56 protein-coding genes (2 of these 56 cut by a window edge) are annotated in these 57,671 nt (G+C 49.2%); 12 read left to right on the top strand and 44 right to left on the bottom strand.

Annotation, left to right across the window (positions count from 1 at the left end; translation table 11 throughout):
- From mutM to metH, 4 genes are all read right to left on the bottom strand, one after another.
- Positions 1–123 carry the 5' end (the start) of a DNA-formamidopyrimidine glycosylase gene (gene mutM / locus ABEW73_RS30270; protein ID WP_430165634.1) on the bottom strand. It extends 696 nt beyond the left edge of the window, so only the first 123 of its 819 coding nucleotides appear in the window; its start codon is at positions 121–123; the stop codon falls past the left edge of the window.
- A 51-nt stretch (positions 124–174) separates the two neighbouring features.
- Positions 175–975 (bottom strand): TIGR01457 family HAD-type hydrolase, encoded by an 801-nt coding sequence (locus ABEW73_RS30265; RefSeq protein ID WP_430165365.1) that lies wholly within the window; start codon positions 973–975, stop codon positions 175–177.
- Positions 976–1,346: 371 nt separating this feature from the next.
- Positions 1,347–2,276: a ribonuclease Z gene (gene rnz, locus ABEW73_RS30260; protein ID WP_430165368.1), complete on the bottom strand. Its 930-nt coding sequence runs from the start codon at positions 2,274–2,276 to the stop codon at positions 1,347–1,349.
- Between the two features lie 86 nt (positions 2,277–2,362).
- Positions 2,363–5,803, bottom strand: coding sequence for a methionine synthase (gene metH, locus ABEW73_RS30255; protein WP_430165371.1), 3,441 nt, complete (start codon positions 5,801–5,803; stop codon positions 2,363–2,365).
- Between the two features lie 169 nt (positions 5,804–5,972).
- Here metH and ABEW73_RS30250 point away from each other — a divergent pair, with 169 nt between their 5' ends.
- Positions 5,973–6,509: an acireductone dioxygenase gene (locus tag ABEW73_RS30250; protein ID WP_430165374.1), complete on the top strand. Its 537-nt coding sequence runs from the start codon at positions 5,973–5,975 to the stop codon at positions 6,507–6,509.
- 90 nt (positions 6,510–6,599) lie between these two features.
- On the opposite strand, the gene ABEW73_RS30245 is transcribed toward ABEW73_RS30250, so the two are convergent.
- From ABEW73_RS30245 to ABEW73_RS30225, 5 genes are all read right to left on the bottom strand, one after another.
- Positions 6,600–7,004 (bottom strand): FixH family protein, encoded by a 405-nt coding sequence (locus ABEW73_RS30245; protein ID WP_430165377.1) that lies wholly within the window; start codon positions 7,002–7,004, stop codon positions 6,600–6,602.
- Between the two features lie 282 nt (positions 7,005–7,286).
- A complete protein-coding gene (locus ABEW73_RS30240; RefSeq protein ID WP_430165380.1) occupies positions 7,287–8,078 on the bottom strand; it encodes an HAD family hydrolase in 792 nt (263 codons plus the stop codon).
- 42 nt (positions 8,079–8,120) lie between these two features.
- The gene (locus ABEW73_RS30235; protein WP_430165383.1) at positions 8,121–8,645 is read right to left on the bottom strand and encodes a hypothetical protein; all 525 of its coding nucleotides are present in this window, start codon (positions 8,643–8,645) and stop codon (positions 8,121–8,123) included.
- A 160-nt stretch (positions 8,646–8,805) separates the two neighbouring features.
- On the bottom strand, positions 8,806–9,012 hold the full coding sequence (locus tag ABEW73_RS30230) for a DUF896 domain-containing protein (RefSeq protein ID WP_076321145.1): 207 nt from the start codon (positions 9,010–9,012) through the stop codon (positions 8,806–8,808).
- Positions 9,013–9,276: 264 nt separating this feature from the next.
- Positions 9,277–9,645 (bottom strand): LysM peptidoglycan-binding domain-containing protein, encoded by a 369-nt coding sequence (locus ABEW73_RS30225; RefSeq protein ID WP_430165386.1) that lies wholly within the window; start codon positions 9,643–9,645, stop codon positions 9,277–9,279.
- 175 nt (positions 9,646–9,820) lie between these two features.
- Here ABEW73_RS30225 and lexA point away from each other — a divergent pair, with 175 nt between their 5' ends.
- Entirely contained in the window at positions 9,821–10,447 is a 627-nt protein-coding gene (gene lexA / locus ABEW73_RS30220; protein ID WP_076321144.1) for a transcriptional repressor LexA, read from the top strand.
- A gap of 94 nt (positions 10,448–10,541) precedes the next feature.
- On the opposite strand, the gene ABEW73_RS30215 is transcribed toward lexA, so the two are convergent.
- From ABEW73_RS30215 to ABEW73_RS30130, 18 genes are all read right to left on the bottom strand, one after another.
- Entirely contained in the window at positions 10,542–11,333 is a 792-nt protein-coding gene (locus tag ABEW73_RS30215) for a hypothetical protein (protein WP_430165388.1), read from the bottom strand.
- A complete protein-coding gene (locus ABEW73_RS30210; RefSeq protein ID WP_430165391.1) occupies positions 11,326–11,862 on the bottom strand; it encodes an RNA polymerase sigma factor in 537 nt (178 codons plus the stop codon). Before ABEW73_RS30210 ends, ABEW73_RS30215 begins: the two co-directional genes overlap by 8 nt.
- Positions 11,863–12,116: 254 nt before the next feature.
- A complete protein-coding gene (gene glnA, locus ABEW73_RS30205; protein WP_430165394.1) occupies positions 12,117–13,445 on the bottom strand; it encodes a type I glutamate--ammonia ligase in 1,329 nt (442 codons plus the stop codon).
- Positions 13,446–13,507: 62 nt separating this feature from the next.
- Positions 13,508–13,918 (bottom strand): MerR family transcriptional regulator, encoded by a 411-nt coding sequence (locus tag ABEW73_RS30200; RefSeq protein WP_006209652.1) that lies wholly within the window; start codon positions 13,916–13,918, stop codon positions 13,508–13,510.
- Between the two features lie 82 nt (positions 13,919–14,000).
- Positions 14,001–15,254, bottom strand: a complete 1,254-nt coding sequence (locus tag ABEW73_RS30195; RefSeq protein ID WP_430165398.1) for an aminotransferase class I/II-fold pyridoxal phosphate-dependent enzyme — start codon at positions 15,252–15,254, stop codon at positions 14,001–14,003.
- Positions 15,255–15,397: 143 nt separating this feature from the next.
- Positions 15,398–16,690 carry a GTPase HflX gene (gene hflX, locus ABEW73_RS30190; protein WP_430165401.1) on the bottom strand — a complete coding sequence of 431 codons (1,293 nt, stop codon included), beginning with the start codon at positions 16,688–16,690 and terminating at the stop codon, positions 15,398–15,400.
- A gap of 121 nt (positions 16,691–16,811) precedes the next feature.
- On the bottom strand, positions 16,812–17,795 hold the full coding sequence (locus tag ABEW73_RS30185) for an AAA family ATPase (protein WP_076321137.1): 984 nt from the start codon (positions 17,793–17,795) through the stop codon (positions 16,812–16,814).
- A gap of 81 nt (positions 17,796–17,876) precedes the next feature.
- A complete protein-coding gene (locus ABEW73_RS30180; RefSeq protein ID WP_430165404.1) occupies positions 17,877–18,530 on the bottom strand; it encodes a YdcF family protein in 654 nt (217 codons plus the stop codon).
- The gene (locus ABEW73_RS30175) at positions 18,530–19,087 is read right to left on the bottom strand and encodes a DUF402 domain-containing protein (protein WP_071218240.1); all 558 of its coding nucleotides are present in this window, start codon (positions 19,085–19,087) and stop codon (positions 18,530–18,532) included. The genes ABEW73_RS30180 and ABEW73_RS30175 overlap by 1 nt, the downstream gene beginning before the upstream one ends.
- A 99-nt stretch (positions 19,088–19,186) precedes the next feature.
- On the bottom strand, positions 19,187–21,874 hold the full coding sequence (locus tag ABEW73_RS30170) for a PBP1A family penicillin-binding protein (protein ID WP_430165407.1): 2,688 nt from the start codon (positions 21,872–21,874) through the stop codon (positions 19,187–19,189).
- 185 nt (positions 21,875–22,059) lie between these two features.
- Entirely contained in the window at positions 22,060–22,299 is a 240-nt protein-coding gene (gene hfq, locus ABEW73_RS30165; RefSeq protein ID WP_076321134.1) for an RNA chaperone Hfq, read from the bottom strand.
- Positions 22,300–22,351: 52 nt separating this feature from the next.
- A complete protein-coding gene (miaA, locus tag ABEW73_RS30160; RefSeq protein WP_430165410.1) occupies positions 22,352–23,299 on the bottom strand; it encodes a tRNA (adenosine(37)-N6)-dimethylallyltransferase MiaA in 948 nt (315 codons plus the stop codon).
- Complete coding sequence (locus tag ABEW73_RS30155) at positions 23,289–24,068, bottom strand: class I SAM-dependent methyltransferase (RefSeq protein WP_430165413.1); 780 nt, start codon at positions 24,066–24,068, stop codon at positions 23,289–23,291. The genes miaA and ABEW73_RS30155 overlap by 11 nt, the downstream gene beginning before the upstream one ends.
- A 17-nt stretch (positions 24,069–24,085) precedes the next feature.
- Positions 24,086–26,071, bottom strand: a complete 1,986-nt coding sequence (gene mutL, locus ABEW73_RS30150; RefSeq protein WP_430165416.1) for a DNA mismatch repair endonuclease MutL — start codon at positions 26,069–26,071, stop codon at positions 24,086–24,088.
- Positions 26,072–26,307: 236 nt separating this feature from the next.
- Positions 26,308–29,076, bottom strand: coding sequence for a DNA mismatch repair protein MutS (gene mutS, locus ABEW73_RS30145; protein ID WP_430165419.1), 2,769 nt, complete (start codon positions 29,074–29,076; stop codon positions 26,308–26,310).
- Positions 29,077–29,136: 60 nt separating this feature from the next.
- Entirely contained in the window at positions 29,137–30,393 is a 1,257-nt protein-coding gene (locus tag ABEW73_RS30140; protein WP_430165422.1) for a putative amidoligase domain-containing protein, read from the bottom strand.
- A gap of 108 nt (positions 30,394–30,501) precedes the next feature.
- Positions 30,502–31,068 (bottom strand): outer spore coat protein CotE, encoded by a 567-nt coding sequence (locus ABEW73_RS30135; protein WP_076321128.1) that lies wholly within the window; start codon positions 31,066–31,068, stop codon positions 30,502–30,504.
- Between the two features lie 128 nt (positions 31,069–31,196).
- The gene (locus ABEW73_RS30130) at positions 31,197–32,177 is read right to left on the bottom strand and encodes an aromatic acid exporter family protein (RefSeq protein ID WP_430165425.1); all 981 of its coding nucleotides are present in this window, start codon (positions 32,175–32,177) and stop codon (positions 31,197–31,199) included.
- Between the two features lie 247 nt (positions 32,178–32,424).
- On the opposite strand from ABEW73_RS30130, the gene scfA reads away from it, so the two are divergent.
- Positions 32,425–32,574 (top strand): six-cysteine ranthipeptide SCIFF, encoded by a 150-nt coding sequence (scfA, locus tag ABEW73_RS30125; protein ID WP_076321126.1) that lies wholly within the window; start codon positions 32,425–32,427, stop codon positions 32,572–32,574.
- Between the two features lie 103 nt (positions 32,575–32,677).
- Positions 32,678–34,057 (top strand): thioether cross-link-forming SCIFF peptide maturase, encoded by a 1,380-nt coding sequence (scfB, locus tag ABEW73_RS30120; RefSeq protein WP_430165428.1) that lies wholly within the window; start codon positions 32,678–32,680, stop codon positions 34,055–34,057.
- Positions 34,058–34,539: 482 nt separating this feature from the next.
- Here the strand turns inward: scfB and ABEW73_RS30115 are convergent, their stop codons facing one another.
- The 6 genes from ABEW73_RS30115 to ABEW73_RS30090 all read right to left on the bottom strand — a co-directional run bounded on the left by ABEW73_RS30115 (position 34,540) and on the right by ABEW73_RS30090 (position 40,410).
- Positions 34,540–35,520 (bottom strand): GNAT family N-acetyltransferase, encoded by a 981-nt coding sequence (locus ABEW73_RS30115; RefSeq protein WP_430165431.1) that lies wholly within the window; start codon positions 35,518–35,520, stop codon positions 34,540–34,542.
- Positions 35,521–35,630: 110 nt separating this feature from the next.
- On the bottom strand, positions 35,631–35,951 hold the full coding sequence (locus ABEW73_RS30110) for a hypothetical protein (protein ID WP_430165434.1): 321 nt from the start codon (positions 35,949–35,951) through the stop codon (positions 35,631–35,633).
- Positions 35,952–36,063: 112 nt separating this feature from the next.
- Positions 36,064–36,894, bottom strand: coding sequence for an ABC transporter permease (locus tag ABEW73_RS30105; protein ID WP_430165437.1), 831 nt, complete (start codon positions 36,892–36,894; stop codon positions 36,064–36,066).
- 5 nt (positions 36,895–36,899) lie between these two features.
- Positions 36,900–37,673: an ABC transporter ATP-binding protein gene (locus tag ABEW73_RS30100; RefSeq protein WP_430165440.1), complete on the bottom strand. Its 774-nt coding sequence runs from the start codon at positions 37,671–37,673 to the stop codon at positions 36,900–36,902.
- A gap of 41 nt (positions 37,674–37,714) precedes the next feature.
- Positions 37,715–38,719 carry an ABC transporter substrate-binding protein gene (locus tag ABEW73_RS30095; protein WP_430165443.1) on the bottom strand — a complete coding sequence of 335 codons (1,005 nt, stop codon included), beginning with the start codon at positions 38,717–38,719 and terminating at the stop codon, positions 37,715–37,717.
- Between the two features lie 173 nt (positions 38,720–38,892).
- A complete protein-coding gene (locus tag ABEW73_RS30090; RefSeq protein WP_430165446.1) occupies positions 38,893–40,410 on the bottom strand; it encodes a carboxypeptidase M32 in 1,518 nt (505 codons plus the stop codon).
- 129 nt (positions 40,411–40,539) lie between these two features.
- On the opposite strand from ABEW73_RS30090, the gene ABEW73_RS30085 reads away from it, so the two are divergent.
- The 5 genes from ABEW73_RS30085 to ABEW73_RS30065 all read left to right on the top strand — a co-directional run bounded on the left by ABEW73_RS30085 (position 40,540) and on the right by ABEW73_RS30065 (position 43,051).
- The gene (locus ABEW73_RS30085; RefSeq protein WP_430165449.1) at positions 40,540–40,869 is read left to right on the top strand and encodes an iron-sulfur cluster biosynthesis family protein; all 330 of its coding nucleotides are present in this window, start codon (positions 40,540–40,542) and stop codon (positions 40,867–40,869) included.
- A 44-nt stretch (positions 40,870–40,913) separates the two neighbouring features.
- Positions 40,914–41,483, top strand: a complete 570-nt coding sequence (locus tag ABEW73_RS30080) for a beta-class carbonic anhydrase (RefSeq protein ID WP_430165452.1) — start codon at positions 40,914–40,916, stop codon at positions 41,481–41,483.
- Between the two features lie 204 nt (positions 41,484–41,687).
- The gene (locus ABEW73_RS30075) at positions 41,688–42,266 is read left to right on the top strand and encodes a PadR family transcriptional regulator (RefSeq protein WP_430165454.1); all 579 of its coding nucleotides are present in this window, start codon (positions 41,688–41,690) and stop codon (positions 42,264–42,266) included.
- Between the two features lie 56 nt (positions 42,267–42,322).
- Positions 42,323–42,769, top strand: a complete 447-nt coding sequence (locus ABEW73_RS30070; protein WP_430165457.1) for a hypothetical protein — start codon at positions 42,323–42,325, stop codon at positions 42,767–42,769.
- Between the two features lie 3 nt (positions 42,770–42,772).
- Entirely contained in the window at positions 42,773–43,051 is a 279-nt protein-coding gene (locus ABEW73_RS30065) for a YxcD family protein (RefSeq protein ID WP_430130199.1), read from the top strand.
- A 191-nt stretch (positions 43,052–43,242) separates the two neighbouring features.
- On the opposite strand, the gene ABEW73_RS30060 is transcribed toward ABEW73_RS30065, so the two are convergent.
- The 6 genes from ABEW73_RS30060 to ABEW73_RS30035 all read right to left on the bottom strand — a co-directional run bounded on the left by ABEW73_RS30060 (position 43,243) and on the right by ABEW73_RS30035 (position 49,414).
- Positions 43,243–43,689 (bottom strand): Imm63 family immunity protein, encoded by a 447-nt coding sequence (locus ABEW73_RS30060; RefSeq protein ID WP_430165460.1) that lies wholly within the window; start codon positions 43,687–43,689, stop codon positions 43,243–43,245.
- A gap of 57 nt (positions 43,690–43,746) precedes the next feature.
- Positions 43,747–45,048 carry a hypothetical protein gene (locus tag ABEW73_RS30055; protein WP_430165462.1) on the bottom strand — a complete coding sequence of 434 codons (1,302 nt, stop codon included), beginning with the start codon at positions 45,046–45,048 and terminating at the stop codon, positions 43,747–43,749.
- 209 nt (positions 45,049–45,257) lie between these two features.
- Entirely contained in the window at positions 45,258–45,470 is a 213-nt protein-coding gene (locus ABEW73_RS30050; protein WP_430165465.1) for a bacteriocin immunity protein, read from the bottom strand.
- Between the two features lie 226 nt (positions 45,471–45,696).
- The gene (locus ABEW73_RS30045) at positions 45,697–45,831 is read right to left on the bottom strand and encodes a YjcZ family sporulation protein (RefSeq protein ID WP_430165468.1); all 135 of its coding nucleotides are present in this window, start codon (positions 45,829–45,831) and stop codon (positions 45,697–45,699) included.
- Between the two features lie 110 nt (positions 45,832–45,941).
- Complete coding sequence (locus ABEW73_RS30040; RefSeq protein WP_430165472.1) at positions 45,942–47,876, bottom strand: TOMM precursor leader peptide-binding protein; 1,935 nt, start codon at positions 47,874–47,876, stop codon at positions 45,942–45,944.
- A complete protein-coding gene (locus ABEW73_RS30035; protein WP_430165475.1) occupies positions 47,873–49,414 on the bottom strand; it encodes a hypothetical protein in 1,542 nt (513 codons plus the stop codon). Before ABEW73_RS30035 ends, ABEW73_RS30040 begins: the two co-directional genes overlap by 4 nt.
- Positions 49,415–49,753: 339 nt before the next feature.
- Here ABEW73_RS30035 and ABEW73_RS30030 point away from each other — a divergent pair, with 339 nt between their 5' ends.
- A complete protein-coding gene (locus tag ABEW73_RS30030; RefSeq protein WP_430165478.1) occupies positions 49,754–51,592 on the top strand; it encodes a UbiD family decarboxylase in 1,839 nt (612 codons plus the stop codon).
- A 124-nt stretch (positions 51,593–51,716) separates the two neighbouring features.
- Complete coding sequence (locus ABEW73_RS30025; RefSeq protein ID WP_430165481.1) at positions 51,717–52,244, top strand: GNAT family N-acetyltransferase; 528 nt, start codon at positions 51,717–51,719, stop codon at positions 52,242–52,244.
- Between the two features lie 38 nt (positions 52,245–52,282).
- Here the strand turns inward: ABEW73_RS30025 and ABEW73_RS30020 are convergent, their stop codons facing one another.
- A complete protein-coding gene (locus ABEW73_RS30020) occupies positions 52,283–53,080 on the bottom strand; it encodes a formate/nitrite transporter family protein (RefSeq protein ID WP_430165484.1) in 798 nt (265 codons plus the stop codon).
- 271 nt (positions 53,081–53,351) lie between these two features.
- On the opposite strand from ABEW73_RS30020, the gene ABEW73_RS30015 reads away from it, so the two are divergent.
- Positions 53,352–53,948, top strand: coding sequence for a YjgB family protein (locus ABEW73_RS30015; protein ID WP_430165487.1), 597 nt, complete (start codon positions 53,352–53,354; stop codon positions 53,946–53,948).
- A 117-nt stretch (positions 53,949–54,065) separates the two neighbouring features.
- On the opposite strand, the gene ABEW73_RS30010 is transcribed toward ABEW73_RS30015, so the two are convergent.
- From ABEW73_RS30010 to ABEW73_RS29995, 4 genes are all read right to left on the bottom strand, one after another.
- On the bottom strand, positions 54,066–55,067 hold the full coding sequence (locus ABEW73_RS30010) for a phosphotransferase enzyme family protein (RefSeq protein WP_430165490.1): 1,002 nt from the start codon (positions 55,065–55,067) through the stop codon (positions 54,066–54,068).
- 59 nt (positions 55,068–55,126) lie between these two features.
- Positions 55,127–55,909 (bottom strand): DeoR/GlpR family DNA-binding transcription regulator, encoded by a 783-nt coding sequence (locus ABEW73_RS30005; protein WP_430165637.1) that lies wholly within the window; start codon positions 55,907–55,909, stop codon positions 55,127–55,129.
- A gap of 181 nt (positions 55,910–56,090) precedes the next feature.
- Entirely contained in the window at positions 56,091–57,077 is a 987-nt protein-coding gene (locus ABEW73_RS30000) for a formylglycine-generating enzyme family protein (RefSeq protein WP_430165493.1), read from the bottom strand.
- 84 nt (positions 57,078–57,161) lie between these two features.
- On the bottom strand, positions 57,162–57,671 hold the 3' portion of the coding sequence (locus tag ABEW73_RS29995; RefSeq protein ID WP_430165496.1) for a sulfatase family protein. It continues 951 nt past the right edge of the window; only the last 510 of its 1,461 coding nucleotides appear in the window; the start codon falls outside the window, past its right edge; it ends in the stop codon at positions 57,162–57,164.

Below are 57,671 nucleotides of genomic sequence, written 5' to 3'. Positions count from 1 at the left end.
AAACTCGTCAACCGTCACATTCAGCGATTTTTCACGGTTCACGACAACATTCGTGATCGGCACATTCAAAATGCTCTGCGATAACAATCTTCGGTAATTTTCCATTTCCGGCAGTTCCGGCATCATTCATCTTCCCTTTCGTCAATCACAAAAGTTAATGTACACTTTCGCTCATTATGAGCACAGCAGGTTTATCACTTCGCTCAAATCCCGGCAGATAAAGTCCGGTGTGACACCCGTGGCTTCCATATGCGCCTCCATATTGAGATCGGTCGTGATTCCGGTCATAACGAGCACCGTCTTACAGCCGGCATGCGCGCCGGCCGCGATATCCGTACGTATATTATCTCCGATTACATAAGTGTCCTCCGGGGCCAAACCGAGGCGATCCGAAGCAAATTTCATTAAAATCGAGGACGGCTTTCCGATGACCGTCGGTTTCACTCCGGAAGCGGCTTCGATCGCAGCACCCAGCGAACCTGCACCTGGCATCAAGCCGGTGTCCGAAGGAAGCTGTAAATCGGGATTGGTCAATATGGATACGGCTCCCTCCTGAATCCAGCCAACGGCACGGGTTAACTTCTCGTAATGGAACGAGCGGTCGATTCCTTGAATCACATATTCAGGGGACTGCTCCACGATATTCAGACCTGCAGACAAGAGGGCTTCACGGAGCCCCTCTTCTCCCAGCATCGCCACTTTGGCACCCGGTGACTTCTCCGCGATATATTTAGCTGCAGCCAGGGAAGAGGTGCAGACTTCCTCCGGCAAGGCAGGTATCCCCATCTCCATCAGATGCGCCGCAACCTGCTCTGGTGTTCTTGATGAATTATTCGTTACATACAGAAAAGGAATCTGCAATTCCTTCAGCCGCTCGATGAGAAGGTCTGCCCCCTCAATTCGATGACGGCCATGATAAAGCGTTCCATCCAGGTCAATCAGTAATCCTTTTGGTTTTGGTTTTGGTTTTTCCATGAATTGATAGCACCTTCTTTATTTCTTTCCTTCACGCCATAAATGATTCATCGGCTAAAGTATGAGTGTTCTCGGCATCGCTGTGATCATCATTCATCGTCATATATCGGTATAAATATGTATAACCCCGGTTCATACACTATCCTGAAGCATACTTGCGTAGAAACCCCAGTTAGTATTATTGTAAAGAAGGCTACTTCCGGTTGCAAGGCTCATGACGAGTACTTCAGCCCGGCGGCTAATCAGTCGAAAGAAATCGAAGACTGTCCGAGCATTAGTGATTATAAACCGGTTTGTCATTTCCTGCGCTTTCCCGGAAAATAATTCACTCCATCACTCGATATTTCCCTGTAAATAGCTGTCCTATTGACTTATGATTTGCGCTGGATTGGGTACAATCCGAAATCCTCTGCCAAGCGTGTATTCTCAAAAATCTCCTGCGCTTCCTTGAGCAGCGGCTGCAAATGCTCCATATCCTTATACCGGGAGCTGAAATGGGTCAGGAACAGCGATCTCACTTCAGCCCGTTTCGCTGCTTCCGCCGCCTGTTTAGCCGTACTGTGATAGTATTCGTGCGCAAGTTCCGACAGATCCTCCATGAAAGTGGCTTCATGAACCAGAAGATCGGCACCTTTGGCCAGAGTCTCCACTCCAGGGCATGGCCTTGTATCCCCGAGAATCGTGACCACTCTCCCTTTTTTCGGAGTCAAGAGCACATCAGAGGCATGAATCCATCGGCCGTCGCCGAGTTCCACGCTTTCCCCTCTTTTCAGCTTGCCATAAAGCGGCCCTGGCTTGAGTCCATAGTCCGCCAACCGCTTCAGGTCCAGACTGCCCGGAAGATCCTTCTCCACGATACGGTAGCCGTAACTCTCGGCCCTGTGATCCAGCTTTGCCGATTCCACGAGGAAGTTATCGTCCTCAAACAGCGCGCCTCCGGTATGCTCAATGACTTCCATCGTATAAGGAACACGCGATTGGCTAATGCTCAGCGTAGTTTCAATGAAGGCCTTAATACCTGGGGGGCCATATATCGTCAGGGGTGAAGTTACCCCCTGGGCGCCTCGGCTGGACAGCAAACCCGGCAAACCAAATACATGATCACCATGCATATGAGTGATGAATACCTTTTCAAGCTTGGACAGCTTGAGCGGGGACTTCAATATTTGATGCTGCGTGCCTTCTCCACAATCAAACAGCCACAGACTTCTTCGCTCTTCCAGCATACGCAGTGCAATCGAGGTTACGTTTCGCTGCAGCGTAGGAACCCCCGCATTTGTTCCTAGAAAATAGAGTTCCATCCCTCTTCTCCCCTTTCGGTTGTAAACCGGAGAAATCCCCCGAAACATTCGGAGGATTTCAAACCGGCTGTACCGGTATTCAAATGTTAAGCTTTATCTACGTTAAAATAATGAGCTTCCGGATGACTGAACACCATGGCGGATACCGATGCCTCAGGTTCCATCATGAAACCTTCAGTCAGATGAACGCCGATATCTTCTGGCTGCATCAATTTAAATAACGGTTCCTGATCCTCCAGATCCGGACAGGCCGGATACCCGAAAGATACGCGAATGCCTTGGTATCTCGCTCCCAAGCGCTGTTTCATGGTCATGTCTGCCGGATCGGGGTATCCCCACGTATCCCGCATCATATGGTGAATCCGCTCCGCCAGCCCTTCTGCCGTTTCCAAGGCGACCGATTGAAGCGCGTGGGAGCGCAAATAGTCACCCTTGTCCTTCCATTCCCCGGACAATTTTCCGACGCCGTGGCCGGCTGTAACGACAAGGAATCCAACGTAATCCATAACCCCGCTGTCTACGGATTTCAGGAAATCCGCCAAGCACAGGTACGGCTCAACCTGTTGTCTTGGAAACGTAAAGGTATGCAACACTTTTGTTGTATCTTTTGGATCGTATATTAGAATATCGTTTCCTTTTGACTGTGCCGGGAAGAAACGGTACATTGCATGCGCCTGTATGATCCCCGATTGAACGGCCTCTTCCAGAATACCATCAACGGTTTCCTTAAGCGATACCGCCTTCGGGTCATTGGCTTTCAGCAGCTGTTCCACTGAGCCTTTCAGGCCTAAATGATGTCCTAACAGCATCTGCATGTTGATATAAGGCAGAATGTGCGAAATCGGATAATTTCGAAGCACATGCCGCTCCATATCCGGCGGTAAATATACAGGAGCATCGGTCGATATTTTGGATCGCAGTCCTTCTGACAGCTTCGGCATCACTTTAACCACTTGCGGAGCGGCAGCATCAGCTTCCTGCTCTGCCTTAATCTCTTCCGCGATTCTCGTCCGCTGCGCCGGATCGCTGAGTTGGTTGGCCAACGCAAGACCATCCATGGCGTCCTTCGCATACAGCACCATGCCATCATACTCGGGACGAATGCGGGTCTTCGTGAATTTCCGTGTCAGAGCCGCCCCGCCTACCATGATCGGAACACTAATGCCCGCGTTCTTCAAATCCTGGGCGGTGGATACCATCTGTTGAGCTGACTTCACCAGCAAACCGGACAAACCGATAGCATCAGGCTGCTCACGGCGGTATGCCTCGATAATTTGCTCCGGTGGTACTTTTATACCCAAATTAATGATTTGATAACCATTGTTGGACAAGATGATCTCCACCAGATTTTTACCGATATCGTGCACGTCCCCCTTTACAGTGGCGAGCATGATCTTCCCTTTGACCGACGACTCATTTTTCTCCATAAAGGATTCCAGATACGCCACGGAGGCCTTCATTACTTCGGCACTTTGCAGCACCTCCGCGACAATCAGTTCGTTATTGTTGAACAAGCGTCCAACCTCAGTCATCCCGGCCATCAACGGTCCATTAATGATCTCAAGCGCGCCGTATTTAGTTAATGCTATATCTAAGTCCGGAATGAGGCCTTCCTTAGAACCTTCCACTACATAGGATGCAAGTCGCTCCTCGAGTGTCAGATTGGAAACCTTAACCTTCTTCTCTATCTTCTTATCCCGGAATGCCGCGACAAAAGCCGCCAACGTCTCATCATTGGTTCTGTATATCAGATCCTCGGCTAGGCGACGCTCTTCTTCGGGAATGGAGGCATAACGCTCCAGCTTCTCGGTATTCACGATTGCGTAGTCCAATCCGGCTTTTGTGCACTCATACAGATACACGGAGTTCAGGACTTCACGGCCCGCTTCCGGCAATCCGAAAGAAACGTTACTGATTCCGAGAATCGTATGCACTTTTGGCATGGCTTCTTTTATGATGCGGATGCCTTCAATCGTTTCCTTGGCTGATCCGATATATTGTTCGTCCCCCGTACCTACCGGGAATACAAGCGTGTCGAAAATAATGTCCTCCGGCGAAACGCCATATTTGTTGACCAACAGATCATAAGAACGCTGGGCCACCTTCAACTTGTCGTCACGATGGATCGCCTGACCGGTTTCATCAATGGTTCCAACGACAACAGCGGCACCGTATTTATGCACCAACGGGATCACATGCTCAAATTTCTCTTCACCGTCTTCAAGGTTAATGGAGTTAATAATCGCTTTCCCTTGCGAATATTGCAGCGCCAGGTCAATAACGGCCGGATCCGTGGTATCGATCATCAGCGGCACTTTAACCTTTTTAACTACTAGCTCCAGGAACTTAATCATATCTTCCGATTCTTCACGATCCGGATCCTGTACGCAAACATCAATGACATGCGCACCATTCTTGACCTGCGCACGGGCGATCTCGGAGGCTTCCTCATATTTACCTTCTACAATTAAACGCTTAAACTTTCTGGAACCCAGAACATTCGTTCTCTCCCCTACCATATACGGTCGGTTTTCCTGCTCGATATATACCGGCTCGATACCGGATAATGCCGGCAAATGCCCACCATCCAGCGGTCGCGGGGAGAAGCCATCCATCGTTTGTTTTAAAGCGCGAATATGGTCGGGAGTTGTCCCACAGCATCCGCCGGCGATGTTGAGCCAGCCTTTTTCAGCAAAAGCCCCCATCTTTTGAGCCAACGATTCAGGGGATTCATGGTACTGCCCGTTCTCGTCTGGAAGACCCGCGTTAGGATAACAGCTGATGGCACTTCTCGACATTTCGGATAAGGAACGAATATGGTCACGCATGAATTCCGGGCCCGTTGCACAGTTAAGGCCAATCGACACGGGATTCAGATGTTCCAAAGAAATGTAGAATGCTTCTATATTTTGTCCGGCCAGCGTCGTTCCCATCGGCTCGATCGTACCGGATATCATAATTGGAAGCGTGACGCCCGTTTTATCAAACGCTTGGCGAATCCCAATGCTCCCGGCCTTCACATTTAATGTATCCTGCGATGTTTCGAGCAGAAGCGCATCAACCCCGCCTTCAATCAAGGCAACGGCTTGCTCCTCGTAACTCTCGATCAATTCGGCAAAGGTCACACCACCGGTAACCGATAACGTCTTGGTTGTCGGACCCATCGCTCCTACCACATAGCGCGGGCTGTCCGGCGTGGAATATTTGTCAACCGCTGCGCGGGCCAAGTGAGCCGCTTTCAGGTTGATTTCCCGGGCAAGCTCAGGAATATCGTATTCAGCAAGCACAACGGAGGTTGCGCCAAACGTATTGGTTTCAATCAGGTCGGCACCTGCTTCAAGATATTGTTCATGTATTTTTTGAATGACATCCGGTCGATGAATGACCAGCATTTCATTACAGCCATCAAGGTCCGGGCCGCCAAAATCTTCAGCTGAGAGGTCCTCCTGCTGGATCATTGTGCCCATGGCACCATCAAGAATTAATATTCGTTCTTTAAGTATTTCTTGTAAGCTAGGCTTGTTCAACTCATAAACCTCCCCCGAAAACGTTAAATCTTAGTGTATCAGAATATTTTTCAATAGAAAAGCCGAAATATTGCGCAGCAATGGGTACAAATCCACATTTGCAGATGACAAATGCTGTGAGGGGGGCTATAATACATATTAATCCAACGGGAGAAAGAGGGTTAAAGAAATGGCAGAGATTGTGATTCGCAACACGAACGAACGCATTACTGGAGAAGATAATGTTCGGGAATTCCTGAATAACCAAGAGGTTGTTTACGAGCACTGGAATATGGAAAAACTCCCGGCAGCGCTTCAAGAAAATTTCAAGCTTAGTGATGACGATAAGAAGCGCATTTTGGACATCTATGATGAAGAAATTCGTGACTTGGCTGCAAGACGCGGCTACAAAATTTGGGATGTCATCACACTTTCCGAGTCCACGCCCAATATCGAGGACCTGCTGAAAAAATTCGAAGAGGTTCACACTCACTCGGAAGACGAAATCCGTGCGATTGTCGGCGGTAAAGGAATCTTCATTATTAAGGGCTCCGACGATGTCGGTTACTTTAATGTTGAGCTTGAGCCAGGCGATGTCATTTCCGTACCGGAAAATACACCTCACTTCTTCACATTGATGGAGAACAAGCAGATCATCGCTGTTCGTCTTTTCATTGAAGAGAACGGCTGGGTTGCTACACCGGTAGAAGATCCTCAATTCCAATAAGCCTGCGGGCAGATTGAATAGGAAAACGAAATAAGGCAGCGCATCGATCCGCCTTGCGGACCATGTGCTGCCTTATTTATTAGCGATGCGTTACTCCGTTACCTTCAGTTCCTTCAACGGCATGGAATGCATTCCTCTCGCCGTGACATGTGAAACGATGCGATAGGTTCCAACCTCATCGAAGGTTTTCTCCATTTTGTAAACCCCGTCTTGATCATGCTTAACCGGGACCTTTGCCGGAACGCCTCCGCCTTCCAGCGTGACTTCAAATTCCACATCGTTCGCATCTTCCACCGGACTGCCGGCTTGCGTCACCTTCGCTTCGATCAGCACCTTCTCGCCAGCCTTAATGCTCTCTGGCGTCAAAGACAGCTCGACGATGATGGGTTCCGCCATCACATCTTCTCCGGATTCCGCTTGGCTGTCATTACATGCGGCAAGCGCTACTGCCATCAGCACCATGGCTGCAAGTAGGGCTATCTTTTTTCGGGTCATGCTCTACACCTCTTTTACAAAATAGGGCTATGTATGGTTCATTCACGTAATGGTCATTACCAAACCTCGTTAAGTTACCTAATCCATTATATCGCATTATTCTTTTACTTCTATCTCATGCAGCTTACAATTGTGTGACGTTTATCATTGCCAAATGTGCGGCTCAAGTTCGATCGTATAACCAACAAAAAACAGCCCATCACCGCAGAATCTGATGTCAGGGCTGTTCCTATGTACGATTGCGCACCCATTTTTCGGGTGTGAGCAATTAATGCCTTAAAATTATAAGGATGCGACGATAGCATGCAGTTCCGATAAATGTTTGATCTCAAACTTGGGTTGAATGGACGGATCGTGAGGTCGGTTTACCCGATTAATCCAAACCGTATGCAGTCCTGCCGCATTTCCGCCTTTAATGTCTGTGGTCAGCTTATCTCCCACCATCACGGTTTGATCCGCCTCGACACCTAACAAGTCAAGTGCATGCTGGAAGATGGAAACATCCGGCTTCCCTTTGCCAAAATCACCGGAGATAATGATATGATCAAAATAAGGAACCAGCTCTGGAACACCGTCCAGCTTCTCCTGCTGCAGGTCCGGACTTCCGTTCGTGAGAAGCAGCAGCTTTACATTCCCCTGCAGTTCCTTCAGAACTTCAAACGTTTCTTCATATACATAGGGTCTTGTTCTGCGTTCAGCAGCGAATTGTGCAGCCAACGTTTCGGCCAATATTTCATGATCAACGCCTAGGCGCTGAAGTCCGCGCCGCCATGATTCCTTGCGGTAAACGGGTGCCAGCTCCTGCAGCTTTCTGAATTCAGGCTGCGATCCAGCCGTGAAATTAGCCCACAAGCCTTCGAAAGGGTTAATTCCGATCATTTTGGTAAAAGCAAAGGTATCATATGATTCATATAATGCTCTCGCTTCTTCCCGTACTGCGGCCAAAAGTGCTTTGGCATCGATGCCGGTCTCGTTCGCTCCGGCCTGGCATGTCACTTCAAACGCTTCTTCCACACTACGCTCATCCCACAATAACGTGTCGTCCAAATCAAACAAAACCGCAGCTATCGGCATGTCTCTCCCACTCCTCATATACACTGTGATCTATTCTATTTGTTAATTATGCTCTACTGGAATTTGATGAGTTTTTGCGAACTCTTCTAATCTTTCGCCCATCGCATTCGTATCATAAAGATTCATCATACGCGAGAATACCCAGTTGCCTGCTTTCCCCTTGCCCTGGATCACGACGGAACCCGAGGACAATTTGATCTTCTCGATATCGGATACAGCCAGACGACGTTCCCGATTGAACTTCATCGTGGATACAGAAGCACGCTCAATCTTCAAATAAGGCTTGCGTAAGAAAATCATAAGCGCTAACAGAATGTACAAGCTGACACCCACCCAGTTCAGTACATCGTTGCTTCCACCTGCTGCCTCGGACGTCGCCGTTCCGAGAAGCGCATACACACCAGCCAACGCAACAAGCACTAACGGAAGTACATATTTACGTCCCTTAAATATATCATGCTTATCCGTAACGGCAGAGCCTTGGTACGAGGTGAGCCCCTGCTTCTTACGCTGCTTGTTGAGCTGTGACATATTTTTGTTGACTTTTCTTTCCCATGACCGTGACATATGGTTCCCCCTGGATTCAATTTCAATATATTACCAATCCATATAAACTTGGGGTAACCGTATTCGATTCCCGCGAATAATCGGCACCCCAAGTATTATAATTCTATCCTACTATCTGGTCATGAATCACCGGTTGTAGATCCATGCTCCAGTTGATCGACTAATGCTTTAATCGCGGGCCGCCTTTTTGTTCATTTTCATCAACCCATTCGATCGATTCCAGCTGTTGTCTAAAGTTACCCCGAATATTGTTAAGGTAGATTTCCCGAAGCTCGGCCCGTTCCTTGAGCTCTTCCGCGGTCAACCCCTCACTTTTCTGTTTTCTTGCTAGTACATTGATGCGTTCAACCAAAGTATCGATGTCCATGACTTCTCCTCCAATTCCGATATCATGTATAACTTAAACATGTGAAAAAGAGCTTGTCAAGGCAACTGCACCCTTGCAAACTCTGATTAAGAACAAATATGAACATATGATGCCTATAAATGGGTCCTCTATGTTAAGAAATCAATAAATATCTATTCTAAACACGCGATACTGCGTGAAATCACATCGTCAGGCAAGCTTAGAAATATGAAGCGAGAAGTAGGGACATATAATAAGGAAAGGGTTGCTCTTAGCGTCGTCCAATCACCAGACTGGTAAAGACAGCACCTCTCCTGCCTGTATATCCGGACCCTTCAATCCATTCATTCTTCGGATGCTATCCAGGTATACTCGCGTATCCATATCTGTCGGTTTATGAAGGGAAGCAATCCGCCACAAACTATCACCATATTGAACAATAACCTGCTTCTCCCCAGTGGGTTTCTCCATCCCCCCGGCAAAAACGGAATATGCCCCTGTCCAGCAGGATGCTGCGATTAACAGAACGAATAAAAGCTTTATAAAAGGAATGGATGCCATTCTGGACTTCAATTGATCGATCCAAGTCTCCGAAGACTTCGTTTGCACTGGAACGTTCTCATAAATGCTACGGTATGTACTGTATTTCAACATGGAATCATCATCTCCCAAACAAGTGTTCTCTTATGGATTTATATTAACACGAACACTTGTTTGATTCAATACCAAAAAGAACATTTGTTCTATTTTAATTTAGAACTTATGTTTGTACGAACGGAAGTTCTATGTTATAATTTTCCCAAACGTTACTAAATGGGGTTGATACGGCATGTCGAAAATATCCAGCCGCCAGCTGGCGATCTTAGAGTTTATCCGCAACGAAGTTCGTAGCAAGGGTTACCCGCCTTCTGTCCGGGAAATCGGCGAGGCTGTCGGACTAGCTTCCAGTTCAACGGTCCATGGACATCTTGACCGCTTGGAGAAGAAAGGCCTCATTCGCCGTGACCCTACGAAACCAAGAGCTATCGAGCTTCTTGGCCAAGAAGAGTCCGAAAGCGCAAGCCTGTTTACCCACACCATTGCCAGAGTGCCTGTTGTCGGAAAAGTCACTGCAGGTGTTCCTATTACAGCCATGGAGAACATTGAGGATTATTTCCCACTCCCGCAACATTATGTAGGCGACGATAAGGTGTTCATGTTGTCGGTTATTGGTGACAGTATGATCGAAGCTGGCATTCACAGCGGCGACTATGTCATTGTTCGCCAGCAGCAAACTGCAGACAATGGCGACATTGTCGTAGCAATGACCGAGGAAGACGAAGCAACTGTGAAGACCTTCTATAAGGAGAAGGATCATGTACGATTGCAACCGGAGAATCCTACCTACGAGCCACTGCGCCTGAACCATGTTACGATTCTCGGTAAAGTAATCGGACTCTTCCGGGATGTCCACTAATTTCATATATCTATCTACGAATAAGAGGTTACCTTCCTTAATTGGATGGTAACCTCTTTGCTTTTTCTATATAGATAATGAAACATGATCCTAGCTAGTTTGCCAACACCATAACACCTTGCTTAAGATCCAGTCGATACATCCGCTTAGGTTTATAATCCGGCGAACCTTCCCCACCCGGCCCCTCCGTGGACTCTAGAACAAGCTTATTATCTTTAACCATGGGAGTAGTACCTGGTCTATAATATGAAAAGTAGGATACCAAGGATTCATCCTGAAATCGGAGCTGGACGGCTTTACCCGTTTCATGCTCCACTGCGAACGCATAGATTTGTATACCATGACAGTCCCTATATTGCGGTGCGAGTATAAATACATCGGCAGCTTGAAACGGCAGGCGAATCATATCAACCGGAGCGGATGTTGGTTGAATAAAAGTAAGATCCCCCAGCGTAGTTACTTCATTTGTAACTTGGTTAGTACTATACTGTACGCTGTAGTTTCCGGTAAACGACACATCCGTTTCGATGCCGAAGCAGCTTGGAGCTCCCAGTGCCGTGATTTTTTCTTGTTCCACAGCAACCACACTCAACCTTCCCTCATCTGTGAAGCCTTGCGCCCGAATGGTCTCCTCCTTATGTGGAGGTACATCTCCAGCTCTCTGTTGTTCCTCACGGCCAAATGGCAGCTGAATGGCAATTAATATAAACAGAAGCAGTAGTCCGCCGCCTATAAAGCCAACTTGTACATACTTTCGTCGCTTAGGCGTGCCGTTGCCACGGATTACGGACTTGTGGACGTTTTTTTTCATTTCAGCCGTAAATTTATCATTTGGAAAAGGATCCTTTGGAACACGGGAATACCAGTCTGGTTTATCCTTATTCATCGCCATTCTCCTTCAACAGGTTCTGTACTTTCTTTCTTGCCCGATACAGTCTGGATTTCACGGTACCCGCCGCTAGATTAAGGAACTCCGCAATCTGTTTTATTGACATCTCATAGTGAAGATCCAGGATTAGCACCTCCCTAAACTTCGTTGGCAAAGTCATAATCATTGCCCATATTTCATCCGTGAACTGCCCGTCCAGATATTCCAATTCCGCGGACCGACTTGACGCATCTGTGTGCAGTCTGTCCTTAAGGGTCACATTCCGAAAGAAAAAAGCCTGTTTGTACCGGAACGCGGTATGTCGTGTGATCGTGAGCAGCCACGTTTTGAACGACGCCTGACCGCGAAACGTATGTATGCCAAAATAAGCTTTAATAAACACCTCTTGCGCAATATCGTCCGCCAGTGCTTGCTGTTTCGTCAGAAAATAAGCGTAATTCCAAATATCATTTCCGTACAAGTTCATGATTTTATCCAGTGTCTGTGTGTCCATCATCGTTATCTGCTTCAAGTATTCCAGCTCCAACCGATTCACCTCATCTAATTAGAGTCATGGAAGCGAGGAATGGTTCCCTTTTTTCTGATAAACAATAAAAAAAGAATCTTCCCTTATATGGAGGGCGATTCCGTAAAAGTTGCATGTTATGAACGATTCTCCATCCAAGTCAAAAATCATTGTCATTGCAATGTCGGGGGCGAAACAAGAATAGCTATCATTCCACACCATTTGCCCCCAAAAACAAAAAACCCTCACGCCTTACGGCGCAAGGGATTCCTCTATTAATACATGGTAATGTACTGATCTCGTTCCCATTGGTGAACCTGCGTACGGTACATGTCCCATTCGATTTCTTTCAGCTCGTAGAAGTGCGCCAGCGCATGGTCCCCGAGTGCATCGGAAATGACTTCGCTGCGAATCAACTCGTTAATGGCTTCTTTCAGGTTTGCCGGCAAGCTAGGGATGCCTTCCTCAATACGCTCTTCTTCCGTCATCACATAGATGTTACGGTCGATTGGAGCCGGGAGCGACAGCTCGCGCTTCACGCCATCCAAACCTGCTTTCAGCATAACAGCCAGAGCCAGATACGGGTTAGCCGCTGGATCCGGGTTACGCACTTCGATACGCGTGCTGAGGCCACGGGATGCAGGGATACGGATCATTGGGCTGCGGTTACTTGCAGACCATGCTACGTAGCAAGGTGCTTCGTAACCAGGCACGAGACGTTTGTACGAGTTCACCGTTGGGTTCGTGATCGCAGCAAACGCGCGTGCATGCTTAAGAATACCCGCCATATAGTTACGAGCCGTTACGCTCAAGCCAAGCTCATCACTCTCGTCGACAAACGCGTTCTCGCTGCCTTTGAAGAGCGATTGGTTGCAGTGCATACCGGAGCCGTTCACGCCGAACAGCGGTTTTGGCATAAATGTTGCAATCAGTCCATGCTGACGAGCGATCGTCTTAACGACCAATTTAAACGTTTGAATCTGGTCAGCTGCTTTGATCGCATTGGCATACTTGAAATCGATCTCGTGCTGTCCAGGAGCAACCTCATGGTGAGAAGCTTCGATTTCAAAGCCCATCTCTTCGAGTGTCAATACGATATCGCGGCGGCAGTTCTCGCCAAGATCTGTAGGCGCGAGGTCAAAGTATCCACCCTGGTCATTGAGCTCCATGGTCGGGTTGCCTTTTTCATCGGTTTTGAACAGGAAGAATTCCGGCTCCGGACCGACATTCATGGAAGTGAAGCCCATCTCTTCGGCTTCTTTCAGCGCTCGCTTCAGAATGCCGCGCGGATCTCCTGCAAACTGAGTGCCGTCAGGCATATAGACATCACAGATCAGACGCGCAACGCGATCCTCGGATACCCAAGGGAAGATCATGAAGGTATCCAGGTCCGGGTACAGGTACATATCGGATTCTTCGATCCGTACATAACCTTCGATAGACGAACCGTCGAACATCATTTTATTATCAAGCGCTTTAGGCAGCTGGCTTACAGGAATTTCAACGTTTTTAATCGTTCCAAGCAAATCTGTAAATTGCAAGCGGATAAATCGAACATTTTCTTCTTTGGCAATGCGTAGAATGTCCTCTCTGGTATAACTCATTTTATCCTCTCCTTTTTAAATAAAAAAACTGGATTCAATGAAGAATTACAGCATGGCAATCCTTATTTATTAAAAAACCGGGATAATTCCCCTTGAATCAATGAAACCTGACCCGGTCTTTTAGCGGTTATCAATTCCTGCTTCAGCAAACGTCGCAACTGGGACTCAGACATCTCACGGCGTCTGTTCTCGGTATCAGGAGTAATGACGGTAGCCTCTTCAGACTCTTTCGTGACAGGGTTCATTACTTGCTTAATGCCGGCGATATTAACACCTTTTTCAATCAAAGCCTTAATCTCTAGCAGACGCTCCACATCATTGAAGGAAAACAGGCGTTGGTTGCCCGACGTACGGGCTGGGACAATTAAGTTATGCTGCTCATAATAGCGAATTTGTCTGGCAGATAAATCCGTAAGCTTCATAACAATGCCTATCGGAAATAATGCCATATTCCTCCGAATCTCATCACCCATATCTCATCAACCTTCCAAGTGGTCTATTCTGATCCTATTGTACATTTCCTGATCAACCACGTCAACCGCATGTAAGGATAACTCACAACAATTTACGATCTTTCATGCTTTGAAGGGCCATAAGCACACCATATTTAACATGAGAGTAGGTTAAGCCGCCTTGCATATACCCGATATAAGGTGATCGGATCGGCGCATCCGCTGATAATTCGAGGCTTCCTCCCTGGATGAACGTGCCTGCCGCCATGATGACAGGATGTTCATATCCAGGCATATCCCAAGGCTCAGGCACCACATGACTGTCGACTGCCGCAGCCCGCTGAATCCCCTGTACAAAAGCGATCAGATGATCCGCTCCGGTGAACGATACGGCCTGAATCAAATCGGTCCGCTCATCCTGCCAGCCCGGCTTGGTTGTGAAACCTACCGCCTCAAACATCGCGGCGGCATAAATGCTGCCCTTGACCGCTTGTCCAACCGTGGATGGTGCCAGGAATAATCCCTGATAGATGCCTCTGGTCGTTCCCAGCATAGCCCCCACTTCTCGTCCGATGCCGGGAGCAGTCAGCCGATAGGCTGCCTGATCCACATAGGCTGCTTTGCCGCATATGTAGCCGCCGGTTTCGGCAATACCGCCGCCAGGGTTTTTGATAAGGGAACCTGCCATCAGATCAACGCCAACCTCCGTCGGTTCCAATCGCTCCGTAAATTCGCCGTAACAGTTATCAACGAAAATGATCAAATCCGGGCGAATGGACCGAATCCGGTTTACCATGTCACCAATCTGGGATACCGTGAACGAAGAACGCCAATCATATCCACGAGAACGCTGGATACCGATCACCTTGGTTGAAGGCGTGATGGCTCTCTCTACCCGCTCCCAATCAATCTCCCCTTGTTCTGTTAAGGAAACCTCCTGATAACCGATTCCGAAATCTCGAAGAGACCCGGTGCCGTCCCCGGGTTCGCCAATCACTTTATGGAGGGTGTCATAAGGACGCCCCGAAATATACAACAGCTCATCTCCTGGTCTTAACACACCAAATAGTGCGGTTGAGATCGTATGGGTACCGGAAGCAAAATGCGGCCTAACCAGGGCAGATTCGGCTCCAAATACTTCTGCGTAGACCTCATCCAGCACTTCACGGCCGCGATCATTGTATGCATACCCGGTGGAAGCCGCAAAATGAAAATCACTCACCTGAAACTTTTGGAAAGCATCGATCACCTTCCACTGATTAAAATCAACGATATTATCGATCTCCCGTAAACGCTGCCCGATTTTGGACTCAATCTCACTGCTCAATTCAAGTATATCTTGCGAAAATCTTGCCATGACCAACTGCTCTCTCCTCTTTTAAACATGATGTCTCACATCTTAACACATATTTTTATTTCATAGAACTCGCAATGCTTGAGCACCCTGAACACGCAATATAAGCCCCATACAGGGGCTTACACTACGATTCCTATTGATACCTAAGATCCGTTCTGAACGTAATCATGAAGTAAATAACCCATTTTCTCATAATCCGCTTTATTGATTCGCACCTCGTAGAGGATATCATTCTCATCAAAAGACTGCTCCAGCACGTCTCCGACACGGTATACAACCGAGTTCAGATCACCGCGGTCAGCCGGAATCCGGAACGTCACGTTCCCTCCGGACAGCTGGTCCTGAATCGCTTCACGAACCATTTCCAAATCCTGATCTTGATACGCACTAATCTTTAATTGACCATCTCCGGTAGGCAGCATCTCCAGCTGATCCGGTTCACATGCGTCCTTCTTGTTAAACAGAACGATCTGCGGTTTATCCGCCGCCCCCAGATCCTGAAGTATGGATTGAACCACAGCCATTTGTTCGTCCCGCATCGGGGAAGAAGCATCGACGACATGAAGAATCAGATCGGCTTCGTTGGCTTCTTCCAGCGTCGCACGGAACGCCGCTACCAGATCATGAGGAAGGTTCTGTATAAATCCAACGGTATCCGTTAGCACCACTTCCTTGCCGCTAGGCAGCTCCAACACGCGCGAAGTGGGGTCCAGCGTAGCAAATAATTGATCTTCGATATAAACATCTGCGGCCGTTAACCGGTTCAACAATGTCGACTTACCGGCATTGGTATAACCGACTAGAGCAACCTGCACGGCACCGCTCTTCTTCCGCCGTTCCCGATGGAGCGTACGGTGCCGAGTAACTTCATCCAGCTGCCGCTTCAGGTCGCTGATTCTGTCACGAATATGCCTGCGGTCGGTTTCGAGCTTGCTTTCCCCCGGTCCACGGGTCCCGATCCCCGCCCCGAGCCTGGACAGATTCTTACCATGTCCCGACAATCGCGGGAGCAAATAAGTAAGCTGCGCTAACTCCACCTGGATAATCCCCTCACGGGTCTTCGCACGTTGAGCGAAAATATCCAGTATCAGTTGAGTACGGTCGATAATTTTCACATCGAGTGATTCTTCCAGATTTCGGACTTGCGCGCCGGATAATTCCTGATCAAATATGGCTGTTGTTGCGCCCAACCCATCAATCGCCATGCGCAGCTCCTCGACCTTCCCTTTGCCGATAAACCACTTGGAATCCGGAACTTCGCGATTCTGCGTAATGACATCCAGCACCTCTACTCCAGCGGTTTCCGCTAGCTGAACCAGCTCCTGCAGCGAGTGTTCCGGATTAATTCCTGTACGTTTAACTGCATCCGTCACCAAACTGACCAAAACGGCTTTATCTTCGATCTCTGTCCGGGTATCATGTGTTATATTTGTCATATAGCCAACTCCTTCTAACATTACGTCTCCTAATTTAACTAACCGCTGCTGCCTGCAATAAACATTATGATCCAAAGAAAGCAGCGTTACCCCTTCATTATGTTCGAAGACAAGCTTAAAATCATTGTATTTTTCCGTTTAACTTAAAGTCCTCCGGCCGCAGGGTCATAAGCTCAAGCTTGCCGGGATTTCCGGTTACGTACTGATTCAGCAGCCGAACCGATTGATTCCTTATCGATTTCTCAATGACATTCCGTACATAACGCGCATTACTGAAGGCGTGCAGTCCGTGATCCTTCTCCATCTGCAGGTGTTCCTTGAGTTTGCTCAGCGACTGCGGCATCAAGATATAATCCCTCTCCTTGGCCATCAGCTCCGAAATCTGGATCAATTGATCCAGATTGTAATCCGGGAAGTCCATCTGGATTGGAAAACGGGAATACAGGCCGGGATTCGAATCCATAAAAAAATCAATCTCATCGCTATAGCCTGCCAGAATAAGAATGAACTGGTTCTTATGATCCTCCATCGCCTTGACCAGCGTATCGATCGCTTCCTTGCCAAAATCCTTCTCACCGCCGCGCGCCAAACTGTAAGCCTCATCGATGAACAGAATTCCTCCAAGTGCTTTTTTGACCAATTCTCTGGTCTTTTGTGCCGTGTGACCGATATATTCACCTACGAGATCCGCCCGTTCCACTTCGACCAGATGACCCTTATTAAGCACGCCCATCTTTTGAAACAGCTTTGCCACGATACGGGCGACTGTGGTTTTCCCAGTTCCGGGATTTCCTTTAAAAATCATATGGTACACATGACCGCCACTTAATAAGCCTGCTTCCAAACGCATCTGGGCCACTTGAAGCAATGCATAGATTTCAAATACCAGGTCTTTGATTTGTTCGAGACCTACCAGTTGATCCAGCTCTTTCTGTATTTCCTGGAATAGACTGTGCTGGGAAACAGGGTTTGGCGAAGGGGCCGGTTCGCGTTCCGGAACCGCACTGCTAATGAGTGGAGGTTCCGCGCTGCGGAGCACGACATTAATCTGCCTGGATGGCCGTCCTTCAGATCGGCCGTTAGCGGCCGTTACACGCCCGTTCATTGCTCCTCACCTCTTTACCAAAGGGCTGACTATCTATTCCAATGTATTCTATTTACAGCCTGCTTATTAGAAGTTTCGTCCTCATAGGACACCCATGGCGATCAACAGCCGATCGGCCGTCCATTTCGTATAAGCCAGCACTTCTCTAGACTTGTGTTTAGCCATCGGCAAAACGGTAGATTCCGTCAGCGACATAGAAGGATGATCGTAACCAAGGGTTGTTGCAACCTCCATCGCTCTTGTCCCGTGATAGTCATGGGTTATTATCATGGCGGTGTTCCACCCATGCTCCTCCATAATCGCTTGGCTGAAGAGCAAATTCTCGTAAGTGCTCGTAGCTTCGTTCTCCAGGAAGATCCGTTCCTCCGGTACGCCCGCGTCAACCAAGAAATTTCGCATTCCTTCGGCTTCGGTATATGGATATCCCGGCTTATCGAGGCCCCCAGAAACGATGAAGGTATCAAAACGTCCTGCATGGTATTCAACCAGGGCATGCTCAAGCCGCTCGCGAAGCCCCGGACTTGGCTGATCTCCCCACATGGAAGCGCCCAGGATAATGCCGACATCCGCTTTCTCCGACGGACTGCTGACGGCGCTTTCGATTTTCCAATATGCGTAACCTGACCATAGCACTCCAAGAACAACGAGAGAGAGCAGGGTTATCATCCCTCGCCGATACCATGCTCTCTTCTTCGTGCCTGCTTGTGACAGACTCTTATGTATTTCCTGACGCATTATTTCTTCCTCCTGAACTCTCCATTATGAAATAACTGGTCGCGGTGCTTCAGAGACATCATAAAGTAAGGGAATTCATGCGCGTCGATGGCCCGAAGCAGATTCCGTGCGGTTACCTTGGCCAGCCTGTAATCATCCCGGGTAATGTCATTCCGCCCTAGGGCATCCTCAAGCTCATCTTCATCCAGCAAGAACACTTCACCATTCTTGACGACCACAACGTCCAAATACAGATCGTCAAACCAAGGGACACCCTGATCTGTTACCCCCTGTTTCTTGCAAATATCGATGTACCATTGAACAATATTTCGTTTGTCATCAAACATGGCGGTCACGATAAAATGGCTGTCCTTCGGATAATACTGCAGCCATGAATAGCCTTTGTCCGCGATTCGGTAAGTATGACGGCCATACGTCTTCCATAACGGTTCTTTCAGGCCATATATGGTATATAACGTGAGATACCCTGTAAACTGCTCACATTCCACATACCGGGAAGTGAAGTGCCGGCGGGTGATACGGCGCCAATTCGCCCGATCTCCGAATTTACGTTTCATGGAACTTTTCCTCCCCATTCGTATTCCCAGCTTACCACATTTGGGTTTCACACTCAAAACAAAGAAGCCTCCGCAATCATGCGGAGGCTCTTAAGTTCATTATGGACTATCTTGGAACTCGTCAGAACCATCAACCGGATCTGACGGATCCACAACGGTTCCCGGTACCGTAGGAATATTCCCCGAATCGCTGTCGGTTCCTCCAGTGCCTGTGTCACCATGGTTAGATCCATCTCCTGAGCCATCAGATCCATTGCCAGAATTTTGACCATCTTGGCCATTCCCGGCTCCGTTTCCATTGTCAGGAGGGTTCGTTCCATTACCGTTACCATTACCATTTCCGGTGCCATTGCCTGGGCCTTCACCATTCCCATTGCCTGGCTCGCCATTACCGTTGCCATTTCCGTTCCCGTTGCCATTCTCGTTCCCAGGAGGGAACTCATTGCCTGCTCCGTTGTCACCTTCATCAACCGGAGGCGGTTCCTGGATGTCCCCCGGATCGGGTTCTAGATCCTCAGGAGGCAATTCCTCGGAAACGGCCACAATCTGCAGGATGTTCGAAGGTGGCGACTCCTGGCTCGTAGACGGGTCTATAGCGGTCACATAATAATCATAAGTCAATCCCTCCATTGCGCTCAAATCCTCAATGGACGTACCAATCAAGGGATCGAGAATCGGGGTGTATTCCGATTCCGACGTTTCCTTACGGTACACACGGTATTGAACATTGCCCTGAACCGGATTCCAGCTCAGTGATACGGTCTGAGTCTCTCCATTATAGGAGCCCGTCAAACCGCTGACTGCGGTTAATGTCGTTTCTTCTTCAACAGGCGGCTGTACCGGCTCGGTACTAGGGAAGCTCTTCGCTTCATAGCCTTGAACCGCCTTCTCCATCACTTTGCCCCATAAGGAAGCTGAGATCGAACTGCTTCGTTTCAGCAGATGCTGCCGGTCTGGGTTATCATAACCCATCCACACAGCTGCGGTTAACTCCGGCGTATATCCGACAAACCATACGTCGCGGTTTGAGCTGACGCCCTTATAGCCGCTCTGCGTGGTTCCGGTCTTACCGGCTACCGGACGACTGATCCGGGCATTTCTACCCGTTCCGTCCTCTACAACGCGCTTCATCATGTCTGTCATTTGCGAAGCCGTCGAAGCGCTCATCACGCGCTTCCCTTTGCTGCCTTTGTTCTCATGCACAACCTTGCCTTTGTTATCTTTAATCTGTTTGATTGCAAAAGCCTCTTTAAATTCTCCGCCATTAGCAAAGGTGCTGAAAGCTTGTGCCATCTCGAATGTGTTCGTACCGGTATTCATTCCGCCGAGGGCCAGGGATAAGTTCGCGTCACCTTCGGTCATCTTGATGCCGAGACTCTGAGCGAACTCGAATCCGGTTTTTACGCCGATTTGGTTCAACAGCCATACGGCCGGAATGTTCTCGGAACGCTGAATCGCTTCCGGCATACCAATCGTCTCCGAATATCCGTGCAGGTTTCTTGGGCAATAGTTGGTGCCAAAACATTGCTGTTTATTACTCAATCTGGAGTCCTTCGTAAACTTCCCGGATTCCAGCGCCGGTGCATACGATACAATCGGCTTCAAGGCGGAGCCCGGCTGACGACGGCTGTCGGTAGCCCGGCTAAACCCGCCGCGGGTATATTCTCGTCCACCCGACATCGCTACGATACCGCCGGTCTCCTGGTTAATGATGACCATGGAGCCCTCAACGGGTACGTCATCAGGACCTTTTTCAAAGTTTTCCGGGTTCTTGAACTCTTCTTCCATTGCCGTCTGGGCATTCACGTCCATCGTTGTGTAAATCTGATAACCGCCAATATTAACATCGTCCTCGGTGAGGCCCCATTTTTCTTCGGCTTCTTCCATTACATAGTCGATAAACGCTGTATATTTCTGTTGTCTTTCAGGCGGTGTATACGCATAGTCCACTTTCTTGGCTTTCGCCGCCTCTTCGGCCGTGATATAACCCTGCTGTTCCATCAGAGTCAATACCACCGCACGACGCTCTTTGGAGAGCTCAGGGTTCTTGAGCGGATTATATCGGGACGGTCCCTTCGGCATTGCCGCCAGTGTTGCTATTTCCCATGTCTCCAGCTTTTTTAGATCCGATTTGCCGAAATAACGCTCGGATGCGGCTTTGATGCCGTAATAAGGTCCCCCGAAGTTAATCCGGTTCAAGTACATCTCAATAATTTCCTGTTTACTGTGTTTACGCTCAAGCGCCAGCGCGATCGACATTTCAGTCGCCTTCCGGAAGAATGTTTTATCCCTTGTCAGGAATATATTCTTCGCCAGCTGCTGCGTGATTGTACTTCCGCCTTCGACCATGGAACGGGCCATGACATCCTTTACCGCTGCGCGGCCGATCGACCACATGTCTACGCCGTTATGCTCCATGAACCGTCTATCTTCTGTTGCAATAAATGCTTGTACCAACAGCTCCGGAATATCCTCGTACTTCACAGGATCACTCTTCTGGAGGGACAGTTCGCCCATCAGCGTGCCATTACGGTCATATACCTTGGAAGTACCGTAAGCGGTCAGCTTATCCTGATTCTGCTCCAGCAGCTTTTCACCGCTGATCAAGATAAACAAATAACCTGCAAGCGCACAGAAGATCGCAATGACGGCTGTAAAAAACAATGCCCATGCAATTCGCTTTCCTTTGCCTTTTTTCTTCTTCGCATTCGGTTTTGTCGTTTTGGATGTCTTCGGGTTGTCTTTGTTTTTGTTCAACCGTGACATCTGATTATCTTTTCCAGCCATTTATCCCCCTCCTTACTCCCTTGCGGGATCAAGCCTTCTGACTCAAGTCATACCTCGGAAAGAAAAGAACAACCTTCTCAGGTTGCTCTCTGCACTCCTTATAAGCTAAACGAATTATAATCCAAAAAGTTTCAAATTAATCAGTTGACGGTATGATTCTGCTCTTTATAAAACCATTCTAAAATCTATTGTTCGCTGCTGTTATCCTGCATCAGGGACACATTACGCTGCGGCATGAACGTGGAGATAGCATGCTTGTACACCATTTGCTGACGGCCGTCGCTGTCAATCACGATGGTAAAATTGTCAAAAGCTTTGATCGTTCCACGGATCTGAAAGCCGTTTGTAAGGTATACCGTGGCCGGAATGTTCTCTTTGCGCAGTTGGTTCAAGAACGTGTCTTGGATGTTAATGGACTTGTTCATTAGCCGTACCCCCAATGGTTCATTTAGATTGTTTTGAAATATATTCAAGATTTCAGTGAAACTTTCCTGCTATTATAGCACGGATTTTTTGATAGTTCGCAGAAAAATTTCCCGAGTCGGTGACGTCTACCCACTCGATGTCCTTCATGTGGCGAAACCAAGATAGCTGCCGCTTAGCGAAACGGCGTGTATCGCGCTTAAGCAGCACGACGGCCTCCTCGTAGCTGAACTCCCCGCTAAGGTACGAAACGATTTCCTTGTAACCCAGCCCTTGCATGGATACAAGCCCCGGAGCGAACCCTTTGTTCATGAGCGCCGCCACCTCATCAACAAGTCCCTGGCTCAGCATAAGATCAATTCGCTCTTCAATACGGTTATATAGCATTTGCCTGTCCATTGTCAAACCGACCAAGCATAAGTCATAGGGAGATGCCTTAGTTTGAGGTGCCAGTTGGGTCGAAAGTGGGACGCCGGTCACATGATATACTTCCAAAGCACGAACGACCCGGCGTAGGTCATTAGGATGAAGCCGCTCGGCCGTTTCAGGATCAACCTCTGCCAATTTTTGATGAAGAGCCTCGGCTCCATATTCGTTGGCATAGCGGAACTGCTCTTCCCGAAAAACTTCGTCCGCTCCCGTCTCGCTAAACTGATAGCCGTAACACACCGACTCGACATAAAGCCCGGTTCCGCCAACAATAAAAGGAAGTTTCCCCCGCTGCGTAATCTCCGTAATGAGCCTCTGGCTCTGCTCCTGAAATTCGGCTACCGAATAGGGGTGATCGGGCTCGTGAATATCAATGAGATGGTGGGGAACGCCTTCCATTTCCTCCATGGAAACTTTGGCCGTTCCGATATCCATGCCCCGGTATACCTGCATCGAATCGCCGGAGATAATCTCACACCCGAATTCCTTCGCGATTTCAATGCTCATTTTGGTTTTACCTACAGCTGTTGGTCCGATGAGAACGAGCAGTTTCGGTTTGGTTTCATCTGTCAATGGAAATCACTCCGTACGTTATTTTCGATTTTCCCCGTTCAGGCAATGTAAAGCCAAGCCGCTCAAACTCTCCGCTGGATCGCGCTTCCTTCATCACGACAGTTTTACGCGCGACCCTAACCGCTTCTCTCACACTTTCCATTTCCAGCGGCTCCCCATTTGCATAGTGTCTTAGAGGATGGATCGAAGCCGATTCGGCGATCGGTTCACGGAACATCGGATCAAAATAAACAATGTCTACGCTCCGGTCCGGCAGCGACTTTAAATAATCCAGGTGCTGGCTGTGCCTGACCTCGATTCGCCTCATCGCCTGATCACTGGCTTCCAGATGGCTTTCATAGGTCCGCAGCCCTTCTATCAGCAGCGCATACAAGGGCAGCGAGCTTTCCAGGGCAGTGATCCGACTGTTCGCCCCGCCCTTGCCCGAGAATACCAGGGAATCGGCTCCAAGCCCGGCCGTACAATCCAGTACGGAATCCCCTTCCTCCATTCCGGAAGCCTCCAGCATGGGGTCGGGTTTTCCGCTCAGCACGCGTTTCAATCGGACGAACCCCATACTCGGATGAAATTCCATGACCGCCCCGTCGGGTCCGCTTAGACGCACATGTCCGTTCAGTACGACCAGCACGTCATCGTCTCCGAACCTGCGGGCTAATTTTCGCAATGAATGACCGCCGCGCTGGACATAACGGCAGCCGGTTTCCCGGGCTAAATTTTTCGCGCGCTCCACAATGTCCGGCGCTTCCGCTTCTCCAGTTGTAATAATCATGAAGGTCCTCCTTGCTGTTACATCACGCGCTTAAACATTTTCTCCAAATCATAAGCTGAGAACGAAACCACGATCGGTCGTCCATGCGGACATGTGTATGGCTGCCGGCAGGCGCCCAAACGCTGAATCAACGTCATCGCCTCCTGCTCCGTCAGCTTCTGATTGGCTTTGATGGAAGCCTTGCAGGAACACATGATCGACGAGGTTTCTCTCAGCTTGGCGATATCGATATTGCGTTCGCTCAGCACCCATTCAGCCATCTCTTCGATAATGGCCTTCTCGTCGCCTTTAGGGAACCAGAACGGATGGGAACGAACCAGGAAGGTATGGCCGCCAAAAAACTCCATGTAAACGCCAACCTTCTCAAACCAGTGCAGCCGTTCCTTCACCTTCTCCGATTCTGATGGCGTAAATTCGAGCGTAATCGGCAGCAGCAGCTCCTGGGATGCGTCTGCCGGGTTGCCAAACTGTTCGTAGTAATACTCGTAGTTAATCCGCTCATGCGCGGCATGCTGATCAATCAGGTACAGCCCGGTATCATTCTGCGCTATGAGATAGGTGCCGTGATGCTGGCCGATGAGCGTAAGCTCCGGAAATGGCGGAATCTCGGGAGCCGGTCCCGAGGCCGCCTGCAGCCACTCCTTTGTTATGGCAGGAATTCCGGCATTCCCCCTGGTCTCATTGCGGTAATCATTGCGGTAAGAAGAAGCTGCTGCCGTTTCCCGCATTTGCGAGGCAGCAGCTGTTCCTGCTGCTCCGGCCCCATAAGTCTGTTTGATATTGGACTCAGACTGGGTGAAGACTTGCCCCTCCGGCCATGTCGACGCAGGCGGCGCCTTGAGATGCATGTTTCCGTCAACGTGACGCTCGCCGCTTCCCGGGATCGCGATGTCCTGCTCATTACCGCTGCCGTTCGCCGGGGCATGGCCTTGCGCAGAAGAAAATTGCAGCTGTTCCTGGATATAGGCGTTGTCACTTTTCCCAATATTTTGTTTGGCCGGACGTGGAATAAGGATTTCCTGCTGCAGCACCTTGCGAATCTCTTCCTCCACAAAAGCGAACAGCTCCTGCTCTTTGCTGAACCGTACCTCCAGCTTGGATGGATGCACATTCACATCGATCAACGAGGGGTGCATGGACAGCTGAATGACGACGAGCGGAAACCGGTTGATCGGCAGCAGCGTATGATAACCTCTCAAAATCGCCTGCATTAAGCCGTAATTCCGGATATACCGCCCGTTAATGATGAGCGACATGCCGTTACGGTTTGCCCGGGTATAATCCGGGCGGCTGATATATCCGCTTAACGTATAATCCATATTCTCTGCTTCAAACGGCAGCATCGCTTTGGCCGATTGGGTACCGTATATGGCGGCAATGACCTGAAGGGCATCGCCATTGCCCAGCGTCTGCAGCAGCGAGTTTCCATTGTGCCTGAGCGTAAAGGCAATATCCGGCCGGGAAAGGGCCAGACGATACAAATAGTCGGATATATGCCCCAGCTCCGTTTGGATGGTTTTCATATATTTCAGCCTTGCCGGCGTATTGAAGAACAATTCCTTCACGAGGAAATCCGTTCCTCTGGGTGCGGCCGTCTCTTCGTTCACGCGCAGATGACCGCCTTCGATCTCGATCACACGTCCGCGCCCATCCTGAGCATTGGAGGTAACCAGACGCACCTTGGATACAGCCGCAATGGATGGCAGGGCTTCGCCCCTGAATCCAAGGCTCGTGATTTGGAATAAATCGCGGCCTTCAGCGATTTTGCTCGTTGCATGACGATAAAAAGCCGTCTCGCAATCCTCCGGATCAATGCCGGCACCGTTATCCGTTACGCGAATGCTGTCCAGTCCGCCTTCTTCAACCGTTACGTCAATCTTGGTGCTCCCGGCATCAATGGCGTTCTCAACTAGCTCCTTCACAACGGAGGCAGGTCGCTCCACCACCTCACCGGCAGCAATCTGGTTTGCAATATGCTCGTCCAAAATCCGAATAATCCCCATCGTTCCTACCTCCGTTTCATTTCATTCCCCTGCTATATAAGGTGAACTAAAGATTTTTTAGCCTGAGCATCACTCCGCATGCGGATTGTTCTTCCGATCGCTGTTGCCCCCAGATTTCCTTTAATCACGATGTACATCGTTGAAATCCGGGGGCAAAGGCGACCACTTCCGTTTCTCCAGAACAATTCCGCCTTCTCCGTTGAAGTTCTTCTTTTCTTTAGTCCAATCTATATAAATCACATATCCTTCGCTTGAAGCTTCAGGTCATTCAGGAACTGCATGGCCTGAAGCGGCGTCATATTCATCACGTCCGCGCCCTTTACAGCATCAATGAGGCTCTTGATTGCAGGATCTTGAGATGCTTCCTGCGATATCGGGTGCTGATCCTTACCAGGTTTAGCACTCGATTCAGGCACTTCCTCCTCGCCAAAAATGGAGAGCTGAACCACGCCGCCCTTCTGGTCAGCGCCGCTCAAGCTTTCGGTATACTGCATCATATCTTCACGAAACTCATGTACAGCTTCCGGTCCGCTTCGTCTCTCATCGGTCTGAGGTGCGGCGGCTGGCTGCTCGCGCTGCATCACAGCCCCTTGCTCCGATGCCACCGCGGCCAGCGAGGCCATCTCTAGGCCCTGCAGCAGCCCATAGGCGCGGTCAATAATACTGCCGGGCAATCCGGCCAATCTCGCGCAGTAAATGCCGTAGCTGCTGTCGGCCGCCCCAGGGATCAGCTTACGGAGGAAATGCACTTTGTCTCCGCTTTCCTGAACCGCCATGGAATAGTTTTTGAGACCGCCAAGGCTTTCCTGAAGATGGGCAAGCTCATGGAAATGCGTCGAAACCAATGCCTTGCAGCCGATATGATCATGCACATACTCAATCACGGCTTGCGCGATCGCCATGCCTTCACTCGTCGACGTACCGCGTCCCAGCTCATCAATGATGATCAGGCTGCGAGGCGTTGCTTTTTCCGTCATGACCTGAATATCCGCCATTTCCACCATAAAGGTGCTCTGACCGCCGATCAGGTCGTCTGCGGCGCCGATGCGGGTAAAGATACGGTCCACCAGCGGGATAACCGCACGCTCAGCCGGAACAAAGCAGCCCATCTGGGCTAGTATCGATAACAAGGCAACCTGGCGCATGTACGTGCTTTTTCCAGCCATATTTGGACCGGTAATAAGCAGGATCGAGGAACCATCCTTGCGCAAATCCGTCCCGTTCGCGATAAACGACGAATCCTTCATGACGGCTTCCACGACAGGATGACGACCGCCTTCAACGATATAATCATAACCTTCGCTCAGTTCCGGCTTCACGAACCGGTATTCCGCACTGACCGCAGCGAGCGATTGGTAGACGTCAATCTCGGCAATCCGCTCAGCGAGCTTCTGCAGCCGGCTCACTTGGGTATTCAGCTTGTCCCTGAGCTCTGTAAAGAGGGCGTACTCCAGATCCACCATCTTCTCCTGAGCCTCCAGGATCAGACCTTCCTTCTCCTTCAGCTCGGGCGTGACATAACGCTCCGCGTTCGCCAGCGTCTGCTTGCGTTCGTACCGGCCTTCCGGCAGGGACGACAGATTGGACTTGGTCACCTCGATATAATAGCCAAACACCTTGTTGTAGCCGATCTTCAGCGACTTAATCCCCGTAGCCGCGCGTTCCTTCGCTTCCAGCTCCGCGATCCAGCGTTTGCCGCTGGTACTCGCTTCACGAAATTCATCCAGCCGCTCGTGATAGCCCGGCTTGATGATACCTCCGTCACGCACGGACACCGGCGGTTCATCAACAATCGCATTCTCGATCAGTTCACACAAATCGTCACAAATATCCGTATCCGCTGCCACCCGGCGCAGCGTCTCGGAAGCCGACTGGGCACACAGCTCTTTCAGAGAAGGAATTTGTCTTAATGACAGCTTGAGCGCGTTCAAATCCCGTCCGTTCGCGCTGCCGAACGCAATCCGGCCAACCAACCGTTCCAGATCGTATATCTCTTTAAGCGCCATCCGCAGATCTTCACGCAGTATGTACTGGTTATACAGATGCTCAACAGCCTCCAACCGCTCTTCAATCCGGTTTCGGGACAGCAGCGGTTTATCGATTCTCCGCCGCAGGAGTCTGGCTCCCATCGAGGTTTCCGTGCGATCCAGAAGCCACAGGAGCGAACCTTTCTTTGAACGCTCACGAACTGTCTCAACCAGCTCCAGGTTGCGTCTGGTGAACGGATCCAAAACCATGTATTGTCCCGGTTCATAGGAAGCAATCTGCGTCAGCTGTCCCAGTGACCGCTTCTGCGTCTCGCTTAAATACGAGATCAACAGGGATATGCAGGCTCTTCGCTCCTCTTCCAGGCGGGCCCAGGCCGGTTCTCCGAATTGGGTGCGAACCAATGTGTCCTCCCTACGATCCCAGGCCGTATAAACAATGTTGCGGCTGCCTGGAAGCGCCTGAGATGAAATGATATCAAGAAGCGCTGCGTCCCCAATGATCTCGGAAGGCTCATAGAGACCAATCTCATCCCGCAGCCATTCCTCCGAAGATGGGACCGATGTCACATAAAGCTCGCCGGTTGACAGATCGCATGCCGATAAAGACATCAGGCCGCCGGCTTCCGTCACACACACCATGTAATTGTTCGATTTGTCGTGCACGACCTTGCCGTCCATAATGGTCCCCGGCGTAACGACCCGGACGATTTCCCGCCGCACCATGCCTTTGGTGACCGAAGCATCCTCCATCTGCTCGCAGATGGCGACTTTGTACCCTTTCTCAATCAACCGCTGGATATAACCCTCCGCGGAATGATAAGGCACTCCGCACATCGGTATTTTCTCTGCACCGCCGCCTTCGCGGCCGGTCAGCGTAATCTCCAATTCCTTCGATGCGAGGATCGCATCATCAAAAAACATTTCGTAAAAATCGCCTAAGCGGAAAAAAAGAAACGCATCGCGCGCTTGTTCTTTGACCTTCAAATATTGTTCAATCATCGGCGTATATTTAGCCATGACGTACCTCCATTACCTTCTAGCTTGACCTCCATTATAACAGAAATTGACCGCAAGGCATCACGGTTTAACGGGAATATTCCAAAGGGGCCTGATATCTCTGCTCTCATCCCAAACGCGCCCCGCCTCCATGTGCGCAAGAGCCAGTTCGATTTCACGAGCAAAGTCCGAATATTCCGGCAGTGCTGACAAATCCCTGTGCCAGCCTGCAATACATTCTTTAAGCACGGACTTGTCGCCTTCGTAATAGGCACGATGGTAACGTTCCGTATTGAATGGCCTCGCTAGCAAGCGGTCGCTGTACCGAGCTGCCAGATAGGCAACATAGAGTGACACCTTTGCGATAAGCGGCGAAACGAGAAAGCTGGGAAGCGTACGGTATTCAAACCCGCCATACGGCTGTCTCCGAAAATCCCCCAGATAACCATAGCGGGGCCTGCGAAGACGCCCCTTGGGGTCTTCCAGCAGCGCCAGCGGCAGAGCCAGATAATTATCAAGGGTCTGAAGAAGGGACAGGGAGAGCGGTACTCCGCTGAAATGAATATGGCCGCCTAACGGGAAATCACCATAAGGCAGAGCTCCTGCCCTCCATGTAAGTGAATGATCGGTAATCAGGCTCTGGGCTTGACGCAGAGCTCTTTGCATTTCAATCATTAACTCCTTCGGCTTCGCTCTCGGTAACGGCCTCAGCTCGGCAATGGGGTAAATGACCTCACCCCGATAACGAACGGCGTCACTGCCGACCGATCCGCCACGCTCCATAAATTCGGATGCATACACCATGTCTCCGTTATCCTTCATCAGCACAAATTCGGGATCCATCCCCATGAGCAGCTGCGAAGTCAAAGGAAACTCACTGTCTTCGTTATGCGCGTGAAAACCTGCCGCCTGTTGGCCTTTGGCACTCATGACGGTTTTATTCCGGCCCGCTTTCATACGGACATCCTCGACTACGTATCTTCGCCCAGGCCGAGCCGTGATGATGACCTCTCCTTCATCCACACCCAGCGTATACAGCGATCGCAGGGCCGCTTTCTCCAATCTCCGATGCAGGCCGTCTTCATACCTCCCGTTCTCGGGATCGGGCTCAAATATCACTTCGCTGCCGCCAAGGTGATAAGAGCGGACCGAGACAGCAGACAACTGCTCGACATGAACCGCGTACCTGGCCGTGAAATGCTTCTGCTCAACTGCACTCAAGCCCAGAGAGCACGGTATCCCGGATCTGATCAGACGTGCTTGCGCGAGGAGCACAGCAGCTCCCTTCAATGGTACATATTCCTTTACAGCTGCTGGTTCTACTTTAAATTGAGCCATCCCCTAGTCCCCCTGTAAAAAAAAAATAAAAAAGAGGGCATCCGCCCTCCGCAAAGCTGCCCTCACTGCATATGCTAAGATTAGAATCATTCCTACAGGAGGGTTATCTTACAGTTCATCCTCCAGACCTTCGTAATCAAGGTCTTCGTAATCATCGCCTTCGTCTCCCAGGACGTAATCGAATTCTTTGTCTTCGTAGTCGCCATGGTGATGGCTGCATACTTTGACAACGACCTTGGTTTCCGCAATCAGCTCCACCGCGTACTCTCTCTCTACCCGCAGAATGACACTCGTGCCATTCGAGGATACGCTGGCCTCAACGCAGCTCGGCTCCTGTGTCGCTTCAGCCGACACTTCCACCGTGGATGCACGATGCTTCGGATCCAGATAAGAAAGAGGCACGCGTTCTACATACGATACCGTTTCTTTCGCCACATCGGTCTGTGAATTTTTGTCATAGGAATACCAGATGTTAACATCGTAAGTACCAATAACTTCAATTCCGTCTCCGGCGGCAACCGCCTCGTATTGATGGTTTATAATCCAAGCCCCCAAAATACTGGTCGGATTATTAGGCGGAGTCACGGTATGTGTTACGGTAGAGAATTTACGACCCTTGCCGCAGATCGCCTTCGTGATGATTTCTCTACATTGGTGTTTATGACTCAATGACATCTTCGAACCTCCTCCATACAATCATTCCATACATGTGTATGCAAGACATGGGCGAATGTTGAATGAAGTGGTCCAAATAAATTCATATGATGCTAAAAATATCAGATTTTTTTTTGCAAATCCCTGAGCTATACGGCCGAATCCGCGCGCTTCTGCGGTTTTTTCGCCGTGGGTGCTTTATACTTCTTCGAAATATTCAAATAGTATTCCAGCTCATGGCATAGCTGCAGGATGGCGGACCGAACCTCGAATTCTTCGCGGGTCGTCGGCAGCTCCATCTCTTTAAACAAGTCCTCCAGCTCAATCAGCAGACCTTCGGACTTGCCCGTATATCCTTCGGCAATGACATCCTTGCTTAACTGATCGAATATTTCCGCCGTCAGCACACCGTGAGGAAGCCGCTCGTACACCTGGGATATTTGATGCATCATGCTCTGGATATTCTCCATCTGTTCCTTCCGCATATAAAAATAGATGTTCCACGAGCCGTCCGGATGAATCATCTGATTCTCCGATGCCCGCCTCGCCTCCTCAATTCCTCTTTCAATCTGCCGGTTAGCCTCAATTAACTCTTTACCGTCCCATATATGTTCGGGATCGCGAAGCGTAAGCGAGAAATGATGGAAAATGACAGAGAAGAGCCCGTCCACCTTCCGGCGAATCTCCATCATGGCTCCCTCGCTGTTCGGCATATAAACCAAGTTCACAAGCATGGCCGATCCGAGACCGATAATCAACAGTTCAACTTGGGTGAGCAAAATGTCCACTCCGATCTCTTTCCCCTGAAACACCCGAAACACCACAACCGAACTGGTTACAATACCTTCCTTGAAGTTCGCCTTCGAAATCGCGGGAAATGCAAGCAATATGTATATGGCTAGTACCCAATAATGAAAACCGAGAAAATAAAATAACATACACGCCAGCACCAGGCCCAGCAATGAAGCGAACAATCTGGACGAAATGGAGCGAACACTCCGTTTTCGCGTGACGTCAACGCCGAGTATAGCAAGAAGACCGGCGGACGTAGCCCCCGGTATGTTCAAGGCATCTGTAATTAAGATGGCAAGCAGGCTTGCCGCAGCCGTTTTGATGACACGAAATCCCATGTGATGAAGAGCCTCCAGGCGAGTTGATGATGACTATAGATGTTACCTTCCATGTGACTACATATTATAAGGTATCTTCATCCTAGCTTATTTTTATGCCACAAACAACCATGCCTGGGTGGACACGACCATTAGATTTTCCAATTAGTGTGACCTTTTTGATTGTTGAGTATTCCAAGTTGTTGTTACCATAGTTCAACGTAGCGAGTTTATTCGAATTCACGAAATGGTAGAGGAGTTATTCATGATGAAAAGAATCGTAACACTAAGTACACGCAAACTGATGGACACTGCAAAACACGGCGGATGCGGCGCATGCCAGACATCTTGCCAATCTGCTTGCAAGACTTCCTGCGGCGTAGCTAATCAGCGTTGTGAGAACGCAATGAACAAATAACAAATGGGCAAAGAAACTCACCGCCGTCCTTATAAGGACGGCGAAGTTGTATCTGCTGAATAGCCGCTTGCAATTTGTAGTAAAAAGGAGCTTGATTCGCAGTATGATTCATCAATATCAACTGAACGGATACAACATTGTAATCGACACCTATAGTGGCTCTGTACATGTTGTTGATGACCTGGCATATGAAGTTATTGCGCTTTATGAACATGAGACACCCGAACAAATCCTGGCGTTCATGATGGAAAAACAATATTCAGAAGAAAGCATTCAGGACACAATCTCAGCGGTCGAGGAACTTATTAAGAATGAGCAGCTTTTTACAGAGGATGCCTATGAGGACCTTTCTATTCATTTAAAAACACGTAAAACGTATGTAAAGGCGCTCTGTCTCAATGTCGCACATACCTGCAATCTGTCGTGCGAGTATTGCTTCGCCAGCCAAGGGAAATACAATGGTGATCGAGCAATTATGAGCGTAGAGGTTGGGCAAAGAGCTATCGATTATCTACTCGAAAATTCTGGCCATCACCGAAACCTTGATATCGACTTCTTCGGCGGGGAACCGCTTATGGCTTGGAAAGTCGTCAAAGAGATTGTAAAATACGCACGAAGCAAAGAGAAGGAATGGAAGAAAAAATTCCGCTTCACCTTCACCACGAACGGCATGCTGCTCAACGATGAAGTTACCGAGTTTTTAAATCAGGAAATGTACAATGTCGTCTTGAGCTTGGATGGAAGAAAAGAGGTACATGATCGGCTGCGCACAACCGTTACCGGCAAGGGCAGCTATGATTCTATCGTGCCGAAGTTCAAGGAATTCATCCAGAAGCGCGGAGCTCAAGAATACTATGTACGGGGAACGTATACGCGGAATAATGTCGACTTCACCAACGACATCTTCCATATCGCAGATCTGGGTTTTGACAAAATCTCGATGGAGCCGGTCATCTGTGATCCACGGGAACCTTACGCGCTTACCGAGAAGGATCTCCCGGAGATATACAATCAGTACGAAATTCTCGCCAAGGAAATGATTGAGCGCAGCAAACATGGCAAAGGGTTTACCTTCTATCATTACATGCTTGATCTCTCAGAGGGACCGTGCATTCAGAAGCGGATCACGGGCTGTGGATCAGGCACAGAATATCTCGCTGTCACACCATGGGGCCAACTGTTCCCTTGCCACCAGTTTGTCGGGGATGAAGCGTACAGCATGGGCAACATCTGGGATGGCATCACGCGCCCTGAGCTGCAATGCCAATTCCAAGAGAGCAACTGCTACACGAAGCCGGAGTGTAAGGGGTGCTGGGCTAAACTCTACTGCAGTGGCGGCTGCCCTGCCAATGCTTTGCATGCGACGGGTTCCATCAACGGAATTTACGAGTTTAGTTGTGACGTGTTCCGCAAACGGATCGAATGCTCGATGATGGCCAAGGTCGCCGAGTCAATCCGAGCGATGGAAGAGAGTGAAGTGTAGATAAATGAAAGAGGGACCTCGCCCCTCTTTGCTATTTCAAATTTAGTACATTCTTCTAGTCGACTGCTATAAGCATTTTCCGCATCTTTAGATGCTATGAATAAATTCTCGCTAGACATAACGTACAAGTGTCCAATGAATATGAAAAGCCGGATTCCTTAGAGAGGAAAACCGGCTTTTTGGATAACTATTAAATATTACTTAGTGTCTACTTCCGTTAAAATGTTGGTGGAACCCCTTATAAGAGATCCAGGATATTGTCAAAGACCTGCTTTTCCGTAACCGTATTATGCCCTGACACACAAAGTTCCATATCCATTTCTTTATACTTTAAAAGTGTCTTGATATAGTCGTCTTTTTCACCATAGAGGCTTGGAACAAGCTCCTCCATCGAGTCACCGATATTATCGCCTACATGAATTTTTCCAATTCATCCATAACGCTGATGGAGTTCTGTTTCCTCTTTCTCCAATTGTTGATGTTTACAGCTTAAGCACCATCTTGTAATTTCCGGGCTCCGCCCGGAAACCGATAAGATCACGGTTAATTCGAAGCATCGGGACGTTCATGGAATCGTTATGCGTTCTCAAATAAGGGACTCCGCATGCACGTGCTGTTTGAATGCCGAACAGCTTTAAGGCAAGCGCGATGCGGCGGCCCCGGTACTCCGGCAGAACGCCGGTATATTCATGATACATCGCCTGCGTCTGCTCGTTCTGTTGCAATGTGACGACACCGATGTAGCGGTCGCCGTCCTTGGCGATATGGATCCATTCTGGGCGCACTCTGCTTTGTCCAATGCTCCATTTCTTCCATTCTTCAAACCAAGGGAAATCGCCGGAATAACCCGGTATATCCGGCTGCGTGACCTTGTACAGCTCATAGAGCTTTCTTTCCCCGTCTTCTCCCGGCTCATCGGCTAATGTAATGAACTGAATTCCGGCCCGCTCTGCCTCTTCAATCGCAACAAACAGGTTGTCGTCGTCAAACGATGCCAGATCCAAAACGGATTCGAAGATATGGCGCTCCTGTATGTAACCGCGACGCTTAGCAAAAGCTGCCGACGAAGCGTCCGTTTCTCTCAAAATAACGGTCAGATGAGAGGCTTTAACCTCTGCCGCCCATTGGTGAAGCGTATCGTACATCGCCTTGCCTACCCCATTCCCGCGGCTTTCCGGGTGTACGACAAGGGTAAGGAATAATTCACCCGGCTCCGTCCAAGGTGCCCTCCAAGCGATAGCGTAAGCAACAACTTGCCCTGACTCATCTTCCGCTATCCATTTGGGACGATCCCATCCTGTCAGTTCGCCCTTCTCATTGTAATCCAGCTTTCCAGGAGGGATTTGGTCCTCCTCTTCCTTCAAAAGTTCTGCCGTTACCGGTTCCGGCCAAACCGTATTGAGCAGCGACGCAACCGCGGCAAAATCGTCCGGCTCTCTCATCTTTCGAATTATAAATTTCATCGTTATCATTTCCTCCAAGTTTTCCCAGTCCAACCCAAAGACATTATCCCATACCGGGCTTACATAAAAAAGAACGAATCCCTATGGTGCGGAATCCGTTCTTTCATGCTTTAATTTATTTTAACTTCAACGGGTTGCAAAACCTCGCTTGGCCCTTTTTTTAGAGTCAACATGACGATAAGGGAAATGCAGTATAAGGCGGCTAAGTAGATCATGACGACCGTCATATCATAACTTTGAAGAATATAGCCGACAAAGATTGGCGAAAACCCTCCAATGGCCCTATCGAAGTTAAAAATCGTATTTGTCGCCGTACTTCGAATTTGCACAGGATAGAAACTGCTAATTAAAGCTCCATACCCGGCAAACATGCCATTCGAGAAGAAACCGACAATCGCGCCAATGACAACAACACTACCATAATTCCCCATTAAAACTAAGAACCCTTCCGCTGGTCGGAAGGGTTCTCTGCTCTATTAAAATCACTATTTTTACCTATGAGAAATACTGCAAGATTCTCAGCTTGTTGAATACCCAGTTCAGTTAGCCTCGCATCAGAATCCTTTCTATATATACCACCATTTGATACATAGCTGTAGCGACAACGGCGATAATGAGCAGACTCGACAGCACAAGCGTGAAATTGAATACCTGAAAGCCGTACATAATCAAGTAACCGAGACCCGATTTGGCGACCAGGAATTCCCCGACGATGACGCCGACCCATGCCATGCCCACGTTGACCTTAAGCGTTGACACGATCGTCGGATAGGAAGCCGGCAAAATAACTCGCTGAAACACCTGGCGCTTGGTTCCGCCAAAGGTCCGGACAACCTTGATCAGATTGGAATCCACCTCATGAAAACTGTTGTAAACGACAAGCGTGGTCACGATGACCGTAATGGATAACGTAGTGACAACAATAGCGGTAAAACCCGCGCCAAACATCACGATAAATATGGGACCCAGCGCCACTTTCGGCATACTGTTGAACACAACCATGTAGGGATCCAGAACCTTGTTAAGAAACGGTGACCACCAGATGAATACGGCCAGCAGCGTGCCTACCAGCGTGCCGAGCAGGAATCCGACAACCGTCTCTCCTACCGTGACCCCCAAGTGCCCCCATAACTCGCCGCTGATCATATTCCCCCATATGTTGGCAAAAATTTTGGTCGGATAGCTGAAGAGCAGCACGTCTATCCATTTGAATCTGCCTGCCGCTTCCCACCAGATAAAGAATAGCAGCAGCAAGCTAAGCTGGACGGTCAGCACGCGTGTGCGTAAACTTTTCTTTTGCTTCATGTGTTTTACATAAATATCCTGGAGCCAGCCCTTCGAAGAAGAAGCAGAGGGCTCATTCCTTGTTGTCATAAGCTTCACTCCTTCCCGATCGTTTGCATTTCGCCCCAGATCTCATGAAACAATTCGTTGAACCTTGGCTCCTTACGAGCATAAAAAGGCTGCACCCGACGTATGTTCTCGGGGATATTGAACATGCGGTGAACCCTCCCCGGGTTGCGGTTCAGGAGAATGACACGATCACTCATCGCAATCGCTTCGGACAAATCATGGGTGACCAGGATGGCGGTTTTCCCCCGCTCCTTCAAGGTCTCCACGATCAGATCCTCAAGCTGCAGCTTCGTCTGATAATCCAGTGCGGAGAAAGGTTCATCCAGCAGCAGCAGGCCCGGGTCTGTCGCCAAGGTCCTTACGAGTGCAACCCGTTGTCTCATTCCGCCTGACAGCTGAGCGGGATAGAGATTACCGCTGTCCGCAAGACCCATCTCCTTGAGCAAACTCTGTACCACGCCTCGGCTTTCCGGATTCAACCGCTCCGTCAGTTCCAAGCCGATCAAGGCGTTATCCATAATGGTGCGCCAAGGAAATAAATAGTCCTGCTGCAGCATGTACCCGACCTCCGGCGACGGTCCGTTTACCGGTTTGCCATTCACGTAGGCGGCTCCTTTGGATGGCTGCAGCAAGCCGGCAATGACAGACAAGATGGTGGTCTTGCCGCAGCCGCTAGGCCCAACCAGGCTGATGAACTCCCCCGGTTCCACCTTCAAGTGAATTCCTTCCACAGCCAGAGAGGCTTCCCGATCCGTGACATATACGTGAGCGATATCGTTCAATTCAACTACCGGTACCATTGGTGCTCTCTCCTTTCGTTCTATGGATTAGGAGTACTTCATTATTTAGCTTGTTTCGCTTTCTCGGCAAAGCTGTTGTTGACGATTGTGTCAGGCGCAACCCGTTCTTCCAGTTCCCCAGCTTGCTCCATCACGTCCAGCAGATTGTTCCATTCCGCCTCGTCCACGATCGGATCGGTCGCATAGCTGCCTTGCTCCTTGTAGCGTTTAACGGAGGACGCCACGATGTCGCGGTCGCTATCCTTGAAATAAGGCATGATCGCATCCGCGATATCTTCCGGGCTGCTTGCATCCACCCATTGCTGTGCCTTGTAAAGGGCATTCGTAAACTTCTGCACCGTTGCATCGCTTTTGTCGATATAGCTCTGCTTTGTCATGAATACGGTATATGGCAACCGTCCGCTTTCTACGCCAAAGGACGCGACCACCTTACCCCGGCCTTCTTTTTCAAATATGGATGCCTGCGGCTCAAAGAGCTGAACAAATTCACCGGTACCGGAAGCGTAGGCAGAGGCGATATTCGCAAAATCGATATTTTGAATCAGCTCCAGGTCCGCGTGCGGATCGATTCCTTTTTTATTCAAGGTAAACTCGCCTGCCATCTGCGGCATTCCGCCTTTACGCTGACCGAGGAATACTTTACCCTTCAGGTTGTTCCAGTCAAAAGCACCCGATCCGTCTCTTGCCATCAGAAATGTCCCGTCCGTCTGCGTCACCTGTCCGAAGTTAATGACCGGATCTTCAGAGCCCTGTTGATACACATAAATCGAAGTTTCCGAGCCGACTAGTGCCACATCGATGGCTCCCGACAGCAGGGCCGTCATCGTTTTGTCTCCGCCAGGGGTCGTCTGCAGCTCGACATCAAGCCCCTCTTCCTTAAAAAACCCCTTTTCCAATGCGACATACTGCGGCGCATAGAAGATCGAGCGCGTCACTTCGCCAATCTTGACCTTCGTAGCCGATCCGCCGCCACCGCACCCGGCAAGCGCTACTCCGCAAACAAGCAGCGTGGTTAACGCCAGCCCCCACCATTTTTGACGCTTCATCGTAACCCTCCATTCCCCATTAACCCAATGTTTCTTTTCAGCATATGCAAGCGCCTGCCCAAAGGTTAAACGCCTGATAGAGTATGCTGGCGGATGTTGAATGGCATTATGGACTGTCCAACCTACAAAAAAAACGCAGCCACTTGGGCTGCGTTTGTCGTTTATAGTGATAATTAAAGTTTGTAAATCTCTTTATACTTCTCTTCGAGATAATCGGCCAGATAGTCCGGATTCAGTTCTTCTCCAGTGACGCGTACGATAATCTCGGACGGCTTCTCGCTCTTTCCGTACTTGTAAACCTTGTCTGTCAGCCATTCCTTGATCGGAGCCAGGTTCCCCTCCTCGATGAGCTGATCGAGGTTCGGCAGTTCTTTGCGCATCGTATGAAGCATCTGCGCCGCATACATGTTGCCAAGGGAATACGAAGCAAAATACCCGAAATCCCCTCCGGACCAGTGAACGTCCTGCAGAACGCCCATTCCGTCGTTCGGCGGCATAATGCCGAGGTATTCCTTATACTTCGCGTTCCAAGTCTCCGGAAGATCCTTCACGGCCAACCCTTCGTTAAAGAGCATTTTCTCAATCTCATAACGAATGATGATGTGCAGGTTATAAGTAAGCTCATCTGCCTCAATTCGAATCAGAGAGTTCTCTACCTTGTTCGCGGCCAAATAGAAATCCTCGATGTCCACGTCCTGCAATTGTTCAGGGAAATGCTGCTGCAGATCCGCGAAATAACGGCGCCAGAACGGACGGCTGCGACCAATCATATTTTCCCATAGACGCGATTGAGATTCATGGATTCCCATCGAGGTACCACCGGAGAGCGGTGTACCTGCAAGCTCCTTATCGATATTTTGCTCGTAAAGGGCATGCCCTCCCTCATGCAAAGAGCTGAATACCGCACTTAGCACATCATCTGGAAGATACATGGTCGTGATGCGTACGTCACCCGGGTTCAGGCCCGTCGCAAATGGATGCACACTCTCGTCCAAACGTCCCGCTTCAAAGTCGTAGCCCATTTGCTCCAGCAGGAACAAGCTGAATTTCTCCTGCTGTTCTTTCGGGAACAGCTGTTTCAAGAAGTCGGTTTTCGGCTTGAAGGGCGATTCCTGAATCGCGTGAACTAGCGGTACCAGACGTGCTTTCAGGCGGTCGAAGATGGCATCCACCTTTTCCACCGTTAAATCCGGCTCATACATGTCAAGGAGTGTGTCGTATCTGGTGTTTTTCACGCCCCAATATTCAATAAACTCTTGCTTGAACGCAACAATCTTCGTTAAGTAAGGTTCGAAGCCTTCAAAATCGCTGTTCTTCTTCGCTTCCTCCCACTTCGTTTCCGATTGGGCGGCGAGAATGGAATACTCCTGAAAGCGTTCAGGCGGGATGGACTTGCTCTGATCGTACACCTTGCGGGCTTCCGCAATCATGCGGCGTTTGCGCTCATCCAACTGTTCTGCCTGTTTCGGCTCCGCAAAAAATGATAACAGCTGACCCATCTCTTCCGATATTTGCAGCTTAAATGCCTCTGTGGATAGAACCCCGATCGTCTCCGAACGGATCTCGGTTCCCTTGCGTGGAGCACCCGTCCGTAAATCCCAATGAAGTAGGCCAATAGCTTCGTAATAACTCATGATTTTGCGAACCAATCGATCAAATTGTTCCCATTGTGGTAAATGTTGTACTGCCATTCCGGCACACCTTCTTTTTTTAATAATAGGATTCTTCTATACTCTATTGATGATACGTTTTACAAGGTATATAATCAACTTCCAGAAAGAATAAATAACAATATACATATAAAGGAGTGTCAGGATGCCGTGAATATTCAACTCACCCCGCAAGCAGAGCTGAAGCTGAAGGACAAACTTGGGGACAAGCCGGGCGCAATCAGGCTGATCTATGACACGGAGGGATGCGGATGTGCGGTCAACGGCTTCCCAGGCCTGCGTATTGTAGATGAGCCGACGATGGAAGATATCGCTATCGAGACAGGCAGCCCGGTGCCGTTTATCATGAACCGCAAGCAGGCCGTTTTTTTCGAAGAGAAGATGAGGCTCGACGCCGATCCAGCCACCTACTCCTTTCGGCTGGACAGCAGCGGACAGAACTACGGTACCAACATTCAAGTATTAGATGCCAGAGCGTAAGTACAACAAACAAATAAATAATAGATACAAAGGAGAGAAAATCGATGGAAAAACACCTCAGCAGTATACTGGAACACAATCGCAGCTTTGTAGAGAACAAGGAGTACGAATCCTACCTGACAGGGCGTTTTCCTGAGAAGAAACTCGTCATTATCACTTGTATGGATACACGATTGGTTGAACTGCTCCCTAAAGCGATGAATTTCAAGAATGGCGATGTCAAAATCATTAAAAACGCCGGTGCGATCATATCACAGCCCTTCGGAAGTGTTATGCGCAGCGTCATGGTTGCACTGTACGAACTGCACGCCGAAGAAGTCATCGTTGTAGGTCACTACGAATGCGGCATGGCTTCCCTGAACGCCGAGGATATGATCCAGCATATGAGAGACCGCGGTATATCCGATGAAGTGTTATCCACGCTCGAAAACTCCGGCATCCGGTTATCCAAATGGCTTCGCGGTTTCGATAACATTACGGACGGCGTAAAAAATACCGTAAACCTGATCAAAAACCACCCACTTCTTCCTCCAAACGTACCCGTTCATGGCATGGTCATCGACCCCAACACCGGCGCGCTTGATCTGGTCGTAGAAGGTTACGAGAACGAATAAATCAACCAAAGTCAAATGGAAGCACAAACGCTTAAGCGTTTGTGCTTTTTTAGTCACAATTTTGCCAAAAGCAGAGAGAAAGCCCCCTCCCCCGGTTGTCAAACCATACAGTTTCAGTGTACACTTTTTATCAAACGGACCGATAGGCGGATTATCATTCCTGCCTTAGCGTCCACGATATGCGTTTCAAAGGGAGTTATGTCCATGAATACGTTGTCATACGGCTTGTTAGGATTACTAGCAAGAAGAGAATCATCGGGATACGATTTGATGCTTCGAATACAGCCTTTTTGGCAAGCCAAACACAGTCAGATCTATCCACTGCTGTCCAGCATGGAGGAGAAACAGCTATTGTCCTCGCACTGGGTCCAGCAAAGTGATAAACCGGACAAGAAAATCTATGCGATTACAGAAAAAGGCATGCAGAAGCTGCGTGAATGGATGTACCAACCTATCGCGCCTGCAGTCACCAAGGATGAGCTTTCTCTTCGAACCTTTTGCCTGTGGCTAACGGAGATCGGCATCGCCGTCGATATTTTCGAGGACCGCAGAATTGGGTATTTGGAGAAAAAACGTTATTATGAGCAGATTTTAGAGGGAATTCCGGAGGATACCCGCGAGATTGGAAGCAAGGCTTTCAGCAATTATGTACTCGCTACCAAAGGGTTGATGATGGCTGATACCGAGCTGAAATGGTGTGATTGGGTACTGGAATTACTGAAACAGCAGCAGCGCGCAGGCAGCTCAAAACATGGCCGCACAAATTTTGAAACCTTATCGTGACTCGTCCGTATTACTCTTTATTACTCTAAATTTACTGGGAGGTTCGACAGAACACGATGAAAAAAGTATTGACTATTCTTGTAGCGATTACATTGTTTTTTGTAGCATTGACACCTGATTCCGTAGATGCCCGAAGAGGCGGCGGAGGTTTCAAATCCGGGACCAAGTCATACAACAGCACTCCGAAAAAGAATAATAACAATAATGTTCAACAATCGAACAACCGTTCCAATACTACAGGGGCGGCCGGCAGCACTGCAAAACGTGGATTCTTCAGCGGCGGCAGCTTGATGAAAGGACTTATGATCGGTGGTCTAGCTGGTTTGCTCTTCGGCAGCATGTTCGGGGGTATGGGCTTCATGGGCGAAATCATGGGATTGCTCATTAACCTAATCGCAATTTGGGCTTTGGTTATGATCGTTATGGCTGTTGTACGCTCCGTGAAGAATCGTCGTAAACAAAACGAGCCTCGCGACAACAACAATAACAATAATCGGTACTAATCCATGATTTTGAGCATGGACGAAATTGTCAATGCAGTCTGCCTGCATCAGGCGGAGCGCAGAGGCGTCAAACCAACCGATGTATCGCTTGAACTTAGCTGGGATGAAGATACCGGATATACAGCTGAGGTATGGGTCAGCGGTAGGAATCAATATTTGATTGAGGCTAACCTCATCGAAGCCATTCTCCGCTACCTGTACTCCGAGTACAATATCCGCGCTTACAGCGAACAAGTACGACTTGAGCTGGAAGACGAAATTATCGCCATCGTTCAGCAATAACCCGATGAATCGACAAAGCAGCCGCTTCGCTATTATGCGAAGCGGCTGCTCTTTGATTACAAACCATAGGATCAGTTCGTATAGAGCACAAAGATTCCGTCCAAGAAAAGCACTTCAACCATATCGGCGCCCCTCTCCTATATACGAGAATACGGCCATCATTTGCTTTGCGTAGTACCGGCGCCTGCCTGCTATCCCGAGTTCGGGTTCTCCAGCTCTTTCCGCTTGCCCGCCTTATGCCATTCTTCATATTTTCCGCCGATCTGCAGGAAGGATTCATTGATCATGTCCGTCATTTCCCGGACCTTGTCTTTGGTATACTTCAAATGGGTGGTTACATTATCCACCTTGTATTTTTGTAGAAGCTTCAGATGAGCCATCGTATGAACGGTATCCTCCAGAATCCAGAAGATCACTTCATCGGCATCCTTTGTCCTTTTGCTTAGCATTTGCACGCCTCGTTCATACATTGCGACCTCGTAGTTCCGTTCTCCAACCCGAACGACAGGGTTCAAATCACCGATATAATCCTCTTCAAAAGGTTGGGTCACCATTCTCTCGTAACCATGATCATATATGGAGGTCTTATGAAGCAGATGAAGGACTCGATCAATCATTTCTTGTTTTGTAAGCATCATGGACATCTCTTCCCCCTTTAGGAGCCGCGTAAATGACGCGCAGTATTGTTTACGGTCTTACCAAGACAAAGGACCTCGGTTCTTCCAGAATATCCAGCGGTTGGTTTCACGAATTGGGGCTGTGCCGATACTATATTCATCCCGGCCGCCGCTTGTCAGGTTAATCCGGTGCAGCATGCCGCCATAGGTACCGACCAGCAGGAAACTCTCATCCGGCGTCGCGATCAGCCCGGAAATTGTACTTCCTACAAAGTAACGCCATATTTCGTTACCCTCATGATTGATATAACGGAGGTATCCATAGGCATCGCCAAGAATGCCTCCCTCCTTCAGTGCGACACCGGCGTACACGCGCATTTCTTCATTTATCGGCAGTCCTTCTTCAAAGGCTCCCGTTTCTACAGCATGCAAAGGTACGGATATCGTATCCCCGTTGTAAAAATGGCAGGCATTAAACCACACGGAACGACCATCCTGCGTGAACAGGCTATAATGTGGATAACTGGAATGCGGCTCGATTCTGTACAACTGCTTCCCCTGCAGGTCCATCAGCAGATGCTCGCTGGACTGGCTGCCATATGCCAGCCACCTGCCATCCCTCGAGACAGCGCCATGCGCCATGTCGATTCTGGTATCTTCAAGCTCATCCTCTCGGAGCTCCCCGGCGTCCGGATGCATTAATTGCGCCTTCGAGTCTTCCAGCAGGTAAATGCCATACTCGCTAACGAGCAGAACCTGCCGCCCATCGTCGAACGGAATGATACCATCGAGAATATCATAAGGCCTCTCTTCATCAGCCAATGATTCAAGATCTTTGAGATCGGCCTTCATTTGGCTGCAAATATCCTGCCATGTAAACTTCGCAACCTCTTGCCCGTTCAAGGAAGTATCCGGCGAAAATATCGTCCGTACCCCATTCTCATCGGCTACTGCCAAGTATTGTCCATCTGCGGAGCTCCCTGCACAGCCGATTCCCGTTAACTCGGTTATCCTATCATTACCGACGACATACGCGAACCGTCGCTCCCATGAAGCTCCCGTTTGCAGCAGCACATGGCCGTCTTCCCATGCATATAGGGGCTTCACCGCCTGCGTCTCCTCCTTGAACTCTCCTGTCAAAGGCCAGGACGCAGGCGGCAGCTCTTCGCGAAGCAGAGCCGTTTCACCGGCTTCATTGGCGGAAGCGATCATCCTAACCACTTCTTGAGCCATAGCCGGGCGTCGATCCTCTTCTATGGCAGGCGGTTCCTCCTCCCAATGGGTCTCCATTCCTACGCGTATATATTCATTAACGTCGGCGGCATAACGTTTGCCTTCCGCGCGCCACACTTCCGCTGTTTTCCGGTCCAACCAACTCATATGTAATACCTCCCATTAAGTAATCTATTGAATATGAAAAATGATGGTTTGTTCCTCTGCCCCTTAATCCAGCAAAGTATAGATCAAATCCTCATGAACATGGATCCATATGGACTCCTCCATCATTATACATTGAGGATCACCCACTGTGACCTTACTTGCACATATTCTAACTTTGGTGGTGGTATTATCTACCGTTTCTATATCCCTCACAATATGATTGGTTTATAATTCAATGCTTTTTCAACGATCTCCTCTGGTATCAGATCGACTTCCGGCCAAAAAATCAGATTGCTAATGTCAGGGTGAGGAAGATTCCTTTGCAGCAGATCGATCCATTCTCCCACCTCTTCCTCACTGCCTTCCCCATTATAAAGTTTTGTCACCAGATCAAGGATTTGAGCTTTCGTTAAGTTGTTCATATGCAGTTCCTTTCTTGTTAATTCAGTTCTACCGGATAGCTGACTCTTGTTGCCAACGCAAAAACACCTCCAAGGTTGTCTCCATATCTTACGACATGGTTGCATTCTCTTGAAGGTGTATTTTATTTGTCTCACGTTATGGGGTCGGTCCCGTATCAAGGAAGTTACAAGGATTACGGACGCTGTCTTTCATCAACACAGGGCTGGATAGTCTGCAGTCGTAAACTTAGTAAATAAATGCACGAGTAATAATAACCAACAGAATGAATAATACGAGGATTGCACCTGTATTTGTAAACAAGCCAGCACAGCTACAGCTACAACTGCAACTACAGCTTCCGATTCCACCTAGTTCTCCCATCGCGACATTCCTCCTTTCGCCTGTTTATTCTAAATTGTATGAATGAAAACGACTTGTGGATTGGGCTTTTGTTTGAAAAACCGGCGAAAACCTAAAAATTTTATCCTCGTCTACGGAAATGGATGCGGATAAGGATTAAGCTCCTGCTGAGTCAGCCTGTGATTTGCGTAACCTAGCTTCATCGGTACATCTAACACCCTATTCAGGCCAGTGAGCCGGGTAAGATGATGTCCGAACGTCATGGGTAACATTCCTGGTATGAGCACCTTTACACAACGCAGTCCGTTGCGGAGTGTCTCACTTGAGGACTGGTCAACTACAATGACATCCATCTGAAGACTGCGAAAAACTTGAAGTACTTGTTTTAAATCCTCTGTTAAATTTTCTTGCCACGGCCTTGAATGAAACTCTTCTGCAAAAGTACGGACAGGGTTCCGTTCGTCCAATAAGAAATGAAGCCGTTCCTCTGCCTGTGGCAAGCTATAGAGCAAGGAGTGATCTTCCATATTCTGCACAAGGGACGAGTCATCAAGCATAGCTTCGGCTTCCAGCCTCCGTTCATTCAATCTCCTCTCCGTCGTCGGGATCATGCCCGCCAGCTCATGTATGGCGCTCTTGGCCGCCCGAATCGGATCGATATGAGCTCCAGCAGAACAGATGAGGTTCACGCTGTGTTCCGCCCCTCCTTTTGCCAGTGCCCATATGCTGGGAATTCCGTTTTCCATCGTGGTATTGTATAAGCTCACTTCATAACCAGTAACTGCTCTTAAACGCCCAATCATCAGGATCAGCTCCGGATCTCCCGATGAACTATAGTCAAGCCGCGGAACCTGCAGTCTTGCATACCAGGTCAACAGAAAGGAATCTCGCTCAACCACCTCGAGAATCCCGTACAAGATGGCCTCCTCTAAGCTTCCTCCTATCGCGCACCCGTTGGAGTTTTCATATACAAAACCCTCTCCTTCGCCCAGACTGTAATAAGCCAACAGATTGGGAACCAGAATCGGACATGCCTCTAGAAACGAATATCCCCAGACCCATTCCATTGGAGAATCAGGATCATACGGGATGAAGGGAAAATCAGGTTGTTCGTATTGCTCCTCTGCATGAAGCCCTACCCTAGACGGATCCAGCGCAGCAGCCTTAAGATGGGAATAGCTGTCCCGCACGATCGTTCGTTTGCCGCGTGGAGTCACACCGCAATAACGCTCCAGCCCTTCTAATATCCCCGCGAGCTCGCTATCCACATACGAGTGTGAACGCCCCCCCGTGATCTCATCGTAAAAACCTAAAGGAAGGTTTATGCCGGCACTGGCAAAGACAGCGTCGAGACCCCACTTCTTATCATTAAAGATTCCGGTACGATTGTCCCAATAATCTCTGAGTAGAACCTTCTTCAAATCATTCATCGAGCGGCAGCGGTAGCTGTTGCTCGTTTTTAGGCACTTCTGTAGTGATATCTCCGCTAACTCCGCGGAATCATCCGGCAATTGCCCACAAACCGAGCAAGTCCCCATTGGCAGGACATAATGGATTGTGCTGCTCAAATTACTCAAATTGATTAAATAGAGATGTTCTTCCGTATTCGCTCTGTCGCCCCGCAGCACCTTATCCGTTTCCGCTGAGATCATATGCGCCATATAACTAGCTCCCGCTGGAGATATTTCAGCAGTATAACGGGGAACATAATCATCAGACACGAGCTTCATAAGCAAATCCTGAACTTCTTTGCGATTGCTCCCCGCCAAAGAAACCCTAGCTTCTGCACATTGGAAGCATCCAGTCGTTCCCGGAACAATCAGCGGCCCTATGATTCCTTCTCCCAAGGATACATAGGCACACAACCAAGGAATACCACGCGGCCCTAACATCTGTTCAGCTTCATAATAATAGGAAGAGTTATCCTCATCCTTCAGTACCACTACAAAGTCTACAGCGGGTATATCTTCACTGAAGTCCTTTCTTCGGACAAGCAAGAGCCTGGACAGACGCTTGCACACGGCGTCGGCAAGCATTCCCTCTCCAATAATCGCAACAGTATTCAAGGGGATTCCTCCTCTCCGAGAACTACTCCATATGCTACAAAGGGTCCTTTCCCCCACAAAGATTCGCTGTGCAGTTCAAACACCTCAAGACGCCTATGGCACTGCTTCAGAGTCTCATTGGCTGATAACATCAAAGAGCTGTAGCTTAGAGAATCGCCATCGGAAATTATAATGTCTTGCATTTCATGATCCTTCCAAAGGACAGGAGAAACCGTAGTGCGCTCGGTCTTACTTAACGCCTTCTGAAGGGATTGACGAAGTGCATGCGTGAAACTAAGATCTACGCTGCCATACCACGAGGAATCCGAATAGACCCACACTGTCGGAAAACCGAGCAACGGCTCACCTACTGCAATAAGAGATTCCCCCTCTAGGGTGGTTAACGCTTGTAAATAATACTGACAACGGACGTCTTCGATTTGCTGGCATGCTATACGCTGAACAACTTTCGGCTCATCTGACAAAATCCGCTTGTCTAACTCTTTAGTTAGACAAGCCCTAACCCCTCGCAGAGCGGCTTCAGTTATATCGCACCCAACTCCGATACTGATTCCTTCCTGCTGATGTTGAGGTAAGCCGGCAAACAAAAGCGGGATTATACGGGCCGTGTAGGCTTCTAACCCTGCCAATCCCGACTCTCGCCGAGCCTCTATATGCGTTAGTCCACTTCGGACAATGGTCGGCAAAAGATGTGCTGGTTCTTTTGACAAGGGGTCTGCAGGCTGAACAAGACACTGTGCCAGCGGAAGCTGGATTAAGTCCGCCTCTTCCCATGCATGAAAAATGCCTGTTACCGTCGAAGTCAGTTGGTTGAAGGCAGTAAACCATACCTCCGGGCTTACCTGCTCATGATTTATTTTTAGGTTAAGCTCCATATTTTTCACCGGACGGGCCGCGTCATACCCGGATACTAAAGGATGAGATAGAACAGAATGCCAGCTTCCAGTTAACGTGACAGGGTCAAGTAAAAAGCATTGATCTCTACAGCCCAATTCATGCTCACCCGTAATCGCTTTATGCCATTCATGGACAATAAGATTGGATAAGATGCCTGCGGCCGCAGTGGAGAAGTCCTCCGGCATTCGTTTCTCGGGAAAGGCAGACGAATGAATTCGCAACCATGCCGACTCCCAGTGTCCGTCGCCGCCCGGATGCAGCAGCGGGCCTACCATACCCATTCCTCTTATCACGATGGCAGGGAGCATCTGTTTCCTTTCTGCTATACAAGCATGCTGAACACTCCGAAGCTCCTCCAATTCGCCATGCTCCGAAACATACAAAATAAATTGAAAAGGTCGAACGATCGCCCTCCAATTTAGCTCCTCATCTCCTGCTGCAGCAATCATATTTAACGTGGCCTCAGTCTCACTGCTTAGAGTTTGTTCGCAAAGTTCCCTTAGTTTTCCCATGTCTGTTGGTTCCTCGTTTGTTACATAAACCGTGAGTTTGGACAAACCGGATTCATACCATGATTCAGCAAGCGAGAGCAAGATTCGGCCGGAACCGACCGCAAGCGCACCTTCTTCCTGAAGAGACATCCTGCACAACTCCTTCCCCAACTTTGTGAAGCATACACTATTCAAACTGGTCAAAGTCCTGATTATCACAAACGACAAAATTCATTCTAAAGATATGTAGCCTGTTGTTTTTCTATGACTTCCTCGTCGGGCACTGGAATACTTAAATGCTTCCCACCGTATATAAATTTCTACGGTTTCCGCCTTGTCCTTTGATTTACGTAAGAGGGATGAGGCGATTTTTTATGAAGTTACGTTTCGTCCCGTCTATATTAGGTGTCATTGACCTGTGCTCCGAGATTGTCGATAATAGTAGAGAGAAGAATAAGTTCACTATCTTCAAGGGATTGGAGCTATGTAATGAAATATCATAATCTGGAAGAATGCATCATTGATCTAGAGAAACATGGCCATTTGGTTCGTATACATGAAGAGGTTGATCCTCATTTGGAAATGGCAGCCATACATATGAAGGTCTATGCCGCAGGCGGCCCGGCGCTGTTATTTGAAAATGTTAAAGGTTCAAGGTTCCGCGCGGTATCCAACCTGTTCGGGACGATTGAGCGCAGCAAATTCATTTTTCGGGAAACCTTCGAATCCACGCAAGACGTGATCGCGCTGCGCAACGATCCGATGAAGGCGCTCAAAAATCCGTTCAAATATATCGGGACGGGATTGGCAGCTAAAACCGCGTTACCTATTAAAAAAACGGGGGCTCTGCCACCCGGGTTTCAAGAAATCCAAATTTCCGATATGCCGCTAATTAAGCACTGGAAGGATGATGGCGGTGCTTTTGTCACGCTGCCTCAAGTCTATTCAGAAGATCCGGAAAAGCCGGGTGTTATGAATTCCAATCTGGGCATGTACCGGGTGCAGCTCACAGGCAACGAATATGAAATGAACAAGGAAGTCGGCATCCATTACCAGATCCACCGGGGCATCGGCATCCATCAAGCGAAGGCAAATAAATTGGGGCAGCCCCTTAAAGTAAGCTGTTTCATCGGGGGTCCCCCTGCGCATACGATTTCAGCGGTGATGCCGCTGCCGGAAGGCATGAGCGAACTAACCTTTGCCGGCTTGCTGTCCGGACGCCATTTCCGGTACAGCTATGTTGACGGTTACTGCATTAGCCACGATGCGGACTTTGTCATTACAGGGGAAATCCATCCGGGTGAAACCAAGCCGGAAGGTCCTTTTGGTGATCATCTCGGCTATTACAGCCTGATCCATCCGTTTCCCGTCATGCGAGTGCACAAGGTCTACGCCAAACAACAGGCCATCTATCCATTTACGGTCGTTGGAAGACCTCCGCAGGAAGATACGTCCTTCGGCGAACTGATTCATGAGCTGACCGGCGGGGCCATCCGGCAAGAAATCCCGGGTGTCAAAGAGGTTCATGCAGTGGACGCTGCTGGGGTACACCCCTTGCTCTTTGCCATCGGCAGCGAACGATATACCCCTTACCAACAAGTGAAACAGCCGGCAGAGCTTCTCACGATAGCCAATCGGATATTGGGCACGGGCCAATTGAGTTTGGCCAAGTATTTGTTCATTGCGGCAGAAGAGAAACAACCTTTAAGCACACATCGCATCGAGGACTTCTTGACCTATATATTGGAACGCATCGATCTGCACCGGGATATCCATTTTCAGACCAATACCACAATGGATACACTCGATTATTCAGGTACCGGACTCAACACCGGCAGCAAGGTCGTATTCGCGGCCGTCGGGGATAAAAAAAGGGAATTGTGCCAAGAGGTGCCTGAAGCCTTGAAGGATCTGCCCGGGTACTCGCCTGCCCAATGGATCATGCCCGGCATTGTCGCGATCCAGGGAGCCCCTTTTACGAGTTATGCCGAAGTGCGGCAGGAAATGGAGCGTCTAAACGAGACGATCCGTGCGAGAGGTTCCCTCTCCTCCTGTCCTATGATCATTTTGTGCGATGACAGTGGATTCATGAGTGCAACAGTGAGTAATTTCCTGTGGGCGACCTTTACGCGCAGCAATCCTTCCCATGATATTCACGGCGTGAATGTCCGCTACGAGCACAAGCATTGGGGCTGTGATACGGTCATTATTGATGCCCGTACGAAACCGCATCAGGCTCCGCCATTAATACCGGATGAAGAGGTTGAACGCAGCATCAAGCGTTTATTTTCGGACGGAGGCAGTTTAAGTCGTATTCCGATACGATAAGAGCGCTCGGCGAACATGAAGCGTTCAACCAGCATGGAATGGATGCAATACAAAATGGGCTGGTCCTTTTAAGGCCAGCCCTTAGTTATATAGTGAATCCTATTTTCTAACTGGGAGGGAGAACATGTTTCCAATACTCGAGACCAAACGTTTAACGCTGCGGGAAATCCAACATCAGGACGCCGAGGCTATCTATAGCTGTTTCTCGAATGATGACGTGACTCGCTATTACGGACAAGACACACTTACCACCCTCGAGCAGGCTCATCAAATCGTTGAGCTCTTCGCGAACAACTACAAGGAGAAACGCGGGATTCGATGGGGGATCGAAAGGAAAGACGCGCAAGGTCTCATCGGCACGATTGGGTATAACGTATGGTCCCCGCGGCATAAGAGAGCAGAAATCGGTTATGAACTGCATCCCGAGTTCTGGGGGCAAGGTTATGCAAGCGAAGCTGCTCTCGCCATCATCGCATATGGTTTACAGGAGCTTGGCCTGACGCGCATCGGTGCCGTTGTTTTTATGGAGAACCAGGCTTCCCACGCCCTGCTGACCAAACTCGGTTTTGAAGCGGAAGGTGTCCTTCGCCAATATATATATCAAAATGGCGTCGCACACGATACGCGGGTGTACTCATTATTAAAGAACTAGCTCCATTTACGTTAGGGTTCTACATAAACCTCTAAGCTTCATTCACCCGGAGATTCCTTGGCATCCAGAAACGGTTTGTTCACAAAATAATACATAAAACCCATCAAGAGCACGCCGCCAACCAAATTGCCAATCGTTACCGGGATCAAATTATGCAGTACGCCTTCCAATGAAATCGTGCCGGGATGATTCAGCACAAGCGCAATGGCAAAGGCGCACATATTTGCGACACTGTGCTCATATCCAGAAATGAAGAAACAGAATACAAACAGCATCATGGCAAACATTTTGGCCCCGTCGCCCTTCAATGACATCGGGATAAAAAAGGCAAGGCATACGAGCCAGTTGCACAGAATTGCCCTGAAAAACAGCTGCACTGTCGGGGTGGTCATTTTGTGCTCAACCACATCGAGCAGGAATCCATTTACGGATGAATCCATGAATAGTCCCGTCAAGAATATCAGCAGCGCAAACGTGCACGCTCCCAAGATATTCCCTGCGTAGCTGAAGACCCACAGCTTGACGACCTCGAGCCACTTTAGTTTCTTGCGCAGAGCGGCATACGTGTAGTAAAACGTGTTCCCCGTAAACAAGTCCCCTCCCCCATACGCGATTAGAATGATTGCCGCGCCAAACGTAATGGCGGCCATCGGGTAAGTCAGAGGGGAATGCTCCAGATAAAAGAAGTTGCCTGTCTTAAACGCAACAATGACGCCAAAGCCGATAAACATGCTGGCGAGCATGGAGCGGGCGATGTAACGAAGATGGCTTTGTTTGAAGATTTTGTGTTTTTTGAGAGCAAGCTGCTCCACCTTGAGTAATGATTCGGTTTCCATAATTCCTCCTGAAAAAGTCGGTTCTATATAGATTACACGATTTTTCCAATAATTCATATCACCTCATGCATCATTACCCCATTTTCCCAGGCGAAACATTCATGGTGGGCTGAACTCGATTTGGGCCCCGGTATCAAATCTGATATTTCATCTTCATAGAATCGTAACCCAATGCCGCTCAGCTTCCATTATCATGGGAAGATAAGTTTGGTTCATTTGTTTGATTAACAGCGTATGTGGTAATTAGTTGTTACAAAGGAGAGGATGCAACATGAACGTGAAACAACCAGCAAAAAAAGCAATCATCACCTTGACTATGGCAGGAGTCCTCGGCGTAAGTGCTATCGGCGTGAATCATGCTGTTTTTCCGCTGCAGCAAGCAGAAGCCGCCACAGCAGCAAATGCCGGTGATTATGCCACCGAGCACGCGCTCAAGACACTCAACAGCTTCTATAAACCTGCATTAAAGGGACAATTCCCTGGTGCCGTCAGCGGTTTAACAATCGGCAAAAGCACGAAGCAGGACGTATACAAGGCCATTGGCGAGCCTACCGCGCCCGGCAAGGATGCCGATGCCTTCGATGTTTACGGGGCTAACATGGGGAATCCAGGCTACGCCTTTTCCTATAAACTGAACAAAATCCGCGAGATGCGATACTTTGGCACGAACGTGGAACGACAGACGAACATCGGCGGCATCACCATGAAAATGCTGAAGCAGAACTGGTTTGCACCAAATGCCACAACCACTTTTAAAACCGGAAAAATCAAACAAACCAAGCTCACGTATAATCGTGGAGATTACAAATTGGAGTTCATCTTTAACAGCAGCACAGAGCTGGACCATATTAATCTGCTGAAAAAATAACCATTAGTAGAATATCTTACTTCCCCAAATTACGGTTAATATGTTCAGAAAACATCGAAAAAGCCCGGTCTCATAAAGAGCCGGGCTTTTCTGATTCATGTGCCAATACCTTACAACTTACAACAAATACTGAAACAACATATCATCCAGCCACTCCTGGCTGTATTCCATTCGCTTAAATCCGTCAGCCAGCATATCCACCTGTTCCCTTAACACATGAGACTCATCGGTCCCTTCTCGATAGCGGCTCAAAAAATGCAGAAATACATCCACCATACGCAAGCGCATGAGAACTGGAATCGCAGCAATCTCCTCTGCGCCCAGCCGTACGCGGCTGGCAAATCCTTCGCAAAACTGTCTTATGACTTCCCTCTCGTCGACGATTCCCAAAAATCCCGAGATGACAACCGCAGGCTCCATCGCTCTTACATCCCGTGTACTAAATTCAAAATCAAGCAGAGCGGTCACCGTCTGGGGGTACTCAGCGTCTACCAGCAGGTTCGAAAGGTTCAGATCGCCATGAACCAGCTGTTGCGGCAGATTTTTTAGAGATTCAAGCCTGCTGCATATATCAGCGTATGCTTCTTTTAGTATATGAAGTGCCTCTCCTTGATCCTTGAACTCCAATGGCGGTTGCTTGCAAAAATCTAGAATGAACGCTTCGCTGCATGTAGGATAAGACTGAAGCAGCTCGTAATACGGCGGATACACCGGCCTCATTCCGATTGAACAAGCCACAAGGGCATTTACCAGTTCCCCCGTCTTCTCCCCGAAGGAATACGCTGCTGGAGTGCTGCCTTCTTCCGGACGAGTTCCTTCAATATATGCAAATAGACAAGCATAACGATCACTCCCATCCTGAACCCGAACCATCTTATCGCCAGACACAGAAGGAAGAGGAGCGGGAATCTTAAAGCTCAGCGGCACCCGCTGCAGCGATTCCAGAACGGCAAACTCGAATTCGATTCTTGCCTGATCTCGATGCGTATTGTAAATACGCATGACCGAGCGGCGCTGCTCGTTATGAATAAAATGGGTCGTATTGTTCCAGCCCGTAGGACCATCAACCCGTTCACCGTTCCATTCTGGCCAGTGAGCTTGCAGAAGAAGCTGAATCATGTTTCTACCTCTCTTACCTTTTCAATCTTAAGTTATATGAAGTTATATCGAATGGTTCATCATTTTGGTGCAGCTTCTTCCGCTTTCGCCACAATGACCTTAACGCCAAGCTCCTGGATCCGGTCCACGACCTCCTGATCCGCCTTCTGATCGGTAATTAACACATCCAGATCTTCGACGGCGCCAGCTCTGGCAAAGCCATCCTGTCCGAGAATCCGATGCGTTGCCATGCCAATTCTGCGGCGGGATACGGCAGAGACCGCGCGTCCAAATGCAGCAACTTCAGGTGTAGCCACGTATATTCCCTCATCGGAAATACCGCCTCCGCTAACGAAACTGATATCCAATTTAAATTGACGAATAAATTCGTTAGCAAGCGCGTCCGTGATATTTCCGGAAGGCTTCACCCGTCCGCCAATCAAATAGGTGTCAATCCATTCGCGCTCACGCAGGGCTTCTGCTACACGCATGCAGTTGGTCACGATCGTCAAGGGCATCTGCTCCGGAAGATGCTTCAGTAGTAAATAGGTAAGCGAGCTGCTGCCAATGAATAACGTATCTTTTTCTCGGACGTATGAAACGGCTAATTGAGCAATGGCGTTCCCTTCCGGGGAGCCTTCACTATACCGCTGTTCCGGAGCCACGGGCGGCTGCCGGACTTTCATGGAAGGAATTGCGCCTCCGTGCGTTTTCTGGAGTAAACCTTGCTCCTCCATCATTGTCAAATCCCGACGAATCGAATCAATCGATATTTCAAATCGCTCGGCCAAGTCCTTGGCAATCACCCGTTTATCTTGATGCAGCAAAGCAAGAATTTTCTGACGACGTTCCTCGGCAAACATTCCTGATTGATCTTGCACCATACATTTCCCTCCTGAACATTCATTATGTTTTCATTTAACACCTCGATTATATTCACTTTTGTTCCGTTTTACAATCAATATATTTCGTTTATGTTCAGTTATATGCATTTTTAAGCGATTTTCTAAAAATACTGCATGATCAGCTAACCACGGAAGGCCCCTATAAAGCCCGATCCCTCACCACCCGGAAACCGCAATTGCCCGTCGAACTGTCGGGCGTATTCCCGCTACGCGCCGCGACTCGATACCGGTTGCAATAGGATCTGTGGCACAGGTACGAACCGCCGCGCATGGACCTACTGCCGGTAGACTCCCCAAAGAACGGATGGATGGCCGAGGTCACTTGATGATAAGACGGGCTGAACCAGTCGCCGCACCATTCCCATACGTTGCCGGACATGTTATAGAGTCCGTAACCATTCGGCTTGTAGGCATCCACTGGCGCGGTACCGATATATCCGTCGCTGGCGTTATTTTTAACTGGAAATTTACCTTGCCATATGTTGCATTGATGTTCTCCGTCCTGTTTCAGCAGATCTCCCCACGGATAGGTTCTGCCCTCCAAACCGCCGCGAGCCGCATACTCCCATTCCGCTTCCGTCGGAAGCGACACGCCGGCCCATTGGCAGTATGCCGCGGCATCGTTCCAGGATATATGTACAACCGGATGGTCCATCCGGCCTTCGATGCTGGAATCCGTTCCCTCAGGCGCAGCCCAGTATGCGCCTTCGACCACCAGCCACCAAGGCACCTCTTGCGGGACCTGGGCTACTTTTGCCTTCGTTTCCTCCGAAGCCAGCAGCTCAAAAACAAACGACCAGCCGAAACGCTCCGCTTCCGTAACATAACCGGTGGCTTCAACAAAACGTTGAAATTCCTCATTTGTAACGGCATGAGGCGAGATTTCAAATCCAGAGACGGTTACGCTGCGAGCCGGCCCCTCGCCGTCACGAGGGAAACCTTCATTCGAATTCGTGCCCATCGTAAACGTCCCTCCAGGCAGCATGATCATGTCGGTATGGAGATCAGGAAGAGACTGTTCATGATCCTCTTCTTCTCTAGTAATGCCAAGCTGATCCTTCTGATCGGTTTTCGCTAACTGCACGCTCGCTCTGGAGCCGGCGCAGCAAGAATGTTGCTCTCCCATGCTAAGTTCCTCCTATGCTTGATACAGAGAACAGGACAACCGCTACCAGAGCGGTTATCCTGCTTCACCTTGCTATAATGACTATTACACGAACTCCCGAGGATGGCGGCGCATCAGCTCCGGTACCGCTTCTCCCCGGCCCGTGTTCTTCAAACGCTCGATATACCCGGGCAAATGACCTTTGGCATGGTAAGGTCCCCCCTCCTTCATGACCGTCCACAACGGATCCACGTCATACGGCATCGTTGACATCATATGATCATGCCACTCATTCAGCAGGTAGACGGCCTCCCTGCAAAGATCCGGCCTTTGAGAGGCCTGATTGTGCTGTTCATGAACGTCCTCCGTGATATGGAACAGCATCTCTTTGTCAAACAGATGATAGCCGTCATGATAGGTTCGAATGTACAGCCAATCTCCAAACCGCACGCTTCGCTGACAGACATGAGCACATTGGGATACCACCAGATACTCCCTGCCGCTGTCACTTCCGTTTCGCAGGCTCTCCGCATAACTAATGCCATCCCAGCTTCTTGCCGGTGCAACGTTCATATATTCCGCCATCGTAGGCAGAAGATCCAGGTGATAGTGCAG

The organism is Paenibacillus lautus (genome assembly GCF_050482385.1).
GTDB classification, from domain to species: Bacteria; Bacillota; Bacilli; order Paenibacillales; family Paenibacillaceae; genus Paenibacillus_AQ; species Paenibacillus_AQ lautus_B.
This window is presented reverse-complemented; position numbering and strand designations above follow the sequence as displayed.

Bases quoted from the DNA above. Each gene is read 5' to 3' on its own strand.
- rnz (WP_430165368.1), bottom strand. From the start codon at position 2,276: ATGGAACTCTATTTTCTAGGAACAAATGCGGGGGTTCCTACGCTGCAG.
- ABEW73_RS30000 (WP_430165493.1), bottom strand. From the start codon at position 57,077: ATGGGAGAGCAACATTCTTGCTGCGCCGGCTCCAGAGCGAGCGTGCAG.
- ABEW73_RS30075 (WP_430165454.1), top strand. From the start codon at position 41,688: ATGAATACGTTGTCATACGGCTTGTTAGGATTACTAGCAAGAAGAGAA.
- ABEW73_RS30065 (WP_430130199.1), top strand. From the start codon at position 42,773: ATGATTTTGAGCATGGACGAAATTGTCAATGCAGTCTGCCTGCATCAG.
- ABEW73_RS30235 (WP_430165383.1), bottom strand. From the start codon at position 8,645: ATGTCACGGTCATGGGAAAGAAAAGTCAACAAAAATATGTCACAGCTC.
- ABEW73_RS30055 (WP_430165462.1), bottom strand. From the start codon at position 45,048: ATGAGTTGGTTGGACCGGAAAACAGCGGAAGTGTGGCGCGCGGAAGGC.
- ABEW73_RS30155 (WP_430165413.1), bottom strand. From the start codon at position 24,068: ATGATTATTACAACTGGAGAAGCGGAAGCGCCGGACATTGTGGAGCGC.
- ABEW73_RS30230 (WP_076321145.1), bottom strand. From the start codon at position 9,012: ATGGACATCGATACTTTGGTTGAACGCATCAATGTACTAGCAAGAAAA.
- ABEW73_RS30060 (WP_430165460.1), bottom strand. From the start codon at position 43,689: ATGATGCTTACAAAACAAGAAATGATTGATCGAGTCCTTCATCTGCTT.
- ABEW73_RS30090 (WP_430165446.1), bottom strand. From the start codon at position 40,410: ATGGCAGTACAACATTTACCACAATGGGAACAATTTGATCGATTGGTT.
- ABEW73_RS30265 (WP_430165365.1), bottom strand. From the start codon at position 975: ATGGAAAAACCAAAACCAAAACCAAAAGGATTACTGATTGACCTGGAT.
- mutS (WP_430165419.1), bottom strand. From the start codon at position 29,076: ATGGCTAAATATACGCCGATGATTGAACAATATTTGAAGGTCAAAGAA.
- ABEW73_RS30250 (WP_430165374.1), top strand. From the start codon at position 5,973: ATGGCAGAGATTGTGATTCGCAACACGAACGAACGCATTACTGGAGAA.
- ABEW73_RS30175 (WP_071218240.1), bottom strand. From the start codon at position 19,087: ATGAAACGTAAATTCGGAGATCGGGCGAATTGGCGCCGTATCACCCGC.
- ABEW73_RS30135 (WP_076321128.1), bottom strand. From the start codon at position 31,068: ATGTCATTGAGTCATAAACACCAATGTAGAGAAATCATCACGAAGGCG.
- ABEW73_RS30130 (WP_430165425.1), bottom strand. From the start codon at position 32,177: ATGGGATTTCGTGTCATCAAAACGGCTGCGGCAAGCCTGCTTGCCATC.
- ABEW73_RS30240 (WP_430165380.1), bottom strand. From the start codon at position 8,078: ATGCCGATAGCTGCGGTTTTGTTTGATTTGGACGACACGTTATTGTGG.
- ABEW73_RS30195 (WP_430165398.1), bottom strand. From the start codon at position 15,254: ATGGCAAGATTTTCGCAAGATATACTTGAATTGAGCAGTGAGATTGAG.
- ABEW73_RS30200 (WP_006209652.1), bottom strand. From the start codon at position 13,918: ATGGGTGATGAGATTCGGAGGAATATGGCATTATTTCCGATAGGCATT.
- ABEW73_RS30140 (WP_430165422.1), bottom strand. From the start codon at position 30,393: ATGGCTCAATTTAAAGTAGAACCAGCAGCTGTAAAGGAATATGTACCA.
- hflX (WP_430165401.1), bottom strand. From the start codon at position 16,690: ATGACAAATATAACACATGATACCCGGACAGAGATCGAAGATAAAGCC.
- ABEW73_RS30170 (WP_430165407.1), bottom strand. From the start codon at position 21,874: ATGGCTGGAAAAGATAATCAGATGTCACGGTTGAACAAAAACAAAGAC.
- ABEW73_RS30100 (WP_430165440.1), bottom strand. From the start codon at position 37,673: ATGGTACCGGTAGTTGAATTGAACGATATCGCTCACGTATATGTCACG.
- scfB (WP_430165428.1), top strand. From the start codon at position 32,678: ATGATTCATCAATATCAACTGAACGGATACAACATTGTAATCGACACC.
- ABEW73_RS30245 (WP_430165377.1), bottom strand. From the start codon at position 7,004: ATGACCCGAAAAAAGATAGCCCTACTTGCAGCCATGGTGCTGATGGCA.
- ABEW73_RS30080 (WP_430165452.1), top strand. From the start codon at position 40,914: ATGGAAAAACACCTCAGCAGTATACTGGAACACAATCGCAGCTTTGTA.
- ABEW73_RS30225 (WP_430165386.1), bottom strand. From the start codon at position 9,645: ATGTTGAAATACAGTACATACCGTAGCATTTATGAGAACGTTCCAGTG.
- ABEW73_RS30030 (WP_430165478.1), top strand. From the start codon at position 49,754: ATGAAATATCATAATCTGGAAGAATGCATCATTGATCTAGAGAAACAT.
- ABEW73_RS30070 (WP_430165457.1), top strand. From the start codon at position 42,323: ATGAAAAAAGTATTGACTATTCTTGTAGCGATTACATTGTTTTTTGTA.
- glnA (WP_430165394.1), bottom strand. From the start codon at position 13,445: ATGAGTTATACCAGAGAGGACATTCTACGCATTGCCAAAGAAGAAAAT.
- ABEW73_RS30035 (WP_430165475.1), bottom strand. From the start codon at position 49,414: ATGTCTCTTCAGGAAGAAGGTGCGCTTGCGGTCGGTTCCGGCCGAATC.
- ABEW73_RS30095 (WP_430165443.1), bottom strand. From the start codon at position 38,719: ATGAAGCGTCAAAAATGGTGGGGGCTGGCGTTAACCACGCTGCTTGTT.
- scfA (WP_076321126.1), top strand. From the start codon at position 32,425: ATGAAAAGAATCGTAACACTAAGTACACGCAAACTGATGGACACTGCA.
- ABEW73_RS30045 (WP_430165468.1), bottom strand. From the start codon at position 45,831: ATGGGAGAACTAGGTGGAATCGGAAGCTGTAGTTGCAGTTGTAGCTGT.
- lexA (WP_076321144.1), top strand. From the start codon at position 9,821: ATGTCGAAAATATCCAGCCGCCAGCTGGCGATCTTAGAGTTTATCCGC.
- ABEW73_RS30025 (WP_430165481.1), top strand. From the start codon at position 51,717: ATGTTTCCAATACTCGAGACCAAACGTTTAACGCTGCGGGAAATCCAA.
- ABEW73_RS30005 (WP_430165637.1), bottom strand. From the start codon at position 55,909: ATGTTTGCCGAGGAACGTCGTCAGAAAATTCTTGCTTTGCTGCATCAA.
- ABEW73_RS30180 (WP_430165404.1), bottom strand. From the start codon at position 18,530: ATGCGTCAGGAAATACATAAGAGTCTGTCACAAGCAGGCACGAAGAAG.
- ABEW73_RS30015 (WP_430165487.1), top strand. From the start codon at position 53,352: ATGAACGTGAAACAACCAGCAAAAAAAGCAATCATCACCTTGACTATG.
- ABEW73_RS30185 (WP_076321137.1), bottom strand. From the start codon at position 17,795: ATGAACGGGCGTGTAACGGCCGCTAACGGCCGATCTGAAGGACGGCCA.
- ABEW73_RS30115 (WP_430165431.1), bottom strand. From the start codon at position 35,520: ATGAAATTTATAATTCGAAAGATGAGAGAGCCGGACGATTTTGCCGCG.
- ABEW73_RS30110 (WP_430165434.1), bottom strand. From the start codon at position 35,951: ATGGGGAATTATGGTAGTGTTGTTGTCATTGGCGCGATTGTCGGTTTC.
- mutL (WP_430165416.1), bottom strand. From the start codon at position 26,071: ATGGGGATTATTCGGATTTTGGACGAGCATATTGCAAACCAGATTGCT.
- ABEW73_RS30215 (WP_430165388.1), bottom strand. From the start codon at position 11,333: ATGAATAAGGATAAACCAGACTGGTATTCCCGTGTTCCAAAGGATCCT.
- ABEW73_RS30050 (WP_430165465.1), bottom strand. From the start codon at position 45,470: ATGAACAACTTAACGAAAGCTCAAATCCTTGATCTGGTGACAAAACTT.
- hfq (WP_076321134.1), bottom strand. From the start codon at position 22,299: ATGAACAAGTCCATTAACATCCAAGACACGTTCTTGAACCAACTGCGC.
- ABEW73_RS30020 (WP_430165484.1), bottom strand. From the start codon at position 53,080: ATGGAAACCGAATCATTACTCAAGGTGGAGCAGCTTGCTCTCAAAAAA.
- ABEW73_RS30010 (WP_430165490.1), bottom strand. From the start codon at position 55,067: ATGATTCAGCTTCTTCTGCAAGCTCACTGGCCAGAATGGAACGGTGAA.
- ABEW73_RS30105 (WP_430165437.1), bottom strand. From the start codon at position 36,894: ATGACAACAAGGAATGAGCCCTCTGCTTCTTCTTCGAAGGGCTGGCTC.